Source organism: Amycolatopsis sp. MtRt-6, from assembly GCF_017308975.1.
Taxonomy (GTDB): Bacteria; Actinomycetota; Actinomycetes; order Mycobacteriales; family Pseudonocardiaceae; genus Amycolatopsis.
Genome location: NZ_JADWPD010000049.1, coordinates 1 through 54,421, shown reverse-complemented (window position 1 = coordinate 54,421; position 54,421 = coordinate 1). Strand labels below are relative to the sequence as shown.

Below are 54,421 nucleotides of genomic sequence, written 5' to 3'. Positions count from 1 at the left end.
TCTCCCACCCTACGAGCGTAGGCCGGTGCGGACCGGGATCGGCGCAGCCCTGGACGGGTTTCGGCGGAGTCTGACACGATCTCCACCTCATTTCGCAAGCAATCGACTCAGTGGACATCGACGGGGGCAGGATGAGCCGGCTCGATCGGGCAGAACTCGCGCAACAGGGCGCACTCCGGGCCGACGCCCTGCGCGCCGCCGGCGTGGAGCTCGTCGCACTGACCTTCGTGGACAACAGCGGCATCGCGCGGGTGAAGGCCGTCCCGGTGGACCGGCTGTGGTCGGCGGCGGCGTGGGGTGTCGGCGCGTCGAACTCGTTCGACTTCTTCCTGGCCACCGACGAGATCGTCGGCGGCAGGCATTCGCGCGGCCCGGTCGGCGACCTGCGGCTGCACCCGGACCTCGACGCGCTCGTGCCGCTGGCCGCGCAGCCCGGCTGGGCGTGGGCCCCGGCGTGGCGGTACGACCAGGACGGCGAGCCGCACCCGCAGGACGCGCGGGCGCTGGCCGCGACCGCGACGGCCCGGCTCGCGGAGCTGGGCTACAACGCGCGGACGGCGTTCGAGATCGAGTGGGTGATCACGGCGGCGGACGCGCCGGACGACCCGCGCTCGGCCACCGCGGGCCCGGCTTACGGCTACGGGCGGCTGTCTTCGCAGGCGGGCTACCTGCGCAAACTGGTGTCCACCCTGGCCGCCCAGGGTGTCGCGGTGGAACAGATCCACCCGGAGTACGCGGCCGGCCAGTTCGAGGTGTCGGTGGCGGCCGGCGACCCGGTGCGCGCGGCGGACGTCGCGGTGCTGACGCGCGAGACCATCCGGACGGTCAGCGAGCAGTACGGGCTGCGGGCGTCGTTCACGCCGAAGTTCGCCCCGGACGGCGTCGGCAACGGCGGCCACGTCCACCTGAGCCTGTGGGACGGCGACCGCAACCTTTGCGCCGGCGGCGACCGGCGGTTCGGGCTCACCGAGACTGCGGAGGCGTTCGGCGCCGGCATCCTGTCGCGGCTGCCGGCGCTGCTGGCGATCGGCGCGCCGTCGGTAGTCAGCTACCTGCGGCTCGAACCGCACCACTGGGCCGGGGTGTTCCGCGTGTGGGGCCTGGAGAACCGCGAGGCGCCGCTGCGGCTGGTCCAGGGCCCGGCCGGGCAGCGCGACCGGGCGGCGAACTTCGAGGTCAAGTGCTTCGACCTGACGGCGAACCCGTACCTGGTGGTGGCGGGGCTGATCTTCGCGGGCCTGGCCGGGGTGCGGGAGCGCTCGACACTGCCCGAGCCGGTCGACGTCGACCCCGGCACGCTCCCCTCGCCCGAGCGGCTGCCGACGTCGCTGGCCGACGCGGTGACGGCGTTCGAAGCGGACAGCGCGTTGACGTCGGCGTTCGGCGCCGAGCTGGCGGCGACGCTGGTGGACGTCCGCCGCGGCGAGCTCGACCGGCTCGGCGCCCTGCCGCCGGACGAGCTGTGCGCCGTGATGCGGTACCTACATTGACTTGAGTGCCTTGGCGACCTCGCTGCGCAACTGCGGGAGCTTGGCGTAGAGCTTGTCGCCCGGGCATTCGGTGTTGTAGAAGTCGCGGTGGCCCTTGATCTCTTCGACGGGGATGCCGTACTGCCGGCAGATGTAGGCGCAGAAGACGACGAGCGAGGCGAACTGCGCCTCGGGCGGCTCGACGCTGCGGTAGAGGCCCTCGTTTTCGATGCCGATGGCGTTGGTGTTCTGCCCGGGACAGTGCGCGCCCTGGATCATGGTGGTCCGCCCGCGCACCGCGTCGAGGCTGCCGTGCCGCCCTTCGAGCCGGTACCCGCCGCGGCTGACGCTGAAGTGCTGGCCGGAGTCCGACCAGTGGTTGTTGTCGATGTGGTCGTGCTGGACGTCGCGGGCGATCTGGAAGGCCTGCGCGAGGGAGTAGTCGGTGGTGTTGGCGCTGGCCATGTGGTGGATGAGGATCCGGTTCGCGGGGTGGTCGAGCGTGGTGAGCGCGTCGGCCGGCGGCCGCGCGCCCCACTCGGCACAGCCGTAGATCCGCGGCTCGGTGCCCGCGGCTTGAGCGGCTTGGGCGGCTCTCGGGAGGACCAGGCCGGCGGCCCCGGCGACGGCGAGGCCGGCGGCACCGCGGAGGAAGCTGCGCCGCGGGAGGTGTGCGATGTCCATGCGGTGGACTCTCCCGCGGCGCTGTACAGCTTTCGTACAAAAGCCGGTCAGGCGAGGCGGATTGTGGCGTTGAAGGGCCTGGTGATCTCGATATCCGTTTCATCGCTCTTGGCGATGGGGTTGTACTCGTCGCCTTGGAGTTCGAAGAGGGTCGCCGTGGCCGGCTCGCCGGATTCGACCAGGAGGTAGTACGGGATCAGGGCTTCGGCGTAGAGAGCCCGCTTGAGGACCCGGTCCCGCACCTTGCTCGAGGGTGAGACGATTTCCACCACGAGCACGACTTGCTTCTCGGTGACGCTGACGCCCCTCAGCCCCGGCTCGTCGATCACTACCAGATCCGGTATGACCAGGCGGTCACCGCGATTACCCAGTACGACATTCGCGCCCGGGAACACTTCGAACCTCTGCTCCGCCCCTGTGCTGAGCTGCACCGTGAGTACGCGAACCAATCGCTGGTGCTCCAGACTCGGCCACGGGCTCACGAGGAGAGCTCCGTCCACGAGTTCGATCCGCTGCAGAGAGGTCTGAGCCTCGGGCAGGGCGAGAACTTCGTCGACCGTCCAGCCATCCGGTCGCGGCGGGATGGAGAACTCCGTTCCGGGCTCAGTCGGTGCTGCCATCGCGCTTCACCTCCGTCCCGGTGCGTCGCCGTGGGTCTGTCCCAGTGTGACATGTCCGCTCGATCCCCTCGTTGCCGATCATCACACGAGGAGTATGCAGACCACCACCGACAGTTCTGATCGGGCGATGGGTGTCACGCAGGTGTGACACCCACTCCGGGTCACGCAGGCGTGACCGCCCGGCGCACGCCTTCGGCCAGCTCCGCCGACAGCGCGTGCACTCCCGAAGTGCCCTCGGCCGCCGCCGTGACCAGGGCCGAGCCCACGATCACCGCGTCCGCGAACGATGCCACCTCGGCCGCCTGGTCGCCCGAACGCACGCCCAGGCCCACGCCGATCGGCAGCGAAGTGTGCGCTCGCGTGCGCCGCACCAGCTCCTCGGCTCCCGCGCCGACCTGGTCGCGCGCGCCCGTCACGCCCATCACCGCGGTCGCGTAGATGAAGCCCGACGACGACGCCGCCGTCAACGCCAGCCGCTCCTCCGACGACGACGGGGCCACCAGGAACGTCCGGTCCAAGCCGTGCGTCTCCGATGCCGCCATCCAAGAAGAAGCCTCGTCCGGGATCAGGTCCGGCGTGATCAGGCCGAGCCCGCCCGCCGCCGCCAGATCACGCGCGAAGCGGTCCACGCCGTAGCGGTTGACCGGGTTCCAGTACGTCATCACGACCGCACGCCCGCCGCGCGCCGACACCGACTCGACCACCTCGAACACGTGCTTGAGGCGGAAGCCGTTGTCCAGCGCCGTCACCGAGGCGGCCTGGATCGTCGGGCCGTCCATCACCGGGTCCGAATACGGGATCCCGACCTCGATCAGGTCCGCGCCGCCGTCGACGCAGGCCGCGATCAGGTCCTTCGACCCGTCGACCGTGGGGAACCCGGCCGGGAGGTAGCCGACCAGCGCGGCACGCCCTTCGGCGCGCGTCGTGGCGAAGAGGTCGTCCAGCCCGCTCATTCGTTCACCAGTCCGAACCACTTGGCCGCCGTGTCCATGTCCTTGTCGCCGCGACCGGAGAGGTTCACGACGATCAGCCCGTCCGGACCCAGCTCGCGGCCCAGCACCAGCGCGCCGGCCAGCGCGTGCGCCGACTCGATCGCCGGAATGATGCCCTCGGTGCGGGACAGCAGCTTGAACGCGTCCATCGCCTCGGCGTCGGTGACCGGCCGGTACTCGGCGCGGCCGGTGTCCTTCAGCCACGCGTGCTCCGGGCCGACGCCCGGGTAGTCCAGGCCGGCCGAGATCGAGTGCGACTCGACCGTCTGGCCGTCCTCGTCCTGCAGCAGGTACGTCATCGCGCCGTGCAGGTTGCCCGGGGTGCCCTTCGTCAGGGTCGCCCCGTGCCGGTTGCCCTCGATGCCCTCGCCGCCCGGCTCCAGGCCGACCAGCCGCACCGACGGGTCGTCGTAGAAGCCCGAGAAGATGCCGATGGCGTTCGACCCGCCGCCGACGCAGGCCGCGACGACGTCCGGCAGGCGTCCCGCCTGCTCCAGGATCTGTTCCCGGGCCTCGGTGCCGATGACGTGGTGGAAGTTGCGCACCATCGCCGGGAACGGCGCCGGGCCGGCCGCCGTGCCGAAGAGGTAGTGCGTGGTGCCGGCGTTGGTGACCCAGTCGCGCAGCGCCTCGTTGATCGCGTCCTTCAGCGTCCGCGACCCGGTCTTGACCGGGATCACCTCGGCGCCCAGCAGCCGCATGCGGGCCACGTTCAGCGCCTGGCGCTCGGTGTCGACCTCGCCCATGTAGACGACGCAGTCGAGGTCGAGCAGCGCGCACGCGGTGGCCGTCGCGACGCCGTGCTGGCCCGCGCCGGTCTCGGCGATGACGCGCTTCTTGCCCATCCGCTTGGTGAGCAGTGCCTGGCCCAGCACGTTGTTGATCTTGTGCGAGCCGGTGTGGTTGAGGTCCTCGCGCTTGAGGAACACCCGCGCGCCGCCAGCGTGCTCGCCGAAGCGCTTGGCCTCGGTGAGCAGCGACGGGCGGCCCGCGTACTCGCGCAGGAGGCGGTTGAACTCGTTCAGGAACTCCGGGTCGTGGCGGGCCTTGTCGTACTCGGTGGCGACCTCGTCGACGACGCCGATCAGCGCCTCCGGCATGAACCGCCCGCCGTACGGGCCGTAGTAGCCGCGCTCGTCAGGGTCGTGCGCGCCGACTTCGTGAGGCCGTTCGACGGCACCGTGCTCGCTCGTCACCGCGACGGCCTCGGGCAGGCGGGGTGGGAGCCGGCGGTGACCAGCTTGACCAGGGCACCCTTCGGGTCTCCAGACGCGACGAGCCCCTCGCCGACCAGCACCGCGTCGGCGCCGTGACCGGCGTACGACATCAGGTCGCCCGGGCCGCGGACACCGGATTCGGCGACCTTGTAGACGTCCATCGGCAGGCCGGGGGCCAGCCGCGAGAAGACGTCCCGGTCGACCTCGAGGGTGTGCAGGTTGCGCGCGTTGACGCCGATGACCTTGGCGCCCGCCTCGAGGGCCCGGTCGGCCTCCTCGGCGTTGTGGATCTCCACCAGCGCGGTCATGCCGAGCGATTCGACGCGGTCGAGCAGCGCGACGAGCGCGTTCTGCTCCAGCGCGGCGACGATCAGCAGCACCATGTCGGCGCCGTGCAGGCGGGCCTCGTGCACCTGGTAGGGACTGACGATGAAGTCCTTGCGCAGGATGGGGATGTCCACCGCGGCGCGGACCGCGTCGAGGTCGGCCAGCGAGCCGCCGAAGCGGCGTTGCTCGGTGAGCACGCTGATCACGCGCGCCCCGCCGGCTTCGTAGTCCTTCGCCAGCGCGGCCGGGTCGGGGATGTCGGCCAGCTCACCCTTCGACGGGCTGCGCCGCTTGACCTCGGCGATGACGCCGATGCCGGACTCGCGCAGGGCGGCCATCACGTCGCGCGGCGCCGGGGCGGCGGCCGCGCGGATCTTCAGCTCGTCGAACGGCAACGCGGCTTCCCGCACGGCGAGATCTTCCCGCACGCCGGCGACGATGTCTTCGAGCACGCTCACCGGGCGCCCCCACGAGGGCGCGTGCTCACGGATTCACTCGCAAGGTCGCTCACAAAAACCTTCCCCTTCCCGCCGAAACGATGCTAACCCCCGCATCCGAGACGCCGGGTTCCGGGTGTGCGCGTTACTCCGAATGCCTGCCCCGGACGTCGGTCGGATCTTCCCCTTCGGACAGGGCTTCCCACAGCTCCGCGTCGGGGTCACGGACCTTTTTCCGGGTGGCCGGAGCCGCGTACTTCGCCCCGAGCCGGGTGGCCCGGCCCGCGCCCTTGACGGCTGCCAACCCGCCGGCGGCGACGAGAATTCCCGCGACCACGGCGAGCCCGCGGCCCAGCAGCATCTCCGCCACCGGCAGCCCGTCGGCGTAGCCGGAGAACCGGACCCCGGCGACGCCGAGCCAGACCGCCGCCGCCCCGGCCAGCGCCAGCACGACGCCGAGGGCGCGCCGCGCCCAGCCGCCGGTGGCCACCAGCCCGGCCACGCCGGCCAGGGCCAGCAGCGCCAGCGGCACGAGCGCGGTGGCCCGCTGCTCGCCGGTCTCGCGGTACAGGAGGGTCCCGCGCACGCCACCGTCGCGGAACTCCGCGAACCAGGTCAGCCGTGACGCACCCCACAGTGCCAGCGCGCCCAGCAGGAGCGCGGTCACCATCATCCACAGTGGACGCTTCGGCGCCGCCGGTGCCGTGTCCACGGCCCCGGACGGCGCGCCCGGTGTGTCAGACATGCGCGGCGTCCGCGGCCGAGTCGAGCGCACCCGCCGCCACCATCGTCTGCGCCGCGGCCACGGCCGAAAGCACGGTCCGCGCCTTGTTCAGCGATTCGGTGTCCTCGTAGTCCGGCACCGAGTCGGCGACCACCCCGCCCCCGGCCTGGACGTGCGCGATGCCGTCCTTGACCAGCGCGGTGCGGATGGCGATCGCGGTGTCGGCGTCGCCGGCGAAGTCGAGGTAGCCGACGACCCCGCCGTACAGCGCGCGGCGGACCGGCTCCAGTTCCTCGATCAGCTCCATCGCGCGGACCTTCGGCGCGCCGGACAGCGTCCCGGCCGGGAAGCACGCGGTGACCGCGTCGAACGCCGTCTTGCCCTCGGCCAGCTCGCCGGTGACCGTGGACACGATGTGCATGACGTGGCTGTAGCGCTCGATCTGGAAGAAGTCGACGACGCGCACGGTGCCCGGCTTGCAGACCTTGCCGAGGTCGTTGCGGCCGAGGTCGACGAGCATCAGGTGCTCGGCGCGCTCCTTCTCGTCGGCCAGCAGGTCCTTGGCCAGCTGCGCGTCCTCTTCGGGGTCGGCGCCCCGCCAGCGGGTGCCCGCGATCGGGTGCGTGGTCGCGCGGCCGTCCCGCACGGTGACGAGGGATTCGGGGCTGGAGCCGACGATGTCGAAGCCCTCCAGCCGCAGCAGGTACATGTACGGGCTCGGGTTGGACGTGCGCAGCACGCGGTAGATGTCGATCGCGTCGGCCGCGGTCGGGATCTCGAATCGTTGCGAGGGCACGATCTGGAACGCTTCGCCGGCCTTGATCGCCTCGACGGCCTTCTCGACGGCCGCGTGGAAGTCCTCCTTCGACCGCTTCCGGGTGAATTCCGGCGCGGGCCGGTCGAACGCGGCGACGGTGGCGGGCGCGGCCACCTGCAGCTGCGCGGTCATCGCGGAGAGGCGCGCGACGGCGTCGTCGTAGGCCGCGTCCACGCGCTCGGGCGAGTCGTCCCAGTTGACGGCGTTCGCGATGAGCGTGACCATGCCCTCGTGGTGGTCGAAGGCCGCGAGGTCGGTGGCCAGGAGCATGGTCAGCTCGGGGACGTCGAGGTCGCGCTCGGCCAGCTCCGGCAGCTTTTCCAGCCAGCGCACGGCGTCGTAGCCGATGTAGCCGACCATGCCGCCGGTCAGCGGGGGCAGCCCGGGCAGCGGCTCGGTGTGCAGGGCTTCGATGGTCTCGCGCAGGACGTTCAGCGGGTTGCCCTCGCTGGGCAGGCCGACCGGCGGGGTGCCGGTCCAGATCGCCTGGCCGTCGCGGACGGTGAGCGCGGCCGGGCTGCGGACGCCGATGAACGACCAGCGGGTCCAGGACGCGCCGTTTTCGGCGGACTCGAAGAGGAACGTGCCGGGCCGGTCGGCGGCGAGCTTGCGGTACACCCCGATCGGCGTCTCGCCGTCGGCGAGGACCCGGCGCACGACCGGGATCACGCGGCGGTTCTCGGCGAGGACGCGGAAGTCCTCGCGGGACGGGCTGACCGTGCCGGGACCGGTCGAACCGGCGGATGCGCTGACCATGGCCCTCATTGTGCCGGTCCTTGGACAACCAGCGACGGTGGGTGTCAAATTCAACGCCCTTTGAATTTTACCGGCCGGTGAGTCATGATGGTGCCGTGAGCACCACCGACAACACCGAGCCTACGGCCCGCCGCCGCGGCCGGCGGCCCGCGGGCCAGGACACCCGCACGGCGCTGGTCGAAGCCGCGCGGGCCGTGTTCGCCGAAACCGGTTACGACGGCGCGACCGTGCGCGCGATCGCCACGCGCGCCGGCGTCGACGCGGCCATGGTCAACCACTGGTTCGGCAGCAAGGAGGGCCTGTTCGCCCAGGCGGTCCTCGAGCTGCCGTTCGACCCCATGGAGCTGCAGAAGGCCCTGCGCAACGGCCCCGACGACGAGCTGGGCGAACGGATCATCCGCACGTTCATCACCCGCTGGGACAGCGCGGGCGGCGCCGTGTTCGTGGCGCTCATCCGCAGCATCACCGGCCACGAGCAGGCCGGCCACGTGCTGCGCGACTTCTTCCAGCGGTTCTTCAGCGCGCTGATCGACTCGCTCGGCTCGGACCGCATCCCGCTGCGGATGAACCTGTGCGCGACCCAGATGGTGGGCCTGGGCATGGTCCGGTACGTGGCGAAGTTCGAGCCGCTCACCACCGAGGACGTCGAGGTCCTGGTGCGCGCGATCGCGCCGAACCTGCAGCGCTACCTCCCCGGCGACATCGGCTGACCCCAAGGGGGCGTTGGTTGCGTCCGACGCACCCAATGTGGCGTTCGGTGCGTCAGACGCACCGAACGCCACATTGGGGTGCTGGGGACCGCGAGCCGGGAGCCGGTCGGGCCGTTCGGGACGAGGACGACCATGTGCCGCACGGAAATCACCTCGCGGGGTCCGGCCGCCGGGAGAGCGAACCACACCCACCGCCGTTTGACGAAACCGCCGAAGGGATCCATCGGCCGAGCTCGGAAGCCTTCAGCGGCGCCGATGCCGCGAGAAAAGGCACAGCGCCGCAAGGCAACCGGACGGCCGCGCCGAGCGTGCAAGTGAGCAGGCAATCGTCACCCGGATGCTGGATGAAATAGCGGCAGATCGTGATTCGTGGACACCATTCGCACAATCGGGGAATCGACGGTATTCGTACTATCCCCGCATGAAGCCAACGTCTTCGGGACCCGCCGCGAGAACTCTCGCCGCCTCGCTGCGCGAAGAACGCGAAGCGCGCAAAATCGGTTTGCGGGCGCTCGCCGACAAACTGGGCATCCTCCCCCAGTTGCTGTCGGTGTGGGAGAAAGGCCATCGCCTGCCGAGCGTCGAAGACGTGTCGGCGATCCTGGCGCTGCTGGGTGTCACCGGAGAAAAGCGTGACCGGATCCGGGCGCTCGCCCGGCACGCCCGCGAACCCAATTGGCTCGCGTCGGGCAACACCGATCTCCCTTTCGCGCTCACCACGAGATTGGATCTCGAACGGACCGCCACCGCCATCACGACGTGGTCACCGCTGATCGTGCCCGGATTGCTGCAGACCCCCGACTACATCCGGTCGATCATGGACAATTCCGCGGTGCCGATCGAACAGGCCGACAGGCAGTTGCGCGTCAGGCTGGCCCGGCAGGCGATTCTCACCCGCTACGAACCGATCCGCTTCACCGCGTTGCTCGGCGAACGGGCGCTCCAGGAGAACTTCGGCACCGCCGGGGTCATGTCCGACCAGATCGATCACCTGGTGGCGATGTCCGAGCGCCGGAACATCAGCCTGCGCGTCGTTCCGGCCGGAATCGGCTACCACCCCGGGCTGATCGGGCCGTTCGAAATCTACGAGTTCCCCGGCTCGCCACCGATCGCTTCTGTCGAACACGTCTGCTCGACGGCTTTCCTGCACGAGGACACCCAGATTTCCGGGCACCAGAAAGTGGCCAAGCTCCTGCACAAGGCAGCGCTGAGCGAAGAGGATTCCCAGGCTCTGCTGCGGGAGGCCGCCCGCTGACCGCTACCGTGCGAGCAGGAGCGCGACGAGCGCCAGCGTGCCCGGGACCACCTGCACGAAGAGGATCTTCCTGCTGGCCGTCGCGGCGCCGTAGAGGCCCGCGACGATCACGCAGACCAGGCCGTACAGCTGGAGCTGGAACTCGCTCGCGACGAGGCCCCACACCAGCGCGAGGGCCAGGAAGCCGTTGTAGAGCCCCTGGTTCGCGGCGAGCGTCTTGGTCTGCTCCGCGAACTCCTTCGTCGTGCCGAAGCCGGCGCGGGCGCGGGCGCTCGTCCAGAGGAACATCTCCAGGACGAGGATGTAGAGGTGGATCAGGGCGACGAGCCCGACCAGGATGTCGGCGACGATGGTCACGCGTGCTCTTTCTCATCGGCCAGGAGGAGGCGTTCCTCGGTGTCGAAGCAGGTGTGCGTGCCGGTGTGACAGGCCGGGCCGGTCTGGTCGACGCGCAGCAGCACCGTATCGCCGTCGCAGTCGATCCGCACCTCGCGAACGTGCTGGTAGTGCCCCGACGTCTCGCCCTTGACCCACAGCTTCCGGCGGCTGCGCGACCAGTACGTCCCGCGGCGGGTGGCGAGCGTGGCGGCGAGGGCGTCGTCGTTCATCCAGGCCATCATCAGCACGTCGGAGGTGGCGTGCTCGACGACGACCGCGGCGATCAGGCCGTCGGCGTTGCGCTTGAGGCGCGCCGAGACGGCCGCGTCCAGGGTCATGCTTGCGCTCCCAGGAGGTGCCGCTTGAGCGGCATCGAGTTCAGCAGGACGAACGTGTAGCCGTAGCCCGCGAAGGACAGGCCGGAGAACAGCTTGTTGAACCACAGCTCGGCACCGAGCAGCAGGAACGCGTGCAGCAGCGCGAAGACGACGGCGACGACGAGGCCGCCGATCCGCGCGCTGCCCATCTTCAGCACCAGCCCGGTGGTGACGACGCCGCCGAGGATCAGCGCGAGCGCGGGCATCCGGTAGATGGCCAGACCCGCCCCGGCGCCGAGCACGGGCACCAGGTTGAGCAGCGCCCAGGCGATGGGCAGCCCGACCAGCAGGCCGGCGGTGACTTTCACCTCGACGGGTGCCTGCCAGGACTTCACCGGACCTCGACCCCGTCTTCGCGCAGGGCGTTCTTGACGTCCCCGATCTTCAGCTGTCCGAAGTGGAACACGCTGGCGGCGAGCACGGCGTCGGCCCCGGTCCGCACGGCGGGCACGAAGTGCTCGACGGCGCCGGCGCCCCCGCTGGCGATCACCGGGACCCGCACGGCCTTGCGGACGAGTTCGATGAGTTCGAGGTCGAAGCCGTTCTTCGTGCCGTCGGCGTCCATGGAGTTGAGCAGGATCTCCCCGACGCCGAGCTCCTCGCCGCGGGCGGCCCATTCGACGGCGTCGATCCCGGTCCCCCGCCGGCCACCGTGGGTGGTGACCTCGAAGCCGGAGGCGGTCGGCTCGCCGCCTTCGGGCACGCGCCGGGCGTCGACGGACAGCACGATGCACTGGGCGCCGAACCGCCGCGACGCCTCGCTGAGGAACTCGGGCCGCGCGATGGCGGCGGTGTTGATGCTGACCTTGTCGGCCCCGGTCCGCAGCAGCCGGTTGACGTCGTCGTTGCTGCGGACGCCACCCCCGACGGTGAGCGGGATGAAGACCTGTTCGGCGGTCCGGCGCACGACGTCGTAGGTGGTCTCGCGGTCGCCGGAGGAGGCCGTGACATCGAGGAAGGTGAGCTCGTCGGCGCCCTCGGCGTCATAGCGCCGGGCCAGCTCGACGGGGTCACCGGCGTCGCGGAGGCCGGCGAAGTTGACACCCTTCACGACCCGGCCCGCGTCGACGTCGAGACAGGGGATCACCCGCACCGCGACAGACATGCCCACCAGCGTAGTCAAGGGGTCGGGACCGCCGCCGATGGCACGGCCCGGCATCCGCTGTTCACGCCCCGGCCACCCGATTCGTCTAGGTTCCGCGCGTGCGCAGACTCCTTCCGGTGGCCGTGGCCGCCGTCTCCCTCCTGACCGCCTTCCCCGCGTCCGCCGCGACGCGCGATCCGGCGCCCGTCCTGCAGACCCAGGCCTTCGTCGACGACCCCGGCGCCACCCCCGCCAATGCCGATGCCGACGACCCCGCGATCTGGGTGCACCCGCACGACCCCGAACGCAGCGTCGTGCTCGGCACCCTCAAGGAGGGCGGCCTCGCCGCGTTCGACCTCGGCGCGCGGACCCTGCAGCTCGTCCCCGCCGGGCCGGGTGGACGGTTCAACAACGTCGACGTCGTCGGGGACCTGGCCGTCGTCAGCGACCGGGGCCGGGACCGCGTCCGCGTCTACCGGATCGACCCGGCGGGCTCGGCCGCCGGGTCGCACGTGCTGCGGGACGTCACCGATCCCGCCGCCGCACCGGTGTTCTCCGCGTCGGAGTCCGAAGTGGACGAGCAGCGGACCGCCTACGGCCTGGCCGCGGGCCGGGACCCGCGCACCGGCGTCCGGTGGGTCGCGGTGACCCGGCGGCACGAGACGCGGGTGGCGCTGCTGCGGCTCGTCGACCGGCCCGGTGGCACGGTCGGCACCGCCCCGATCGGCACCGTCGACCTGCCGTCGGCGTTCCGCCTCCCGGACGGCTCGAGCTGGTCGCCGTGCGAGGAGCCCGGCGAGGGACCGCAGCTGGAGGGCTCGGTCATCGACGGCCGCGTGCTCTACACCGCCCAGGAGGACGTCGGGATCTGGCGGATCCCGCTCACGTCCACCGGCTTCGGGCGGCCGGAGCTGATCGACCGCGTGCGGTCCTTCGGCGTCCCCCAGCGCTGGGACGCGGCTACCGAAGAGTGCGTCCCGGACGGCCCCGACCCCGGCTTCGGCGGCCGCTGGCTGACCGCCGACGCGGAGGGCCTCGCGGTGGCGAACGGCACGCTGCTCGCCTCCAGCCAGGGCGACTCGCGGTTCGTGGTGTACGGCAGGCACGTCCGTGACCTGCGGATCGTCGCCGGCCGCGGCACGGACTCGGTCGAGCACTCCGACGGCTCGGCGATCAGCACGGCCTACCTCGGCCGCCGCTTCCCGCACGGCCTGCTGGTGGTCCACGACGGTGAGCGCCGCCCGGCAGCCGGCGACCTCCCGGCCACGGGCTTCGCCTTCGTCCGGCTGGAGGAGGTCCTCGGCCGGTAAAAAAACTTCCGTCCGCCGTGCAGCGGCACGGCCCCCTCATGCGTCCACAAGGGTGACCGAGAGGACGCGTGTGACCTTCGAAGAGTTCGTGGCGGAGCGGCTGGACGGGCTGCTCCGCTACGCCACCGTCCTGACGAACGACCCGCACCTGGCGCAGGACGTCGTCCAGGACGTGCTGCTGCGTGCCCAGCAGCGCTGGAACGGCATCGCCGCGCCGCCGACCTACGTCCGGCGGATGGTCACCAACGAGTACCTCTCGTGGCGGCGGCGCGCGGTGCGCCGGATGGTGCCCAGCAGCCACGACGTCCTCGACGCGATCGGCCCGCCGGAAGCCGACCCGGCGGCCGCCTACGACGAGCGGGACGCCATGCTCGGCCTGCTCGCCACGCTGCCCCGCAAGCAGCGCGCGGCCATCGTGCTGCGCTACTACGAGAACTACACCGACGCCGAGATCGCCGCGGTCCTGCGGTGCGGCGTCTCCACCGTGCGCAGCCAGATCTCGCGCGCACTGGCCACCCTGCGGCAAGCCCCGCACGCGATCGTCACGACCGGAGCCCCCGAATGACCCGCAGCGAGCACGAGACCGAGACGCTGATCCGGGAGAGCCTGGACCGCCTGGCGGCGCGCGCTCCGGACGGGCAGGCCGTGCACGAGGCCCTCGCCCGCGCCGGCCGCGAGCCGCGGCCGTCGACCCGGCTGGCGCTGGTGGCCGCCGCCGTCGTCGTGCTGGTCGTCGGCGTCGTCGCGGGGACGCAGGTGCTGACCCGGCCGGACCTGACGCCGGCCGCGAGCCGCCCGGTGCTGGGCTACAGCCCGGAGTGGCTGCCCGGCGGCTTCACCGAGCAGTACCGCGAAGGCGGGCCCGGGATCACCCCGCAGGTCCGCCGGTGGCTCGCCGGCCCGGCCTCGATCACGCTGCTGGCGTACTCGACGGACGACCCCGAGTGGTCACAGACCGCGCTGAAGATCGCCGCGATCAAGGACCAGGTCGTGGTGAACGGCCGGGTCGGCATGGTGACCGGCTCGGGCAGCACGGCGCAGCTCACCTGGCTGGCCGACGGCAAGCACGTGCTGCGCGCGTCGCTCGCCGGGATCCCGGACGCCCGCGAGGTCGCCCAGCGGATCGCCGACTCGGTCGCCGCCACACCGGTCGGCGTCCGCGGTGAGCTGCGGTTCGGCCCGCTGCCGCCGGGACTGGCCGAACGCTCGGCGGCGGTGCGGGGCACCGGCCCCGGCGACGCGAGCACCGAGCTGACCGCGGCCGACCCGGCCCGGCCGGCGGTCCCCGTGGTGCGGGTCGCCGCCGGCGCGGGCTCCCCCGGCCTGACCGGCGCCGCCCCGGTGACCGTGCGCGGCGGGCAGGGGTTCTTCGTGGCCCGGCAGAACGGGTGGGACGCGGTGGTCGCGACCCAGCTGCCGTCGGGGCGCTGGCTGACGGTGTCGGGGCCGCGGCCGCAGGCCGAGCTGGTCGCCATCGCGAACGGCGTCCAGCTCGACCCGGCACCCGACTACCGCTGGCTCGGGACTACCAGCTGATCATCGGGAACCAGATGATCCCGAGCCTGCCGAGCACCCGGACGTCCCAGTAGAGCAGCGTGAACGTGCCGCCGACCAGCAGGGCGACGCCGGTCACGGTGGCGACCCGCGCCGGCTTCGCGGCCAGCCAGCGCTGGACGCGCCCGCCCGTGGCGTAGGTGAGAACAAGGAACAGCACCGCCATGACGACGATGTTGCCGAGCGACTGCAGCGCGAACGCGGCGGCGCCGTAGAAGACGTTGTGCTGCTCGGCGGCGTCGCGGAACATGATCCGGAACAGCGGGTACGGCCGGCCGATGAGGAACCCGCCGATGAGCGCGCCCATGAGCACGAGCGGCGCGGCGGGGTGGCGGCGGGTGAAGTTCTCGAAGGGGTTGCGGAGGATGCCGAGGGCGATCAGGCCCATCAGCACGAAGACCAGGCCGACGATGCCGAAGGCGATCATGGACTGGATGCTGCGCGGGGAGAGCCCGGCGGTCCGCGCGGTGGAGAACTGCGGCATCCGCGTGCCGACGAGCGCGACGATCACGCCGTAGACCACCGACACGGTGAGCATGCCGGCGGAGATCCAGCCGAGCGGCTTGAGCGCGTTCCGCTTCCCGCCCGCCTGGTCGCCCACCAGCGGCGCGACGGCCCCGAACGCGGCGATGTTGCAGGCGGTGAACGACCCGGCGAGGCCGGAGACGAACGCGAAGAGCGTCCCGGCGAGGACGCCGCTGATCGGCGTCGCCTTGGCGTCGTGGCCGAGGAGGCCGTTCGCGACGCTGTCCCCGATCACGGAGTCGACGAACGGCGCCGACCAGATGGTGGTCAGCACGAACCCCGCCACGATCGCGGCGACGGCGATGGCACCCCGGCGCGCGGGGTACGGCCCGGCGCCGAAGAAGCCTGCTTGCGGGTGAACCGGAACTTGCTGTGTGACCGCCATCGAAGCCCTCCAGGATGCGGGAATGCAGCTCACGAAGCGTTGCAGGCTCAGGCGTTGAAACGCTTCGGCCAGGCGTGTGGGGTTTTGGCGCCGAAAGGCCTAGGCACTTTTCCCGCCGGTTACCGTGGGCCATGACCTTCCCCGGCAGCGCCGCCTGGCGGCACGAAGACGCCCGCACCGGCTTCGAAGTGACCCGGTTCCGCCGCCACGAAGGCGGCTGGCTCGTCGAGGGCGCCACGAGCGCCGTGGAGGACGGCGTCGCCTGGGCGGTGCGGTACTCCCTCACCCTGAGTCCACAGTGGACCCTGCGCTCGGCGCGGATCGGCGGGCTCGGCGCCCGGGAACTGACGGTCGAAGCGGACGGCCACGGACGCTGGCGGCTCGACGGAAAGCCCGCGCCACACCTGGACGGCTGCCTCGACCTGGACCTCGAGGCGTCGGCGATGACGAACACCTTCCCGGTGCACCGGCTCGCCCTGCCGGCCGGCGCCCGGGCCGAGGCGCCCGCCGCCTACGTCCGCGCGGCCGACCTCGGCGTCGACCGGCTGGAGCAGACCTACGAGCACCTGTCGCCCGGCCGGTACGGCTACGCGGCGCCGGCGTTCGGCTTCGCGTGCGTCCTCGAATACGACGACACGGGCCTGATCACCCGCTACCCCGGCATCGCCGTCCGCCACCCGGCTACGGTGGACGCATGACCTCCGAGACCGACCGCCTCGCCGCCGAGCGCTACGTCGTGCTGACCACGTTCCGGCGCGACGGCCGGGCCGTGCCGACCCCGATCTGGGTGGCCGGGCGCGACGACGAGCTGGTGCTGTGGTCGGAGCGCGCGGCCGGCAAGGTCAAGCGCATCCGCAACAGCGGCCGGGTCGAGGTCCAGGCCTGCGACGTCCGCGGGCGGAAGACACACGGCGCGAAGGTGTCCGGCCAGGCCCGGCTGCTGGACGCCGCCGAGACCGAGCAGGCCCGGCGCGCGATCGCCCGCAAGTACGGCGTCGTCGGGCGCGTCACGATGTTCTTCTCGAAGCTGCGCGGGCCGGCGGACCGGACGGTCGGCATCGCGGTCAAAGTGGACGGCTGAAGCTGCGGAAGCCGCGCCGCAGGTAGTTCGGCAGCGCGTTCGGGTGGTCGAGCGTCGAGGTGTGCAGCCAGACGCGCCGCGTCCCGGGCAGCGCCCACGCGTCGGCGACGACGAGGGTGAGCGCGAACCCGCCGAGTCCTTTCCCGACGAACTCCGGCAGCAGGCCGAACGTGGTGATCTCGACGTCGTTCCCGGGCTGTGGCTCGAAATCCGCCGCGCCGGCGATCTCGCCCCGGTACTCGACGATCCGGTATTCGCGGTGCGGCGCGGCGAGCCAGCGGTCCCAGCCGTCGTCGCCGCGGGTGACGCTCGGCCAGCGGTACGGCGTCCCGATCCGGACGTGCAGCTCGCGGATCAGCGGCCCCGGCCCGGTGGTCCGCAGCCCGACCCCGTCGACGAGCGGAGCCGGGTTGAGCTGGTCGGCGGCGGTCATTTCGAGCTGGGTGACGATCTCCTCCACCCGCGGCAACCTACGACGGCCGCGGGCCGCTGTCAGCCGCTTTTCGGCCTCATGCGGCGGCGCGCAGGGCGGCCGCCATGGCGGCGGAGTCGTGGTCCGGCCCGCAGCCCTCGACCACGATCAGGTCGCCCGGGATGTGGTCCGCGCGCAGCCGCAGGATTTCGCGGTAGGCAGGAGAGGCGTACCACTCGTGCGCCGCGGCGAGGCTCGGGAACTCGATGAGCACGAGCCCGCCGGCCCACTCGCCTTCCATGACGTGCACCGGCGCGCCGTGCACGAGGAACCTGCCGCCGTACGGGTCGAGAGTCGCCTGGATGCGTTCGAGGTACTGGAAAACCTCCTCCGGCAGCACGGCGGGCGGGCGCAGGTGGGCGAGTCCGTAGGCGGTCATGGCGTTCCTTCCGTTGTCCTGGAAACCAGCCTGTCCGCTCGACGGCACGGCGTCGATTACGCCGGAGGTAATGCCGGCTGCCCGGCCAGCAGGCGTTCCACCAGCGCCGTGACGAGGTCGCGGCGCTCCGCTTCGGTGAACAGGTCCGGCAGCGTCAGCCGTTCCATGATCAGCCAGTTGAGCGCCAGCCACAGCAGGACCACCATCGTGCCGTCGCCGGGCAGGCCGGACTTCTCGTGGTACTCGACGTTGAAGTCGACGTCCGCGCGGATGCGGCGGGTCAGCACGGCCCGCAGCTCCGGACGGCGCGTGGCCTCCAGCCGCAGTTCCAGCAGGGCCAGGAAGCCCGTCGGGAAGGCGGCCACGCGGTCGACCAGCTCGTGCATCAGCTCCGTGACGCGGGCCCGGTCGCGCGATCCCGCCAGGCCGTCCGCGAGAACCGCTTCGTCGACCAGACGCTCGTACACGCGCTCGCCCGCGTGCGTGAGGATTTCGTCACGGCTGGAGAAGTAGTTGGACGTCGTGCCGGCCGGCACCCCGGCCTGCTGGTCGACCGCGCGGAAGGTGAGCCCGCGCGCGCCTTCGCGGGCCAGGACCTCGATCGAGGCGTCGAGCAGGGCCGCCCGCCGCTGGGGGTTGCGTCGCACCATGTTGACACCACTCCAGATGTAGTACTACGGTTCGGACCACTTCAGTCAAAGTACTACATCCGGAGTTGATCCGTGCGCAAGCTCGTCTACTTCATCGGCGTCAGCATCGACGGCGTGATCGCCGGACCGGGCGGCGAAACGAACTTCCACCCGCTCGCCCCGGACATGGTCGCCCACGTCCGCGCGGAGTTCCCGGAGACCATGCCGGTCCACATCCGGCCGCTCATCGGGATGGCCGAGGACACGCCGAACCGGCGGTACGACACGGTGATCATGGGCCGGGGGACCTACGCGGTCCCGCTGGCCGAAGGCGTCACCAACCCGTACCCGCACCTCCGGCAGTACGTCGTCTCGCGGTCGCTGACCGAGGCGGACCCGGCGATCACGCTGGTCCCCGGCGACCCGGCGGCGCTCGTGCGCCGGCTCAAGGCCGAAGAAGGCCTGGACATCTGGCTGTGCGGCGGCGCGGACCTGGCCGGGCACCTGCTGCCGGAGATCGACGAGCTGGTGGTGAAGTCCTACCCGGTGGTGGCGGGCGGCGGGGTACCGATGTTCAGCGGCGGCTTCGGGCCGCGCGGGTTCACGCCGGTGGAGGTGCTGACGTTCACCCACGGCGGCACGATCACCACCTACCGCGCGGACTAGACCTTCGCGACCGCGGCCAGCGCCTCGGGCAGCGTGAACGCCCCCGCGTACAGCGCCTTCCCGACGATCGACCCCTCGACGCCGTCGGACGCCAGGCCCGCCAGCGCGACCAGGTCGGCCACGCTCGACACCCCGCCGGACGCGATCACCGGCGCGTCGGTGCGGGCGACGACGTCACGCAGCAGCTCCAGGTTCGGGCCGCGCAGCGTGCCGTCCTTGCTGACGTCGGTGACGACGTACCGGGACGCGCCGTCGCGGTCGAGGCGCTCGAGGACGTCCCACAGGTCGCCGCCGTCGGAGGTCCAGCCGCGGGCCGAGAGCCGGTGGCCGGCCTCGGTGATCCGCACGTCGAGGCCGATCGCGACGCGGTCGCCGTACTCGCCGATGACCCGGGCGGTCCACTCCGGGTCCTCGAGCGCGGCGGTGCCGAGGTTGACGCGCCGGGCCCCGGTGGCCAGGGCGGCCTTCAGCGACGCGTCGTCGCGGATGCCGCCGGACAGCTCGACCTGGACGTCGAGCGTGCCGACGACCTCGGCGAGCAGCTCGCGGTTGCTGCCCTTGCCGAAGGCGGCGTCGAGGTCGACCAGGTGGATCCACTCGGCGCCGTCGCGCTGCCAGGCGAGCGCCGCTTCCAGCGGGCTGCCATAGGAGGTCTCGGTGCCGGCCTCGCCCTGGACGAGTCGCACGGCCTGGCCATCGGCCACATCAACGGCGGGAAGCAGCGTGAAAGTCACGCGGGTAACTCTAGGGCGGAGCCCCGGATCACCCGGTCAGAGGGTCGCCAGCCAGTTGCGCAGCAGGTGCGCCCCGGCGTCGCCCGACTTCTCCGGGTGGAACTGGGTGGCCCACAGCGGGCCGTTCTCCACCGCGGCGACGAAGTCCTCGCCGTGGTGCGCCCAGGTGACCTTCGGCTCCTGCCCGGCCAGGCCGTCGAGCTCCCACTTGCGCGCGGCGTAGGAGTGCACGAAGTAGAACCGCTCGGCCGGGTCGAGCCCGGCGAACAGCTGCGAGTCCGCCGGCGCGCGCACGGTGTTCCACCCCATGTGCGGCAGGACGTCGGCGTGCAGCCGGTCGACGACGCCGGGCCACTCGCCGGTGCCCTCGGTCTCCTCGCCGTGCTCGACGCCGCGGGAGAAGAGGATCTGCATGCCGACGCAGATGCCGAGCACCGGCCGCCCGCCGGCGAGGCGCTTGCCGATGATCCGGTGCCCCTGCACGTCCAGCAGCCCCGCCATGCAGGCGGAGTAGGCGCCGACACCGGGCACGACCAGGCCGTCGGCTTCGACGGCGGCATGCGGGTCGGCGGTGACCTCGACGTCGGCCCCGGCGCGCGCGACGGCGCGTTCGGCGGAGCGGAGGTTGCCGGAACCGTAGTCGAGGATCACCACACGAGACACGCCACCCAGCGTAGCCGCAGGCCCCGGCACACTCGAACGAATAGGGCCTGCCACACAGTGGTCGACGGCCGGAAAAATCTTGGAGAACCCCGTTTGAGCGGTCCCCGCACCGGGTATCAAGTCACCCGATCGTGTGCGCTCAGCCCGGCACGACCGGACGCCAGGGAGGCGAAGATGGCCGAGGACGATCTGCTGTCCCAGATGCTGCACGCCTGGCGCGACGACATCGAAAGCGTGCCGTTCCCGCAGTTCAGCGAGCTGCTGATCCCGCGGCAGCAGGTCCGGTCCCGGTGCACGCCCGGCACGTCTGCCGCCCGCGTGACGAACGCCACGCGGAGAACAGACGCCTGACTGTGGTTTCCTGCGGTGGCCGCATCGACGCGTCCACCGGGAGTCCTCATGAGTGAGCCTGCGAACGAATCATTCAACACTGCGCTCCGGGCTCAGGCCGCGCCGAGCGCCAGCGAGGTGCGCGCATGAGCAGTGCCCCTGACCCGCACGACTTCCTCGACCTCGACGCCGGGCTCGCCGAGGACGAACGCGCCATCCGCGACGCCGTCCGCGCGTACGCGAAGGACAACCTGCTGGACCACGTCGCCGGCTGGTACGAAACGGGCGCGCTCCCTGCCGCGGAGCTGGCGAAGGGCTTCGGCTCGCTCGGCCTGCTCGGCATGCACCTGGAGGGCTATGGCTGCGCCGGCACCAGCGCCGTCGCCTACGGCATCGCCTGCCGCGAGCTCGAGGCCGTCGACTCCGGGCTGCGCAGCTTCGTCTCGGTGCAGGGGTCGCTGGCGATGTACGCGATCCACAAGTGGGGCAGCGAAGAGCAGCGGCAGGAGTGGCTGCCGCGGATGGCGACCGGCGAGGCGCTGGGCTGCTTCGGGCTGACCGAGCCGGACGCGGGCAGCGACCCGGGCTCGATGCGGACACGCGCGGTGCGCGACGGCGCCGACTGGGTGCTGTCGGGCACGAAGATGTGGATCACCAACGGAACCGTCGCCGACGTCGCCGTCGTCTGGGCGCAGACCGACGACGGGATCCGCGGCTTCGTCGTCCCGACGTCGACCCCGGGCTTCACCGCGAACGAGGTCAAGCACAAGCTGTCGCTGCGGGCGTCGTTGACGGCGGAACTGGTGCTCGACGGCGTCCGGCTGCCCGCGTCGGCGGCGTTCCCCGAGGTCCGCGGCCTGCGTGGGCCGTTGTCGTGCTTGAACGAGGCGCGCTACGGGATCCTGTTCGGCGTCGTGGGCGCGGCGCGCGCGTGCTACGAAGCCGCGTTGGAGTACACGCTTTCGCGGTCGCAGTTCGGGAAGCCGCTCGCCGGGTTCCAGCTGACCCAGCACAAGCTCGCCGACCTGGTCGTCGAGGTCAACCGCGCCGGGCTGGTGGCGCTGCAGATCGGGCGTCTGAAAGACGCCGGCGCCCTGCACCACAACCACGTCAGCTTCGGGAAGATGGCGAACGTCCGGTCGGCGCTGGACGTGGCCCGGACGGCGCGCTCGATGCTGGGCGCCAACGGGATTTCCCTGGAGTACCCGGTGATGCGGCACATGGCGAACCTCGAGACGGTGCTGACGTACGAAGGCACCGAGGAGATGCACGCGCTGTCACTCGGACAGGCGGTCACGGGGCTCGCGGCGTTCCGCTGATCCGTTTTTGTCGGTGGTGGCCGCTAGCGTTCGCGGCATGACTGCTTCCGACTTCGAAACCGTCCTGGAGCTTCGTCGCTACACCCTGCACCCGGGGCGGCGCGACGAGCTGATCGAGTTGTTCGAGCGCGAGTTCGTCGAGCCGCAGGAGGCCGCGGGCGCGCACTTGTTCGGGTTGTTCCGCTCGCGGGCTTCGCCGGACGAGTTCGTGTGGCTGCGCGGGTTCCGCTCGATGGAGGCGCGCAAGGAGGCGCTGGAGCGGTTCTACTCCGGCCCGGTCTGGAAGGCCCACCGGGCAGCGGCGAACGCGACGATGGTCGACTCCGACAACGTGCTGTTGCTGCGCCCGGTCCGTCGCGGCCTGGCGGCGCCACCACCGGGCGCGGGTCTGCACGTGACGATCTCTTCGCCCACGCCCCCACCGGAGTCCGCGTTCGCGGCGTTCGAGACGGAGCCGTCTCCGAACACCTTCCCGCAGCTGCCGGTGCGCACCGACGGGCCGTTCTCGGTGTGGTTCAGCCGCGCCGCCTCGGCTTCGTCTTCGGAGTTGATCCCCACCACGCGGTCACTGATCCGCTGAGAGGAGTTCGATGAGCCCTTCGGGGTAAAGGATCTTGCGGCGGTCGCGGAACTCGGCGAGGTCGACCCACCGCGCGCTGGCGGGTTCGTCGAGGATTTTCATCTCGTCGCACTCGTACCGGCTCGGGTCGGCGAACTCGGCGGCGAAGACGAAGGCGATCTCGTGCCCGGGCCGGTCCTGCCAGGTGAAGACGTTCTCGAGCACGCCGAGCCGCCTGCCGACGGTGATCGCGGCGCCGAGTTCTTCGAGGAATTCCCGCTCGAGAGCTTCCTTGCTGCTTTCCCCGAACTCGATCCCACCCCCGAGCGGCCGGCAGAAGGTCTGGCCCTTGACGTGGTCGTGCGCTTCGAAGACGAGAAGGGCGTCCCCCCGCCGGATGACGGCGAGCACGATCGGCCGGATCGATGGCATGCCGGTGACGCTATCGACCCGCGCCTCCCGCAGCACGAGCCGTCCCACCCACCCGGCCCCGGCGACGGCGAGCACCCCGACGGCCAGCCAGGCCCACCGCGCCCCGAACACCCCGGCCACAGCCACGACCACGATGCCCACGGCGGGCACCACCCAGGGCGAAAACCCCATCCCCACCCCGTCCCACGAACCTCGACTGGGCCTGAATGCTGGCCTAACATGGTCGGATCCTGGAGGGCGGGGTGAGGCGGATGCGAAGATTGCGTTTCGTTCGCCGGATCACGCAGCTGACGACCAATCCCCCGCCGACGCTTCCCGGCCACCGGCGCCGCCGAGCCGGGCAGACCTGCCCGCAGTGCGGCAACCTCGTCCGGCGGGAGGGCGACCGGGACTGGTGCCCGGTCTGTGAAGAGTACGTCGACGAGATGCGCGGCTAGGCGCGGCGATGGCGAGCCCCTCACTTCCGGCGGTCGCCCTCGACCTGGCCGGACGGATCGGTCGCTACTTCAACGTCGTCAGCGTGGTGCCCGCGCTCTTCCTCACCGCGTGGACCACCGCCCTGGTGACCAGTGACGCCTGGAAGGCCGCCCCGGACCTGCGGCTGATGGTGCACCGCCTCGCGGGCATCAACCTGGCCGGCGCGGTGTGGCTGGTCCTGACCACCACGATGTTCGCCTTGTTCCTGCACCCGCTCCAGCTGGGCATGACCCGGCTTCTCGAGGGCTACTGGGGAAGTTCGTGGCTCTCGCGCATCCTCCTGCGGCGAGCGATCACTCACCACCGCAAGCGGCGCTCCAAACTGCACCGCCGCTACGCGAAACTGGCCGCCGCACGAGACGAAATCCTGCTGGGCCAGCTGGTGGCCAGGTACGAGGAAAAGCGCGCGAAGAACAAGAAACACCAGGGAGATCCCCGGTCCTGGGCGCCGGATCGGCTGGAGCAGGCGCTGACCGGGCAGCTCGCCGACGACAAAGCCCATGCGGTCACCGGGCTGCACGCCGCTTCGGCCGCGGCCGACATCGCCTTCGACCGCTACCCCGAGGCCTCGCGGGTGATGCCGACCCGGCTCGGCAACGCGCTGCGCTCGGGGGAAGACACCATCGGCTCGCAATACGGGCTCGACGCGATCCTGACCGCGCCGCACGTCGCCTTGATCGCGCCCCCGGAGCACGTCGGCTATCTCCAGGATGCACGCCAGCAGCTCGACACCGCGGTGCGGCTGTGCGTGGTCGCGCTGATCGTCACCGCTGAAACCGCTGCCTGCCTTCTTTTGGACGGTTGGTGGCTGTTCGTCGCGCTGGCGCCGTACCTGCTCGCGTGGATCGCCTACCGTTCCTCGGTCGCCGCGGCCGACCACTACATGGCGATCGTCGGCACGGTGCTCGACCTGAACCGGTTCAAGCTCTACGAAAGCCTGCACGTGAAGCTGCCGATGAACACGGTCGAAGAACGGTGGAACAACCGGAAACTGATGGCGATCCTCGAGCGGCGGAAGAATGCGAACGTCCGCTACGAACACCCCGCCGCCGGTACCCCCAGCACCGGCGGCACCGCTCCTACTCCCCCAGGAACTCCCTGATCGACAGCCCGAGCGACCCCGCGTCCAGGCCGTGCGCCAGATCGTGGTCCGCGATCCCGCCGTACATCCTGACCTCCGCGTCCCGCCGGACGCCCAGCGACCGCAGCCGGTGCGGCACGTCCGAAAGCGCCTCCGCCACCCACGCCGCCGACGTCCCCGCCAGGTACGGCTCCACCAGCACCACCGAAGCCGCCGACGAAAGCACCGCCGAACGCAGGCCGGCTCCGTCGAACGGGCGGATCGTCGACGCGTACAGCACCGTCACGTCCAGGCCCGCCGTCGCTCGCAGCACGCGGTCCAGCACCGGGCCCACCGCCACCACGACGCCGCGAGACCCCTGCCGCACCCGGGTGAAACCCACCCCCAGGTGTGGGGAAGCGTTTTCCTGCGCCGAAAGCCGCAGGTAGACACGGCCGTCGCCGGGGATCGACTCCAGCAGGTGGCGTTCGGCCTCCGCCGGGTGGCCCGGCACGTGGACCGTCCAGCCCGGCAGCGAATCGATCAGCGCGACGTCGCCCGGGGACTGGTGCGTGCGCCCCGCCGTCGACATGTCGTACGACGCTCCCCACGACACCAGGACCCCGCCCACCTCCTGGTGCGAGAAGTCCAGCTTGATCTGCTCGAAGGCGCGCTCGACCAGGAACGACGGGAACGTGTGCACGATCGGCCGCAGTCCCGCCAGCGCCAGGCCGGCGCCCGTGCTGACCAGCAGCTGCTCGCGGATCCCGACGTTGATCACCCGGTCCGGGTGCCGCCGCGCGACGTCGGCGAGCTGCGCGGCCGAGATGTCGGCCAGCACGACCGCGACGTCCGGGTCGGCGTCGACGATTCGTTCGGTGGCGGCGAGGAAGGTTTCCCGCATCGGCAGCATGTTCACTCCTTCGGTTCGACGACGGCGACCACGGCGAGCGGCCGGCCGGGGTGAGGGGCGGTGAAGGCGTCGTACAGCGCGTCGTGGTCGCGGCCGGACACCGTGCGGGCCTCCCAGCCTTCGACGGCGAAGCGGCGGGCGAGGCCGTCGGGCCAGCCGCGCGTCGACGACTGGTTGTCGATCACCACGGTGGTCAGGTTTTCCAGGCCCTCGCGCGCCGCGACGACGATCGCCTCGTGGTTCGAGCCCTCGTCGAGCTCGGCGTCGCCGACGAGGGTCACGACTTTCGCGTGCGTCAGGCCGCGGGCGCGCAGGCCGAGCGCGGTGCCGAACGCGATCGGCAGGCCGTGGCCGAGCGACCCGCTGGAGATTTCGACGCCGGGAACGCGGCGGCGGTCGGGGTGGTGGCCCAGCCGCGACACCGCGTCGGCCCACGTCGCCAGCTCCGCTTCGGCGATGAAGCCTTTCGCGGTGAGCACGGCGTAGTACGCCATCGGCCCGTGCCCTTTGGACAGCAGGAAACGGTCGCGGCCGGGCTCGCGGAAGTTCGCGGGCGTGACGTCGAGCACCCGGTCGTAGAGCACCCACAGGACGTCCAATGTGGACTCCGCGGCAGCGTGGTGTTTTTCGTCGCCGGTCATCAGGGAGATCAGCCGGGGCAGGTCGGCGTAGCCCGGTTCGGTCACAGTGGTCATGCATCCGACGATGCAACCTCGACTAAACTCGAAGTCAAGGATAACCTGGCCGGGTGACCAGGCTCGCTGAACATCTCAGCATCGGACAGGTGGCGGAACGCAGCGGGGTTCCGCACACGGCATTGCGGTTCTACGAGGAGAAGGGGCTGATCAGTTCGGAGCGCTCGGCGGGCAACCAGCGCCGCTACGCGCGTTCGGTGCTGCGCCGGATCGCGTTCATCCGCGCCGCACAACGGGTCGGGCTCTCGCTCGAGGACATCAGCTCGGCGCTGGCGACGCTGCCGGAAGACCACGCCCCCACGAAGGCGGACTGGGCGCGCCTGTCCCGCGACTGGCAGCACGAGCTCGACGCCCGGATCGACGCCCTGCAACGCCTTCGCGACCGGCTCACCGGCTGCGTCGGCTGCGGGTGCCTGTCCCTGCGCAGCTGCGCGCTGTACAACAACGACGACGAGCTGGCCCGCTTCGGGCCGGGCGCGAGCAAACTGCGTCCCGCGGTCGAGGGCGGCATCTAAAGGAGTTGCGCGCGGGGAGGATGCTGAGGAGGCAATGAACGAACAAGAAGTGATCCGCCTCTCGAAGCGGCTGGCGCGGCACCTGCGCCACGACCCCGCCGCCCTCGGCCTGACCCTCGCCCCCGGCGGCTGGGTCGCGGTCGACACCCTCGTGCGCGCACTGTCGATCACCCGCGAGGAACTCGACGAAGTCGTCGAGAAGAACAACAAGCGCCGTTTCGCGTACGACGAAACGGGCACGCGCATCCGCGCGAGCCAGGGCCACAGCGTCACGGTCGAGCTGGGCCTGCCGGACGCGCCGCCACCGCACGTGCTGTACCACGGCACGGTGGCGAAGTACCTCGACGCGATCTTCCGCGAGGGCCTGCGCCCGATGAACCGCCACGCGGTCCACCTGTCGGCAACCCCGGAGACGGCCCGGACGGTCGGCGCCCGCCGCGGAAAGCCGGTGATCCTCCGCATCGACGCGGCCGCGATGGCCGCGGCCGGTCACGCGTTCCAGGTGAGCGCCAACGGAGTCTGGCTGACCGCCTCGGTCCCCCCGCCCTACCTGACCCACCTCACCTGACCCCGAGATACCCGCCCAATCACGCGAGATACCCCGCCAATCACGCGAGATGCCCGCCCAAGCACGCGAACCGACTGTCCAAGTACGCGAGCCGACCGCTCAAGTACACGCGACTCGCGTGGTCAGAACTCGTGTGATCGCGGGCGGAACTCGCGTGCTGGGGACCGGAACTCGCGTACCTGGAGGCGGGATTCGCGTGCTTGGCGGGGCATCTCACGTGACCGGGGAGGCATCTCACGTGACTGGGGAGGCATCTCACGTGACTGGGGAGGCATCTCGCGTGACTGGCGGGGCATCACGTGTGACTGGGGAGGCGGCTTGCGTGGTTAGAGGGACGACACGGGGGTGAGGGTTCGGCGGCGGGGGCGGCCCAGGAGGCGGCGGCCCACGTCCAGGAGCTCCGCGCGCAGTTCCTCGTCGCCCAGGCCGGCCAGGTCCGGGGAGCCGCCCGCCATTGCTATGCCCGTCAGGGCCACCATGGCGTTGACGCGGGCCGTCGTGTCCGGGTTGGGGCCGGAGAAGATGCCGAGGAGCGCCTGGCCGAAGCCCTCCGTGCCGCCGTGGGCCGACTTCTCGATCGCGCGGGCGATGCCCGGATCGCTCGAAAACAGCGCCACCAGCGCGCGGTGGCGGATCACCAGGTCGACGAACCCCTCCAGCAACAGATCCACCTGCGCGCCCCGGCGCTTCTGGGCCGCCGCTCGGCGTACCAGGTCGTCCAGGTCTCGCACGCCCGGCTCGGCCACCGCCTCGGTGATCTCCGCCTTCGTCTTGAAGTGGTAGTACACCGCCGCCTTCGTGATCCCCAGCGCGTCGGCGATCATCTGCAGCGACGTGCCCTCGACCCCGTGTTCGGTGAACAGCCGCAGCGCGGTCTGCAGCAATCGGGTCCGGGTGTCCTCGGCCGGGCCGGCGGTCATTCTTCCTCCTCAGCAGCCGTCGGAGCCTACGTCACGCCTTGTCGATCGGCAAACCGCCTTACTAGCCGAACGGCTAGGGATCCACCTTGCTGTTCGGCAAGTCACATACTTGCCGATCGGCTTGGAGTCTCCCTTGCCGATCGGCTAGCTTGACAAGGACCCTATGGAGTGAACTGACCCCGTTCGGGCGAAACGGAGCTGACTCGTGGCGACCTTCCTGTACCGGCTCGGCCGGTTTTCCTTCCGGCGCAGAGCGCTGGTCGCGGCCGTCTGGGCGGCGGTCCTGGTGGCACTGGGCCTGGGCGCGCTGACGCTGTCGGGCCAGCTGTCGAACTCGGTGACGATCCCCGGCACCGAGTCGCAGCGGGCGATCGACCAGCTCACCGAGAAGTTTCCGCAGGCCAACGCGGGTGGCGCCACCGCGCGCGTGGTCATCGAGGCTCCGGCCGGGACCACGGTGACCGACGCCAAGGGCAAGGCCGCCGTCGAAGCCCTCGTCGGGCAGCTGAAGACGGCGCCGAAGGTCGCCGCCGTGGTCGACCCGTTCCAGGCGCAGGCGATCTCACCCGATCAGCGCGTCGCGCTCGCCCAGGTCAGTTACGGAGCGAAAGCGTACGAACTGACCGACGACGACCGTCAGGCGCTGCTGGACACCGCGAACGCCGGCCGCGCCGCCGGGTTCACCATCGAGTTCGGCGGTGATGCCGTGCAGGGCGTGCCCGCGACCGGCGCCACCGAGGGCCTGGGCGTCGCCGTGGCCGCCGTCGTGCTGGTGATCACGTTCGGCTCGCTGCTCGCGGCCGGCATCCCGCTGCTCACCGCGCTGATCGGCGTCGGCACCGGGATGGCGGGCATCTTCTTCGCCTCCGGGTTCCTCGAGCTGAACTCGAACACGCCGGTCCTGGCGCTGATGATCGGCCTGGCCGTCGGCATCGACTACGCGCTGTTCATCGTGTCGCGCTACCGGCACGAACTCGGCATCGGCCGCGACCCCGAGGAAGCCGCCGGCCGCGCCGCGGGCACCGCCGGGTCCGCCGTCGTCTTCGCCGGGCTCACCGTCATCATCGCGCTGGCCGGCCTCACCGTCATCGGTATCCCCTTCCTCGGCCAGATGGGCGTCGCCGCGGCCGTCACCGTCGCGATCGCCGTGCTCATCGCCCTGACGCTGCTGCCCGCGATCCTCGGCTTCGCCGGTTCCCGGGTCGCCGGCGGCCGCATCCGGCTGCGCCGCAAGCCGGTCGAAACGACGCACGGCGAGCGCTGGGCGCGGTTCGTCGACCGGCACCGGATCCCGGTGCTGCTGGTCGCGCTGGCCGGGATGGCCGTCGTCGCGCTGCCCGCCCTGGGCATGCAGCTCGGCCTGCCCAACGACAGCACCGCGGCGCCGGAGTCGACGCAGCGCAAGGCGTACGAGATCGCCAGCCGCAGCTTCGGCGAAGGCTCCAACGGGCCGCTGCTGGTCGTCGTCGACGTCTCGCAGAGCGCCAACCGCCAGGCCGCCCTCGGCCAGGCCGCGGCCGGCATCCAGAAGCTGCCGGACGTCGCCGCCGTCACCCCGCTGCGCCTCAACCAGGCCGGCGACACGGCACTGCTCACGGTGATCCCGAAGAGCGGCCCGAGCAGCACGGAGACCGAAAACCTCGTGGCCGCGATCCGCGCCGAATCGGGCACGCTGGACGCGAAGCTGTCCGTCACCGGCCAGACCGCGGCGAACATCGACGTCTCCGAGAAGCTGTCGGACGCGATGCTGCCGTACCTGGCGCTGATCGTCGGGCTGGCGTTCGTGCTGCTGATGCTGGTGTTCCGCTCGGTGGTGGTGCCGCTGAAGGCGACGATCGGCTTCCTCGGCTCGGTCGCGGCGACGTTCGGCGCGGTGGTCGCGGTGTTCCAGTGGGGCTGGCTGACGGACCTGCTCGGCGTCTCCTCGACCGGCCCGATCATGAGCATGCTGCCGATCCTGCTGATCGGCGTGCTGTTCGGGCTGGCGATGGACTACCAGGTGTTCCTGGTGACGCGGATGCGCGAGGAGCACGTCCACGGCGCGGAGCCGCAGGAAGCGATGGTGACGGGCTTCCGCCACGGGGCGCGCGTGGTGGTCGCGGCGGCGCTGATCATGATCAGCGTGTTCGCCGGCTTCGTCCTCGCCGAGTCGTCGCTGATCCAGTCGATCGGCTTCGCGCTGGCGTTCGGCGTGCTGGTGGACGCGTTCGTGGTCCGCATGACGCTGGTCCCGGCGGTGATGTCCCTGCTCGGCCGCGGCGCGTGGTGGCTGCCGAAGTGGCTGGACCGGATCCTGCCGGACGTCGACGTCGAGGGCGAGAAGCTCACGAAGCACCTCGACGAGCCCGAGGAGCGGGAGCTGGTCGGCGCGAGCCGCTGATTTCCGCGCGAAGGCCCTCTCGGTACGCCGAGGGGGCCTTCGCCGTTTCTCAGCTGGAGAACCAGAAGATGGCGCCACCGATGGCGAGGACGGCGGCGATACCCAGGACCACGGCCAGGAACTTGGCCGTCTTCCAGGTCGAATAGACGCCGCCGACCAGGAACCCGCCGAGGGCGAGCAGGAGCACGCCGACCACACCACTGTTCACGCCGGTTAGGGTGCCACATGCCCATGGAACTGATCGTGCTGGGCAGCGCGAGCCCCTATCCGCGGCCCGGCGAGCCGTGTTCCGGCTACCTGGTACGCGGCGGCGGAGCGACCGTCTGGCTCGACGCCGGCCCCGGCACCCTCGCCGCGCTTCAGGAGCACACCGCGCTCACCGACGTCGACGCCATCTGGATTTCGCACCTGCACGCCGACCACGTCGCCGACCTGCTGCCCGCCGTCTACGCGCTGCTCTTCGCCGAGCTGCGGCCCGCGAAGCCGATGCCGCTCTACGGGCCGCCGGGGATCGGCGAACGGCTCGGTGCGTTCCTGAGCAACACCGGGCCGGCGCCGATCGGGCAGGCCTTCGCCGTGCACGAGCTGCACGACGGTCACTTCGCCGAGGTCGACGGCCTCACCCTGGCCACCAGGGCGGTCGAGCACGGCTTCCCGGCGTTCGGCGTCCGCGTCACCGACGGCGCCCGGGTGCTGGCCTATTCCGGCGACACGGGCCCGTGCGCGGCACTCACCGAACTGGCCGGCGGCGCCGACCTCTTCCTGTGCGAGGCCGACGTGCCGACGCCGTCGCCGGTGCACCTGACCCCGGAGGACGCGGCCCGCGCCGCCCACGCCGCGGGGAAGCTCGTGCTCACCCACATCGGCCCGTTCCTCGAGCCGGCCGAGGCAGCCGGCCGCGCCGGAACCGACGCGGTCGCCACGCCAGGGACCGGGTACGAGGTTTAGAGGACGCCCTTCGTCGAGGGGATGCCGCCCGCGCGCGGGTCCGGCTCGGTGGCCGCGCGCAGCGCCCGGGCCACCGCCTTGTACTCCGCCTCCGCGATGTGGTGCGGGTCGCGGCCGTGGATCACCCGCACGTGCAACGCGATCTGCGCGTGGAACGCCAGCGAGTCGAACACGTGCCGGGTCAGCACGAACGGGTAGTTGCCGCCGATCGTGAACGTGGTGAACTGCTCCGGCTCGCCCACATGGACGCAGTACGGCCGCCCGGAGACGTCGATGGCCGCGTGGGCCAGCGTCTCGTCCATCGGGATCCAGGCGTCGCCAAAGCGGCGGATGCCGCTCTTGTCGCCCAGGGCCTGGCGGATCGCCTGGCCCAGCACGATCGCCGTGTCCTCCACCGTGTGGTGGGCGTCGATGTGGACGTCGCCCGTGGCCTCGATCTTGAGGTCCAGGGAGCCGTGGACGCCGAACGCCGTCAGCATGTGGTCGTAGAACGGGACGCCGGTCGAGATCTCGACCTCGCCCGTTCCGTCCAGGTCCAGCTGGACGGCGATCGAGGACTCCTTGGTGGTCCGTTCGACCTTGCCGATGCGGGTCATCGCGAGACTTCCTTACTCGCCTCGAGGAAGGCGTCGTTCTCTTCCGGGGTGCCGATGCTCACGCGCAGGTGACCGGGGATGCCCGGGTCGCGGATCAGCACCCCGCGATCCAAATAGGACTGCCAGGCCGCCGACGGGGACGCGAACCGTCCGAAGAGGACGAAGTTCGAGTCGCTCGGCACCGGGTCGTAACCCAGGCCCGCCAGCGCTTCCACGACGCGGTCGCGCTCCGCGGCCAGCTTGTGCACACTGTCCAAAGTGGCGTCCGCGTGCCGCAGCGCCGCCCGCGCCGCCGCCTGCGTCAGCCGCGACAGGTGGTACGGCAGGCGCACCAGCTGCAGCGCGTCGACCACCGCCGGCGCCGCCGCCAGGTAGCCGAGCCGGCCGCCCGCGAAGGCGAACGCCTTGCTCATCGTGCGCGACACGATCAACGACGCCGGGTAGTCCGCCAGCAAAGAGACCGCGCTCGGCTGCGACGAGAACTCCGCGTACGCCTCGTCGACGACCACCATGCCGGTGGCCGCGTCGAGCAACGAGCGCAGCTCGTCGAGCGGGATCGACCCGCCCGTCGGGTTGTTCGGGCTGGTGACGAACACGATGTCCGGCCGCTTCGAGCGAACGAGAGCGGCCGCCGCGGCCGTGTCGAGCGTGAAGTCGTCGCGGCGCGGGGCCGGAACCCACTCGGTGCGGGTGCCCGACGCGATGATCGGGTGCATCGAGTACGACGGCTCGAAGCCCAGCGCGCTGCGCCCCGGCCCGCCGAACGCCTGCAGGATCTGCTGCAGCACCTCGTTGGACCCGTTGGCGGCCCAGACGTTCGCCTCCGACAGCACCACCCGCGTCGACACGCTCAGGTAGTCGGCCAGGTCCTGCCGCAGCCCCACCGCGTCGCGGTCGGGGTAGCGGTGCAGTTCAGCCGCCTCCGCGCGCACCGCCTCCGCCACGTCCGCGACCAGCGCGGGCGGCGGCGGGTACGGGTTCTCGTTCGTGTTCAGCCGGACCGGGACGTCCAGCTGCGGCGCCCCGTACGGCGACTTGCCGCGCAGGTCGTCCCGCAGCGGCAGCTGGTCCAGAGTGACCTCTTCGCCGATCGTCATCGGACCGAACCTCCGAAGCGCGCGGCGACGGCCTCGCCGTGCGCGGGCAGGTCCTCGGCGTCGGCCAGCGCGACGACGCGGCCGGCGACCTCGCGCAGCGCCTCCTCGGAGTAGTCCACGACGTGGATGCCCTTGAGGAAGCTCTGCACGGACAGGCCCGAGGAGTGGCGGGCGAACCCGCCGGTGGGCAGCACGTGGTTGGACCCGGCGCAGTAGTCGCCGAGCGACACCGGGGCGTACGCGCCGACGAAGATCGCGCCCGCGTTGCGGACCCGGGCCGCCACCGAACGCGCGTCCGCCGTCTGGATCTCCAGGTGCTCGGCGGCGTAGGCGTCGACGACGCGCAGCCCCTCGTCCACTGTGGACACCAGGATGACGCCGGACTGCTTGCCGGACAGGGCTTCGGCGACCCGCGAGCTGTGCTTCGTCGCGGCGACGCGGCCGGTCAGCTCCTTGTCGACGGCGTCGGCCAGCTCGGGCGACGTCGTCACCAGCACGCTCGCGGCCAGCGGGTCGTGCTCGGCCTGGCTGATCAGGTCGGCGGCGACGTGCACCGGGTCGGCCGTCTCGTCGGCGAGGATGGCGATCTCGGTCGGCCCCGCCTCGGCGTCGATGCCGATCAGGCCGCGCAGGAGGCGCTTGGCCGCGGTGAGGTAGATGTTGCCCGGCCCGGTGACGACGTCGACCGGGGCCAGCTCGGCGCCGTCGGTGTCCGTGCCGCCGTACGCCAGCAACGCGACGGCCTGCGCGCCGCCCGCCGCCCACACCTCGTCGACGCCGAGCAGCTCGGCCGCGGCGAGGATGGTCGGGTGCGGCAGGCCGTCGAACGCGGCCTGCGGCGGCGAGCAGACGACCAGCGAGCCGACGCCGGCGATCTGCGCCGGGACGACGTTCATCACCACGGTCGACGGGTACACCGCCAGCCCGCCCGGCGCGTACAGCCCGACGCGCTCGACCGGCACCCACTTCTCGGTGACCGTGCCGCCCTCGACGACGGTGGTCGTGACGTCGGTGCGGCGCTGCTCGGCGTGCACCTTCCGGGCGCGGGTGATCGACTCCTCCAGCGCCGCGCGCACGGCCGGGTCCAGCTCCCGCAGGGCCTGCATCAACGCGGCACGCGGCACCCGCACGGCGGCCGGGCGGACCTGGTCGAACCGCTCGGTGTACTCGAGGACGGCTTCGACACCGCGGTCACGGACCGCCTCGACCACCGGGCGCACGTGATGCAGCGCCGCGTCCACGTCGTATTCGGCGCGAGGGAGCGTGGCGCGCAGTTCGGCGGCGGTCGGGACCTGCCCACGCAGGTCGGTGCGGTTCAACATGACCACCAGGGTACGAGGTCACGCCCAGCGGGTTTTCAGCGATACTCCCCGGTGACGGCCGATCCCAGCATGCAGGAGGCAGCGGTGGCGCGAATCGCGTTGTGCCAGGTCAACTCGGGTGACGATCCGGAGGCGAACCTGAAGCTCGTTCGCGAAGGCGTCGAAGCCGCGGCGGCGGACGGCGCGCGGATCGTCGTGTTCCCGGAGGCGGCGATGGCGCGGTTCGGGCGGCCGCTGGAACCGGTCGCGGAGCCGCTCGACGGCGGGTGGGCGTCGGCGGTGGCCGCCATCGCCGCGGAGCACGACGTGGTGGTGGTCGCCGGCATGTTCACCCCGGCGGACGCGGGTCGCGTGCGCAACACGCTGCTGATCACCGGCGGCGGGCACCACCGCGGCTACGACAAGATCCACCTCTACGACGCGTTCGGGTTCGCCGAGTCCGACACGGTGGCGCCGGGTACCACGCCGATGACGTTCGAGCTGGACGGCGTCGTCCACGGCGTCGCGACCTGCTACGACGTGCGGTTCCCGGAGCTGTTCCGCGCACTGGCCGACGACGGCGCCGACGTCGTGCTGCTGCCGGCGTCCTGGGGCGCCGGCGAGGGCAAGCGCGAGCAGTGGGAGGTCCTGGTGCGGGCGCGGGCGCTGGACTCGGGCTGCTGGGTGCTGGCCTGCGGCCAGGCCGACCCCGCGGCGACGGGCGTCACGGTCAACCCGAAGGCGCCGACGGGGATCGGGTATTCGCTGGTCGCGGACGGCTTCGGCCGGGTCGTCGCCCAAGCCGGAGCGGCGCCGGAGAGGCTGCTGGTGGACGTGGATCCGGCGGTGTCGGCCAAGGCCCGCGCCGCCACGGGGGCCCTGGCCAACCGGCGCCTCTAGCGCCCCAATGTGGCCTTGGTTGCGTCCAACGCACCCAAGGCGGCCTTCGGTGCGTTCAACGCACCGAAGGCCACATTGGGGCGCTTGGGGCCGGGGCGCTAGCGGAGCAGGCCTTCGCGGATGGCGACGCGCACGAAGCCCGCGCGTCGCCGTTCGCCGGTCTTGTCGCGGATGCGGTCCAGGTACGACCGGACCGTGCGGACGCTGATGTTCAGGATCTCCGCGACGTCGACGTCCCGCTCCCCCGCCGCCACCAGGCGGAGCACCTGCTTTTCCCGCTCCGACAACACGATCTTCGGGCCCGCGTGCCGTTCCTCGCTGTCCTGGATGATCATCCCGGCCAGGGTCGGTGACACGTACGCGTTGTCGTCGGCGATCGTGCGGATCGCGCGCAGCAGCTCGTCACTGTCGACGTCCTTGGACAGGAAGCCCTTCGCGCCCGCCTGCATCGCGCCGAGGACCTCCGGCTGTTCCGCGTGCGCGGACACCACCAGCACCTTGTGCCCCATCTGCCCCACTTCCAGGACCGCGGCCGCGTCCTGGACACCGCGCAGCTTGAGGTCGAGGACGACGACGCTGCCCGCCGGCTGGTCCTGCACCGCGAACCGGGCCACCGAGTCCGCCACCGCGCCCAGCTCGATGTCCGGTGCCTCGGTCAGCACGCGGGTCAGCGCGTACCGGTAGAGCGGGTGGTCCTCGATCACGCCGACGGAGATGCGCCCGCTCATTTGCGGCCGCCGCGCCGGGGACCGGCCTCGCCGATCAGGCCACGCCGGATGGCCTCCTTGACCAGGCCCGGCCGCCGCCGTTCCCCCGTCTTGTCGCGGATGCGGTCCAGGTAGCCGCGGACCGTCCGGACGCCGATGCCGAGGATCAGCGCGATGTCGACGTCCCGCTCCCCCGCCGCCACCAGCCGCAGCACCTGCTCCTCGCGCGGGGACAGCTCGGCTTCGGCGCCCACGGCGGGCCGGTCGGCGTTGTCCTTCATGATCATCCCGGCGACCACAGCCGAGACGTACGCGCCGCCGCCGGCCACCGTCTTGATCGCGATCAGCAGCTCGTCGGCGTCGACGTCCTTCGACAGGAACCCGCGCGCCCCCGCCGCGATCGCTCCCAGCACGACCTCCGGTTCCGCCTGCGCGGAAACCACGAGCACGTGGTGCCCGAGCTCGCACACCTCCAGCACGGCCGCCGCCCCCGCGACGCCCGGCAGGCCCAGGTCGAGCAGGACCACGCTGCCCGGCGGCTGCCGGTGCACGTGGAACCGGGCGACCGAATCGACGACCGCGCCCAGCTCGACGAAGTCGGCTTCGGCCAGCACGCGTTCGACGGAGACGCGGTACAGCGGGTGGTCTTCGATGACCGCGACCCGGACCCGCCCCTGGCCCAGTTCACCCTCGGTCGGACGCTCTTCTGTCATGTGCACGACTTTCACCCCGTTCCACCCGACGGAGCCGGCCGCCCGGCCGTGGCCGGGTCCAGCGCGGGGCCCGTCGGCACCAATGCCAGCAAACTACCTGCGACCGGCGGTGCGGCTACGCCTCCATAGCCGAGCGAGGCCAAGGCCTGCGCGTTCACCACCGGGTACTTCCGGCCCGTGTCGGTCACGAGGTACGTGGTGACCGAACCGGCTTCGACGACGACGGCTCCCCCCGAGGGAGGCACGAACACCTCGTCCGCCACCCTTGCTTCGGTCCGGGTGGCGACCTGGATTGCCTGGGCACCAACGGGAAGCGGAAATTCGGCCGAAACGAGCAACCGGCTGCCCTGAACGCACAGCGCCACGGAGTTCCCGGTGATCGGCGCCTTGCCCGGGATGCGGTCCGGGTAGGCGGCCGGATCGGCACCGCCGGCCCGCGACGCGCCGACCTTCGCGACCGCGGCGACGTCGGCGGCGCGGACCTCCACCGGCGCGGGCGGCCCGGGGTAGGCGGCGGCGTTGGCCTCCGTCGTCACCAGCAGGCTCGCCTCGGTCTGCCCGACCGGCTCCAGGCCATCCCGGCGGACCAGGTAGTACGACGCGGCGGTGCCCGGCGCGGCCAGCGCGTCGACGACGGCGAGGACTTCGCCGACGCGGGTGCCGCGGCCCCCCACCGCGGGCCCCGGGTCACCGGCGCCGTCGACCGGCAGCGCGGTGAGGTCGCGCCCGGCCGGGACGGTGTCGAGCCACCGCGACGACACCGCGATCGCCGGGTAGCTGTCGAACTGCAGCGCGGTCGCGGCTTCGTCGCTCAGCCGGTAGCGGCGGCCGCCGGCGAGCAGGAACCGTTCCCCCTGCGGCAGCCGCGCGATCACACCCTGGTCCCGCGGCAGCTCGACGCCGGAGGCGGGCGCGGCCAGCAGGACGGCGGTGCGCGGCTCGGCCGACGCGGGCGCGTCCCGGGTGGTCCGGCTGCAGCTCGTCCACGGCGTCGTCACGAGCGCGGTCTTCAGCGGAAGGGAATCCGGGGCGCCGGGAATGCCGATCTGGTTGCCACGGCCCGCCTTGCCGAGGTTGGCCGGCGAGACGGTCACGGTCGCGTCGCCGGTGCCGCCGGCCAGCAGCCGCGCGGACGCGTAGTTGAGCACCGGGTGCAGCACACCGTCGGCGCCGAGCACGAACCGCGCGCCGGTCCCTTCTTCGACGATCACCTTGCCGCCGGCCAGCCAGTCCTTGCCACCGGAGGGGTTCAGCAGGCCGATGATGCCGAAGACGGCGGTGATCAGCAGGGCGGCCACGACGCCGAGGACGGTGCCGAGCACGAGCCGCCGGCTCGGCGAGACGGGGTGGTTGGCGTCGGCGGCGACGAGCGCGGAAACGAGCCTGCGGCGGAGGAACTGGTACGCCTGGATCTGGTCCCGCTGCGTCCACACGCTGCTGTGCCCCCGGCTGTGTGCGTCGACCCTCCGAGCAGCCGATGCTAGGCACCGGATCAGGGGGCGGCGAGGGTAATTTTTACGCCCACGCGGTATCCGGGCAGGCAGTAGCGTCGAGGGCCGGGGAAAGGGGAGCCCGTGTCCGTCGATACCGCTGTCCGCCCGGCACCGTCTCGGCCCGCGTCGGCGCCGCTGCCGTGGCTGCTGCCGATCCGGCCGCTGCAGGCCGCGCTGTGGGAGATCGCCGCGATCGCCGTGCTGCTCGCGTGGCTCGTCGACGGCGTCACGCAGCCGGCGCGGATCGGCGTGAGCGTGGCCGCGGGGTTGGTGGTGCTGCTGACGTCGGTGCGCTTCGCGGGCCGGCACCTGGCGGGCTGGGCGCTGACGTGGACGGGCTTCCGGTTGCGCCGTCACGACACCCGCCGCGACAGCCCGGACCCGCTGCACTGCGTGGCCGGGCCGGTGAAGGTCCGCCAGCACGTCGACCGCGCGGGCAACCGCTTCGGCGTCGCGGAGATCGACGGCGGCTGGAGCGCACTGGTGCGGCTGACGCCCGGGCCGGGCGCGCCGGGACCGATAGTGGACGCCCTGCACGCGGCCTACCGGCGGACGGACATCCCGTTGGCGTCGGCCCAGTTGCTGACATGGGCGATCCCGCGCGGCGACCAGGTGCTGAGGGTGCGCTGGCTGGCGGTCCGCTACCGCCCGGACGAGGCCCCGATAGCCGCACTGGCCCGCGGCGGCGGCGACCTCGGCGCACTGCGGAGCACGGCATCGGCGGCGTTGAGCCTGATGGGCACACTGGCCGAGGCCGGCTACCAGAGCACGGTCCTGGAGGCCGGCGAGCTGGCCAAGGAGCTGCGGGTGGCACTGGGCGTCCAAGGGCCGCCTTCCGGCGCTCCCGACCGGTGGAAGTCGTGGACGTGGGGAACAGCGGCCCAGGCGTGCTTCCGCCCACGGTCACCGCGGGTACTGGACCTGGCGGTCCCGGGCGCGGTGTTCACGGCGACGTCGTACACGCTGACGAGGACCCCGGGCGGCAAGGAGAAGGCGGAGGTGACGATCCGGGTGGGGGCACGGGCGGGTGCGCCGGTTCCCGTGCCTCCCTCGGTGATCCCGCTGCACGGCCGCCACGGCGCCGGCGTGCGCCGCACCCTCCCCCTCGCCCTGGACGGCTGATTCAGTTCACGACGAACGTCCGAATGCTGCGCGCAGGCAGCTGAGCGTTGAACGCTCCATTCGAGACGGTGACGTCGGTGGAGCGCGCGAGCGTCGCACCAGCACTGGTCACCCAGGTCGGGGCGGTCGCGGAACCGGTGCCCCGGATCGTGACCGCGAGGTCGGCCGCCGCGGTGTTCTTGTTGACGGCAACAAGAACAACCCGAGCCCCGCTCTTGAACGCCGAGACATAAACATTGGCCTGCGGGTTCGCGGTAGCGGTGACCCGTTGATAACCAGGCCGGACCCACTTGGCGAAGTGCGCCATGCAGGCCCCCCGCTTGCTGATCTGCCCATCCTCGCGCATCGGCCCGTACGACCGGCGGATGTACCACCACACATAGGTCTGGAACCGGCCGTCCACCAACGCGCGGTGGATGTGCTCGCCGACGTCGAGCGCCTGCGGCCACAGGTCGGCCGAATCGGTGCTGTTGGGGTGGTACACCTCCGTCATCCACAGCTCCTTGCCGCCGCCCTTCTGCTGGAAGAGCGGGTAGGGCAGGCTCCCGGACGGGGTGCCGTAGAGGTGCGCGCCGAGAATGTCCACATTGGCCAGTGCAACAGGGTCGTTGAGGATCGGGTCGGACATGTTCTTGCGGTACTGGAACGACTCGGGCGCGATGACGCGGGTGGTGAGCGAGCCGGCGTTCTCGCGCAGGAACCGGACGATCTCGGCGGCCGTCCACGCTGTCCAGTCGTGCGCGTAGTCCGGCTCGTTCTGGACCGAGATGCCGTACAGGTTCACGCCGTTGCCCGCCATGAACGCGGTGAAGTCGTTCAGGTGCTGGGCATAGGCGCCGTAGGAACCGTACTTCAGCCGCTTGCCGCCGGAGAAGCTTTCGGTCATCGAGGCAGGCGGGTTCCACGGCGAGGCGATGACCTTGGCCCCGAGCTCGCTCGCCCGCCGGGCCGTGGCGACCTCGCGGCTCCAGTTGGCGCGGTTCTCGTGGACGGGGATGCGCAGCACGGTGAACCCCAGCTGGTTCGCGCCGTTGCCGAACGCCGTCTCACGCTGGGCGGCGGTGAGGTCGCTGATCCAGGCGGTGTGGTTCATCCCGCCGAAGCCCAGGATCGTCTGCTGCACGTTCGACGGCTCGACGACCACGGTGGTGGCCGCCGCGGCCGGTGTTCCCACCGCCAGCACCGGCAGTGCGGCGCCCGCCGCCAGCACGGTCCGCCGGCTCAGCGGCCATCCCGCGTTCTCGGACCGGTCTCGACGTGGTGTCATGGCATCTCCCTGGAGTCGACTGGCGAACAGCCTGGGAGCGCTCCCGAACGAGTCTTAACAGTGTCCTTGTGGCACAGTCAAGTAACTTTCAGTCGAAACCATCGACGGTACGGAAAGGCCTGGCACCATGCGGAAACTGGTCTACGGCATGAACCTGTCCCTGGACGGCTACATCGCCGCGCCGGACGGCGACATCGCCTGGAGCGTGCGCAGCGACGAGCTGTTCCAGTGGTGGCTGGACCGGGAGCGGGCCATCGGCCTGTTCCTGTACGGGCGAAAGCTGTGGGAGACCATGAGCGCCTACTGGCCGACCGGCGACCGGCAGCCGGACGCCACCCCGGCGCAGGCCGAGTTCGCGCGGAACTGGCGGGACACGCCGAAGGTGGTGTTCTCCTCGACGATCGGCGAGGCCGGCTGGAACACCCGGGTGGTCACCGGTGACGCGGTCGAGGAGATCACCCGGCTCAAGGCCGGGGACGGCGAGCCGATGCGGGTCGGCGGGGCGGCGCTCGGCGCCGCCGCCATGCGGGCCGGGCTGGTCGACGAGTACGAGATCGTCACCCATCCGGTGCTGGTGGGCGGCGGCACGCCGTTCTTCTCCGCGATGGCCGGCCAGGTGGACCTGGACCTGGTGGACACGCGGATGTTCCCCGGCGGGGTGCTGGCGACCAGGTACGAGACGAAGCGCTGAGCGCGGTCAGCCGCGAACGGCTTCGTACACCCCGGCGATCATGCCGACCACCGGCACCAGTGACAGCAGCACCAGGAACTCCGTCACGTCCAGCAGCCGTGACCAGTAGGGCGAACGCAGTCCGCGCGCCACCCGCGTCGCGTACACCAGGCAGACGACCGCCGCCAGGACGACCGCGCACCCGGCCGCGAACACCGCCGTGCGGTTGCCCGAGGCGACCAGCCACACCCCCGCGCACACCAGCGCCGGGACGCCGAAGCCCACCAGCACCAGCCGTTGCGCCCGGCCCGCGTACGAGCGCGACCGCAGGATCCACGCCAGGCCGAGCAAACCGGCCAGCCCGGCTTCCCACGGACCGCCGGAAGCGAGCACCACCGCACCGGCCAGCACCACCAGACCCAGCGCCACCAGCAGTCCCGTCAGGACCGCCTGCGCCCGGGACGTCCGGCCGATCATCTCCGTGCCCAGCGACGGCTGTTCGTCCGCGCGGAACGCCGCCATGTCGTCCGGCACCCGGGGCAGCGGCAGCCGGGCCAGGCGCAACGCCAGCATCGGGGCCACCGCCGCCAATGCCGTAGCCAGCACTGCCACCACCGCCGCGGCCGAAGCAGCGGAGACGCCGGCCAGGAGCACGACCCCGGTCGTCACCGCGCCGAAGCCCGCCGCGCCCGTGATCGCCACGAACCACGGCAGGCGATCCGCCACCGAGACCGCCGCCAGCACGCCGTACACCGTCACCGCCGCGAAGCCCGCGGCCAGCGGTCCTGCCGACAGGGAAAACAGCGGATGCGGTGGCAGCACCGACATCCCGGCCAGCAGCGCCACGCCGACGCCGGCCAGCGAACCGGCCGCGCCCGCCTCGGCGTCGCCGTACGCGCGGCTCAGCGCGCCGCCGCCGAGCAGCAGCACCAACGCCAGCAGCCCCGTCCCGATCGGGGCCAGGACGCTGCCCGACGCCGCCGCCTGCACCAGCAAGCCGCCCGCCAGCAGCAGCACGACCGCCGCGACCAGCCCGGACCGCCGGGCCACCGCGGGGCCCCAGCCGCCGGAGGTGTCGGCGACACCGGCGATCGAGTCGACGACGTCGTCGAACAGCAGCGGACCCCGCGGGCGCTCCCGCGGGGTCAGGTGCAGCACTTCGCCGTCCCGGATCTGGGCGGCGGCGACGCTCAGGCCCAGCGCCAGTGGCGCGCCGCCCAGCCTCGACAGCACCCAGCCGGGGTGCTCGGCCGACGCCTGCCCGGAGGCGCCGGCCAGCCGCACGAGCTGCGGCACCAGCTCGGCGAACGTCGACTGCTGGGGCAGGGCGACGTCGACGCGGGCCCGCGGCGTGACCACCGTGACCCGGCGGGTCGTCCCGGTCAAAGACGCCGTCATCAGACGTCTTTCGCGGCCGCGATGACCGGCGCGAACTTGGCGCTCGAGGCCTCGGCGAGCTTCTGCAGCCCGGCGTTCACCGCCTCCAGGACGATCTCCGAGAGGTTGCGGGCGTCGTACTCGCGGATCGCGCGGGGGTCGATGTCGATCGAGGTGAAGCGGCCGTCGCCGCGGAGGGTGACGGTGACCTCGTTCTGCCGCGAGTGCGCCTTGACCTCCATCGCCTCGACCGTGCGCTGGATCCGCTGGACCTCTTCGGTCTGCTTGCGCACCTGGGCGAGGAGCTCGTCCATGTCGGGCACCGCGTACGGATCGGTCACTGTTGCTTCCCTTCGTGCTGGCGGACGTGGACGCTCGCCACGAACCGCTGGAATCCGGGTGCGAGCCGCCGGGCGGTCGCGGGCGCGGCCGTGCAGACGAGCTCCAGCACCAGCCGCTCCACCGGCGTGGCGCCGGGGACCGTCAGGTGCACCTGGGTCTGGATCAGCTCGGTGCCTTCGCCGGTGCGCAGGCGCAGCAGCTGCGTGACGGCGGGGGCGGCCGGGTCGCCGACATCGCGGCGGCTCAGCAGCTCGATCCCGGCCAGCGTCCGCGAAAGCCGTTCGACGGCTTCGTCGGCGATGGCGTCGAGAGTCGTGTCGTCCGGCCGCTGCTGCACGCTCACGGTGATGTTCGGGACGAACTCGCCCGGTGCGGCGTCGTGCACGGCGACGAACACCGCGCCCGAGCCGCCCGGGTCGACGGCGGTCCAGCCGTCCGGGATCACGAAGTCGAGGGGAAGCGTCATCACAGCCCCACGTACGCGACGGCGTCGTCCCAAGCGGAGCCGACGGCGTCGGCCGCGTCCGAAGCCGCGTGGCTGACCGCGTCGACGGCCGCGCCGCCGTACTCGCCGATCGTGTGGCCGAGCTTCGGCAGGTCGATGTCGATCTTCGCGCCGACACCCAGGCCGAGGCCGAGCGCCGCGCCCGCCTTGAAGCTGACCTTGAGGTGCCCGGCGTCGTAGACTGCCTGGGCGTCGAGCTGCGCGCCGAGCCCGTACTGCAGCGTGCCGTTCGCGCCGACGCCGATGCCGGCGACGTCCGCGGCGACCTCGCCCTCGACCTTCCCGCCCACGAAAGCGTTCGCGTGCGCGCCGACGCCGTGCGCGCCGATCGTGCCGGACGCGCTGACCTCGCCGCCGGCGAACACCGTGCCCTTGGCGTGCGCTTCGGCGACGCCCCACGCCTTCTTGGCCTCGGCTTCGCCGTGCAGCGCCGCGAGTTCCGCGTGCCCGGCCGCGGAGGCGTCCCAGCCCTTCGACGTGATCTTGCCGTCGTAGCCCGGGGACCAGCCGTCCTGCTCGTGCTGGAACTTGTAGTAAGTGATTTCGGTGTTGCGGGCGAGCTTTTCCTTGACGCCTTCGGGTTCCGGCTGCCCGAACGGCGTGTCGGCCTTCTTCGGCGCGCGGGTGCCTTCGAGGCCGTCCCAGGTGAGCTTCTTCCAGCCGGAGTTGCCGAACCACGAGGGCACGGTCCGCGGCCGCTTCCGGCCGTCCATGGGCTCGCCGTTGAGCCAGTGCAGCGGGCCGCGCGCCCACTTGCCGAGCTCGTGCTCGAGCCGTCCGACGCCTTCGGGCGGGAACAGCTCGGCGAGCGCGTCGGAGAACTCGTCGACCACCTGGCGGGCCGCCGCGACGCTCTGTTCGCCGAGCTGCCGCGCGGCCTGGATGAACGCCCCCACCGCGGCGGAGTTCACCGCGCGGGCCTGGGCGGTCAGCTGGGCGGCGTACTGGTCGAACTGGGCGAGCACCGAGGCGACGGCGGCCTCGGCGGACTGCACGAGCCGCGCCGCTGTGGCGAGCCGATTCGCCTGGTCGCCGAGCTTCGCGGCGGTGTCCGCGAGTTCGTTGCCGAGTTCGGCGGAGGCCGTCGCGAACGCCGTGTAGGCGTCGCCGTCCCAGTCCGCGTGCAGGGTCTTCGCGGACTCGTCGATTTCCCGCGCCCGGCCCGAAACGGCCGCCGCCCGGCCGGCGACTCGCCGCGAGGCCGCGGTCAGCGCGCCGGGATCGCCGGTGACGCAGCGTTGGCACTCGACGAGCACGCGCCGGTACCCGGACAGCACGGAGCTGACCACGCCGGACGCGTCCACCGCCCCGCCCATCGGCTAGTTCCCGGCCGCGTCGTAGTCGACGTGCTGGCTGAAGTGCTTGCCGTTGTAGTCCATGCTGATGTCGAGGTCGAAGTCCTGGCCACCCGGAGCCTCCACAGTGGACTCGCCGGTGGTCAGGTTGGTCCGGATGACGACCTCGTCCGCGTGCCCGGCCGCCGGGGCGGGCAGGGGCGCCGGAGCGGGCGCCGGGGCCGGGATCGACGGCGTCGTCGCCGGGCGGTCGATGGGGATCCAGCTGTTCGCCGGGGTGGCGGCACCGCTGGAACCGCCGCCGGTGGCGAGCGCGGGCGGGGTGTAGTCAGTGAACGAGGGCTGCTGCGGGATCCCCCCGCCGCTCCCGCCCGCCACCGCCTGCTGCCCCGACGGGCTCGCCACCGGCGGCGGGGTCTGCGGCGCGGTGACCGGGGTGTTCCCGATCGACGGCGTCGTCGCGCCCGAGCTGCCGGAGCCGTGGTGGAAGAGCTTCTCGATCTGGCCGATGACCTGCGCGAGCGTGGTGACCTGCTGGGCGAGATCGACCGCGCCGAGCGCCTTGAGCAGCGCGCCGATCGCGGTGATGAACGCCCGCAGCGACGCGCTCGTCGCGGTCGACAAAGCGACCGCGGCCCCGTAGGTCCACCAGTTCGACATCAGCGCGGCGACCGTCGGGTTCACCGCGGCGACGACCGCGCGGTAGGCCTCCTGCGCGGTCTTGATCAGCGTGCCGGAGACGCCGAGCAGCTCGGCGCCCTTCTGGACGACGGTGATGATCTTCGTCAGCTGCTCGAGGGAGTCGTTGATCTTCTTCAGCGCCGACTCGCTCGCCGCCCCCGACCAGATCTTGCCGAGCTGGTCGGCGGCCTTGGTCAGGTCGTTGTACATCGAGAGGAACTGCTCGGCCTTTCTGACCAGGTCCACCACGTGCTTCGCGATCTGTTCCGGCTGGCCGGTGACGATCTGCGGCAGGATGGTGATCGGCCCGCCCGAGGACGCGGTCGCGTCCATCGCGCTGGAGTTCGGGAAAGTCAGCATCGGTCCTCACAGAGTCCTTGAGTGCGACGGAGTTCGAGGGGCGGACGATCAGACGACGGAGGCGGGCCGGTAGACGCTGACCTTCGCCAGCCCGCCGGTGCGGGCGTCGAGCAGCCCGTGGTTGTAGAGGCGGCCACCGTCGCCGGCGACGCCGATGACCGGCTCGCGGTCGGAGAACAGCAGCGGCTCGACGACCACGACGTCACCGCTGTGCACGCCGCCGGGCACGTCGGAGAAGGTGCGCGCGGTGCCGGCGTAGACCTCGATCAGCCCGACGCGCGCCTGGTTGTCGGCGTCGCCGGCGAGCCAGTCGTTGAAGTCGGCGACGCCGTGGAAGCGCGTGTCGGTGATCGGGTGGTCGCCGAGCCTGCCCAGCCGCGCGTCCCCCAGGTAGCGCAGCACGTTCCCGACCGACGACGGCTCGCCGTGGGCGCCCGCGCTGTCGTTGATGGCCAGCGTGGCGAGCTCGGAGGCGTGCGAGCTGCCCCAGATCGACGCCGCGGTGCCGCTCGGCGCGTGCCCGCCGCCGTAACCGGAGGCGACGTCCTGGTCGGCCGCCTGGTAGGCGTCGGCGCTGGCCTTGACGAGCCCGTTGACCTGCTGGAGCAGCTGCAGCAGCGTGCGGACGGCGGTGATCTGGCTGGAGTGCAGGGCCGCGTTCGCGGCGGCGACCGCGCTGCCGAACGTCGCGAACGACATCGGCTGCACGACGAGCCGTTCGAGGTCGGCCACGGCGTTGATGCCGTGGGCGATGATGCCCCCGACGTTGCCCACGGCGGAGCGCATCGCCTCGGGCTCAGCCCGGTACTCGCCGGCCATGGGTCTCCTTCCGGGGTGGCTTGCCGATCCCGAGCGTAAGTTCGGCCCCGGAAGCGGGCGGACGGCAAAAGTACCCACCGTGCGCGCGCGGCAAGTGGCCAAAATACCGGTCAGAGCCGCCCCGATCCGCTGGAGCATTGCCGCATGAGCCTCTCGCCCGAGCGTCCGTCCGAGATCGTGCTGCAGTCGCCGCCGATGCTCCCGAAGGGCTCGTCCGGCGGGATGATGCAGCTGATGATGTTCCTGCCGATGATGCTCGGCATGGGTGCGATGTCGTTCGTCTACATCGGACGCGACGGCGGCGTGATGACGTGGATCTTCGGCGCGCTCTTCATCTGTGCCATGGGCGGCATGGTCGTGATGTCGCTGGGCCGCGGCGGGATGGCGAAGAAGGCGCAGATCAACGACGAACGCCGCGACTACCAGCGGTACCTCTCCGGGCTCCGCACCCAGGTCCGCGACATCGCCGACGGCCAGCGCGCGGCCATGATCGCCGTCCAGCCCGACCCGGCCGACCTGTGGGCCTACGTCGAGACCGGCAAGCTGTGGGACCGGCGGCGGGCCGAGCCGCAGTTCGCGCAGGTGCGCGCGGGCACCGGGCCACAGCGGCTCGCGACGCCGCTGAAGGCGCCGCAGACCGTGCCGCTGGAGGACCTGGACCCGGTGTCGTCGACCAGCCTCAAGCACTTCATCCGCACCTACTCGACGGTGGACGGCCTGCCGGTCGCGCTGTCGCTGCGGTCGTTCGCCGCCGTCACCGTGGCCGGACGGCGGCCCGACGTGCTCGGCCTGGTCCGGGCGCTGCTGTGCCAGCTCGTCACCTTCCACTCCCCCGCGGACCTGCGGATCGCGGTCTGCGTGTCGCCGGACCGGCAGCACGACTGGGAATGGCTCAAGTGGCTGCCGCACGCGACGGCGGCCGGCGCGGCCGACGCCGTCGGCGCGAAACGGCTCGCCGCGGACACCGCGGCCGGGCTCGCCGAGCTGCTGGGCGCCGACCTGGGCGAACGCCCCGCGTTCAGCAGGCGCGCGGCGGCCGAACTCGACCTGCCCCACCTCGTGGTCGTCGTCGACGGCGGGACCGCCCACGGCGAGCCCCGGCTGATCGGCGAGGACGGCAGGCTCGGCGTCACCGTCATCGAGGCCGGGCCGGAGCACCCGCGGGCGTCATCGACCGAGAAGCTGCTGAGCCTGCACACCGCGCCGGAGTCGCTCGGCATGGTCGTCAGCGACGGCGGCGAGTCGCGGCTCGGCTTCCTCGGCCGCCCGGACACCCTCGACCGCGGCGCCGCGGAGGCGCTGGCGCGGATGCTGACGCCGCTGCACACCGCCGCCGCGGTCGTCGGCGAGAAACCGATGTCCACCACGTTCGGGCTGGCCGGGCTGCTCGGCATCGGCGACCCGCGCGACACCGACACGACGGTGACCTGGGCCCCGCGCGCGGCCCGCGACCGGCTGCGGATCCCGCTGGGTGTCAACCCGGAAGGCCGCCCGGTCGAGCTGGACCTCAAGGAGTCGGCCGAAGGCGGGATGGGCCCGCACGGGCTGGTCATCGGCGCGACCGGGTCCGGCAAGAGCGAGCTGCTGCGGACGCTGGTGACGGCGCTGGCCGTGACGCACTCGTCGGAGACGCTCAACCTGGCGCTCATCGACTTCAAGGGCGGCGCGACCTTCGCCGGGATGACGGGGCTGCCGCACACGTGCGCCGTCATCACCAACCTGTCCGACGACCTCGCGCTGGTCGACCGGATGGCGGATGCGTTGAACGGCGAGCTGCTGCGGCGCCAGGAACTGCTGCACGCGGCCGGGAACTACGCGTCGGTGCGGGACTACGAGAAGGCCCGCGCGGACGGCGCGCCGCTCGAACCGCTGCCGTCGCTGCTGGTGATCATCGACGAGTTCAGCGAGCTGCTGTCCTCGCGCCCGGAGTTCATCGACCTGTTCGTCGCGATCGGCCGGCTCGGGCGCTCGCTGGGGATTCACCTGCTGCTGGCGTCGCAGCGGCTGGAGGAGGGCCGGCTGCGCGGGCTCGACTCGCACCTGTCGTACCGGATCGGGCTGCGGACGTTCTCCGCCGCGGAAAGCCGCGCGGTGCTGGGGGTCGCGGACGCCTACCACCTGCCGCCGGTGCCGGGGTCGGCGTACCTGAAGTCCGACACCGAGACCCTGGTCCGGCTCAAGGCGGCCTACGTCTCCGGGGAGCTGCCGCCGCGGAGCACGGTCGTGCGCGAGGACGGCCAGGAGCTGGGTGTCCTGCCGTTTTCCCTGGCCCCGGCGGAAATCCCGGTGACGACGGAAATCTCCCCGGCGCCTTCGGAGGAGGGCGGCACCGGCGAAACGATCATCGGCGCGATGCTGTCACGCCTGGCGGGCCGCGGCCCGGCCGCGCACCAGATCTGGCTGCCGCCGCTGAACGAACCGCCGACGCTGGACCAGCTGCTGCCCCCGCTCGGCGAGGACGCGGCGCGCGGCCTGTGCCCGCTCGGCTGGGGCGGCAACGGGAAGCTGACGATCCCGGTGGCGCTGGTGGACAAGCCGTTCGAGCAGCGCCGCGACCTGCTGTGGGCCGACTTCTCCGGTGCCGCGGGGCACGCGCTGATCGTCGGCGCGCCGCAGAGCGGGAAGTCGACGCTGATGAAGGACATCGCGGGCATGCTCGCGCTGACGCACACGCCGGCCGAAGTCCAGTTGTTCGTACTGGACATGGGTGGCGGCGCGCTGGCGCCGATCGCCGGCCTGCCGCACGTGTCGGGTTACGCGACCCGACGGGACGCGCAGCGCTGCCGCCGGGTCGTCGCCGAGCTGACGACGTTGCTGGAGCAGCGCGAGGAGTTCTTCGCGGCACAGGGGATCGAGTCGATGGCGGCGTTCCGCGCCCGCCGCGGCGAGTACACGGAGAGCACGGACGAGCGCGAGTTCGGCGACGTGTTCCTGTTCGTGGACAACTGGACCACGATCCGCCAGGAGTACGAGCAGCTGGAAGAGCAGATCACCGGGCTGGCGGCGCGCGGGCTCGGCTTCGGCATCCACGTGATCGTCTCGCTCAACCAGTGGATCGGCGTCCGCGCCCAGCTGCGCGACGCGATCGGCACCCGGTTCGAGCTGCGCCTGGGCGACCCGATGGATTCGTCGATCGACCGCAAGGTGGCGGCCAACGTCCCGGCCGACCGCCCGGGCCGCGGCATCACGGCGGAGAAACTCCACTTCCTGGCGGCCCTGCCCCGCATCGACACCGACCAGCGCCCGGAGACGGTCGGCGCGGGCGGCGTCGACCTGGTGCGCCGGATTTCGGAGGCGTGGCAGGGGCCGCGTGCCCCGCAGGTCCGGCTGCTGCCACCCGAGGTGCCGTTGGACACGCTGCCTGCTGCTCCTTCGCGGCAGGTCACCTTGGGCATCGCGGAATCGACGTTGCGCCCGGTGCACCTGGACTTCGCGGCGGACCCGCACTTCGTGGCGTTCGGCGACGTGGAGTCGGGCAAGTCGTCGCTGCTGCGAGCGATCGCCACGGGGATCACGTCGGCGTACACGCCGGAGGAGGCGGCGATCATCGTGGCGGATTACCGGCGGGGTCTGCTGGGCGCGGTGGCCGAGCCGCACCTGCTGGGCTACGCGGGGGCCGAGGGCAAGCTGACGGACCTGATCGCGGAGTGCGCCCAGGCGATGCGGAACCGCCTGCCGGGGCCATCGGTGACACCGGATCAGCTGCGCAACAGGTCCTGGTGGCGCGGACCGGAGCTGTTCGTGCTGGTGGACGACTACGAGCTGGTGGCGACGGTCGGGCGGAACCCGTTGCAACCGTTGCTGGAGTTCCTGCCGCAGGCCCGGGACATCGGCCTGCACTTGATCATCGTGCGTGGTTCCGGTGGGGCGGGAAGGGCGTTGTTCGAGCCGGTGCTCCAGCGGCTGCGGGAGCTGGGCTCACCGGGGTTGATCATGTCGGGGACGAAGGACGAAGGGGCGTTGCTGGCGGACGTGAAGCCGTCACCGCAGCCGCCGGGGCGGGGGACGCTGGTGTCGCGGCGGCACGGGACCGGGCTGGTCCAGGTGGCGTGGACGAAACCGGCGGAGTCCTGAGTTCGGGGAGTGGCTTCGACCGGGTCGACGTTTCCGTTCCCGACGTCGTGGACAGGCACAGCGCCCAACAGTCGTAGTCGGCCGGCAGCCTGAGCGTCTTCATCGCACGGGCCCGGTCTTCTCCGCGGCGAAGTGGTAGTAACAGACCGCCCGGTGCTTGCCCCCGGCCCAGCTCGCCGACGTCGGCGTCATGACCTGCACGCGGACGCCGGGTATCGAGCCGGCGCCGGCTTCGCAGCGGGCCAGGGTGTTCCGGTAGAGCTCGAGGATGTCCGGCATCGGCCCCTCCCCCAGCGGGAGCACTTCGAAGGCCTCACCGGTGTGCCCCGCCGCGCACGGCCTCCGGAACACGTCGGCCTCCCCCGAGGCGGCCGGCGCCCAGAAGCAGTCGCCGACGGCGAGGTCGAGACCGTGCGCCACCCCCTCGGGCAGCCGTTCCCCGGCGGGACCACCAGCCCCGCAGACGACGAGCACGAGCCCCCGCTGCCGCCGTTTCCGGATCCGCGAGATCGCCACGGCACCGCACACCGGCGCAAGGAGCCCGCCGAGCAGGCCGAACACCTGAGCGGCGGACATCCCGTCCAGGTCTCAATCCTCGTAGAGCGGATCGTCCTCGACCCGCACCGCCACTGATTCGAGGTGGCCACCCGGGACGGCGTCCAGCCGGTCGGCGAGCATCCCGGCCACCCGCCGCTGCCCCGCCTCGGCGTCCTCGCCGTCGAGCGCGGGGAAGGCCGAGAGCAGCGCGATCTCGCAGTACTCCGCCGCCGAGCCGGCCGCCCGCGCCGAAACGATCTGGACCGTCGACGCCCGCGTTGCTTCGGCGACCGGCCGGTACCGCTCGAGCGCCTGCCCCGGGTCGGCCACCGGGACCCGCAGGTGTACCCGCGAAACGAGGTCCGAGTCCGCCCGGGGGGTGAAGTCGGGGCGGGTCACGTAGGTCGCGACCCGCGTTTCGCCGCCCCCGGGTACGGCCAGCAGCCCGTAGACGACGTAGCCGTCGGACTCCTGCTCGCCGAACGGCAGGTCGGCGTAGCCGCCCGCGTCCGGGTCACCGTGGACTTCGAGGGCGGCGAGGTCGAGGCGGTACTCGAGGGCCACCGGCAGCACCGCTCGCCGCAACGCCTCGCCGGTGGTCTCCGCCTCGGCCACGGGACAGGAAAGGAAGAGGGAAACGGTGAAGCCCTTCCGGCCGCCTTCCGGGTCGGCGCGCCGGATCTCCAGCGCCGAGGCCCCGAACTTCCCGGCCAGCGACGCGGACACACCGGCCGCCGTGGCGAATTCCTCGGTTTCGACGCCGATCAGGATATTCGCCACGACGTCCGATGTGGAAAACCTCATTTGTGCGTTACACGTCCTTCAGGCGAGATATTCGCGTGCCCTTGATCCTTGGCGAAGTAGTCCATCTTACCATCGCCATTTCTGATCTGGACGTCCCATTCGGACTTGTTCGGGTCCCACTTCCAGCCGTTGCCGTAGGCGTCCTCGTACATCCCGTTGCGCTTGGGCTTGGCCGGGTTGAAGTTCTTCGGCGGCACGAACCGGATCGGCCCCATCGTCGGCAGCCGGGCGTCCTTGAGGGCCCGGAGGTACTCCGGTCCCTTGCCGCTGAGGAACTTCTCCGCGTCCCGCTGCATGGCGTTCATCACGCCGAGCGCGCGGTTCGCGTGCTCGGGCGAGAGGCCCTTCAGGTTGTGCGCGACGTTCTCCAGGAATCCCGGCCGCCCCAGGTAGGGCGCGAGGTTCACGAACGCCTTTTCGATCCGGCGCGCGGCCTTGGCCAGGTCCGCTCCCGCGCCGAGCCCCGGGATGGCCCCGACGACCGACATCCCCACGCCGGCCCAGTCGCCGTTGAACAGGCTCATCAAGCCGGAGCCGACGTTGGTCACCGGCGTCGGGTCGAACATGCTCGCGATGTCGATCAGCAGGCCGGCGAGATCGGCGAGCGACATCCCGCCCTCGAGGACCATCTCCTCGGGCACGACCGGATCGGCCTCCCCCGTCGGTTCCTGGGGCACCGGCACCGGGTTTTCGCGCTGGGCCTTCGCCTCCGCGTCGCGCTTGTCCGCGTAGATCTTCAACGCGTCCGCCGCCGCCTGCGCGGCTTCGTCGGCCGATTTCTTGGCGGCGAGGGCCGAAGCACGGGCCTGGTCCGCCGAATCCTGCGCCTCGGCGGCGTAGACCCGGGCCCGCGCCGCGGACGACGACGCCTCGGCGGCCGACTGTTCGGCCGACCGCGCGGAGCTCTGTGCCGAGTTCGCCGCGTCACGGGCCTGCTGGGCCGAGCGCGCGGCCGCGTCCGCCGACTCCTGTGCCTCACGGGCGGACTGCGCGGCCCGCTCCGCGGCACCCTTGGCTTCCTCGGCCGCCCGCTTCGCCTGGTCGGCGAAGGCCTGCGCCTCGCCGGCGGCGTTGCGGGCCACCGCGGCCGCCCGCGCCGCCTCGGCGGCACTCGCCCGGGCTTCGGCCGCCAGCCGCGCCGCTTCCGCGACGTAGCGCCGGATCTGGGCGGCGTGGGTCGCCGCGTCGTGGTCGAGCCGCTGGGCCTTGTACTGCCCGACCTGGAGGAAGATCCGCAGGAACGACGGCGGCCCGGACAGGGCGACCTGCCCGGCGGCCTTGACGTTCGGTCCGCCGGTGCTGATGACCCGGCCCACGGCGATCCGGTCGTCGTGTTCGGCCGCCGCGTACTGCCCGGTGGCGAGGAACTGCTCGACGTCCGCGGGGGTGCCGTTCAGCGCCTGCTGCGCGGCGTCCTTCGTGGCGGGGCCGCCGGTGCTCATGATCTGGCCGACGCGAACCCGGTCGTCGGCCACCTTGCCGTCGTAGTACTGGGTGCGCAGGAACTCCCGGACACCGGGGTAGGCACCGAACAACGCGGTTTCGGCGGCGGTCTTCTTCGCCGCCTTGCCCGCCGAGTCCGCCAGGTACGCGACGCGCGCCCGGTCGTCCTGCTCGGCCGCGACCTGACGCTGGGTCCGCACGTACGACAGCACGTCGGCGTCCGCCCCGGCCAGTGCCGATTCCGCGGCCTCCTTCGTCCACGAACCACCGGTCTTGCGCAGCTGGATCGCGATCTTGCGCCCGTTCGCCACCTGGGTGGCGACCGGCGTGTCCGGCGCCCCGGCCTCGGCGATCAGCCGCTGGGTCTCCTGGTCCAGCCGGGCGGCCTCGGCCGCCTCCCACTCGGCGTCGGCTCTTCGCGTGTCATACACCTGTTTCGCCTGCTCGGCGGCGCCGATCGCCTCGGCGGTGTCGTTCGCGAGCCGGTCGGCCTCGCTCTGCCGGGCGGTCGCCTCGATCCGTTCGGCCTCGGTGGCCGCCGCCGTCGCGGCGTCAGCCGCGCGAAGTGACGCTTCGGCGTGCAGCGTGGCTTCCTTGGCCGCGTCCTGGGCCTGTCCGGCGTGCTTGGCCGCCTCTTCGGCGGCCGTCGCCGCGGCCTCCGCGTGCCCGGCCGCGGAACGGGCCGCCCGGGACGCCTCGGCCGCCGCGCTCGCCGCCTGGTTGGCGAACGACTCCGCGGCGTTCGCGGCGCGGTTGGCTTCCGCGGCCTTCCGCTTCGCCGTGGCTGCCGCGTTCCTGGCCCGCTGGGCTTCCGCGCCGGCGGAGCCGGCGTACCCGGCGGCTTCGCTCGCGGCGGCCGCGGCGGCGTCGGCGTTCGCGCCGGCGCTGCGGGCCGAACCGGCCGCGGACGCGGCGTTCACCGCGGCGGCACCGGCGGCGGTCGCCGCGTCGGCGGCG

General features: G+C 71.9%; 60 protein-coding genes. 22 read left to right on the top strand and 38 right to left on the bottom strand.

The window, feature by feature from the left end; all coding sequences use genetic code 11:
* Positions 1-131 precede the first annotated feature (131 nt).
* A complete protein-coding gene (locus I4Q55_RS46845) occupies positions 132-1,490 on the top strand; it encodes a glutamine synthetase family protein (RefSeq protein WP_206797344.1) in 1,359 nt (452 codons plus the stop codon).
* Here I4Q55_RS46845 and I4Q55_RS46840 read toward each other — a convergent pair.
* The 7 genes from I4Q55_RS46840 to I4Q55_RS46810 form a co-directional block, all read right to left on the bottom strand.
* Positions 1,482-2,153, bottom strand: a complete 672-nt coding sequence (locus I4Q55_RS46840) for a peptidoglycan recognition family protein (RefSeq protein WP_206797343.1) — start codon at positions 2,151-2,153, stop codon at positions 1,482-1,484. The two genes, I4Q55_RS46845 and I4Q55_RS46840, sit on opposite strands and share 9 nt — an antisense overlap.
* Before the next feature lie 47 nt (positions 2,154-2,200).
* Entirely contained in the window at positions 2,201-2,773 is a 573-nt protein-coding gene (locus I4Q55_RS46835; protein WP_206797342.1) for a Uma2 family endonuclease, read from the bottom strand.
* A gap of 161 nt (positions 2,774-2,934) precedes the next feature.
* On the bottom strand, positions 2,935-3,726 hold the full coding sequence (gene trpA / locus I4Q55_RS46830; protein ID WP_206797341.1) for a tryptophan synthase subunit alpha: 792 nt from the start codon (positions 3,724-3,726) through the stop codon (positions 2,935-2,937).
* Entirely contained in the window at positions 3,723-4,979 is a 1,257-nt protein-coding gene (gene trpB / locus I4Q55_RS46825) for a tryptophan synthase subunit beta (RefSeq protein ID WP_242547976.1), read from the bottom strand. Before trpB ends, trpA begins: the two co-directional genes overlap by 4 nt.
* A complete protein-coding gene (trpC, locus tag I4Q55_RS46820; protein ID WP_206797339.1) occupies positions 4,958-5,767 on the bottom strand; it encodes an indole-3-glycerol phosphate synthase TrpC in 810 nt (269 codons plus the stop codon). The genes trpB and trpC overlap by 22 nt, the downstream gene beginning before the upstream one ends.
* A gap of 124 nt (positions 5,768-5,891) precedes the next feature.
* Positions 5,892-6,419: a Trp biosynthesis-associated membrane protein gene (locus I4Q55_RS46815; RefSeq protein ID WP_242547975.1), complete on the bottom strand. Its 528-nt coding sequence runs from the start codon at positions 6,417-6,419 to the stop codon at positions 5,892-5,894.
* 64 nt (positions 6,420-6,483) lie between these two features.
* Entirely contained in the window at positions 6,484-8,043 is a 1,560-nt protein-coding gene (locus tag I4Q55_RS46810; RefSeq protein ID WP_206797337.1) for an anthranilate synthase component I, read from the bottom strand.
* 95 nt (positions 8,044-8,138) lie between these two features.
* Here I4Q55_RS46810 and I4Q55_RS46805 point away from each other — a divergent pair, with 95 nt between their 5' ends.
* The gene (locus I4Q55_RS46805; RefSeq protein ID WP_206797336.1) at positions 8,139-8,753 is read left to right on the top strand and encodes a TetR family transcriptional regulator; all 615 of its coding nucleotides are present in this window, start codon (positions 8,139-8,141) and stop codon (positions 8,751-8,753) included.
* Positions 8,754-9,174: 421 nt separating this feature from the next.
* On the top strand, positions 9,175-10,008 hold the full coding sequence (locus I4Q55_RS46800; protein ID WP_206797334.1) for a helix-turn-helix transcriptional regulator: 834 nt from the start codon (positions 9,175-9,177) through the stop codon (positions 10,006-10,008).
* Between the two features lie 3 nt (positions 10,009-10,011).
* On the opposite strand, the gene I4Q55_RS46795 is transcribed toward I4Q55_RS46800, so the two are convergent.
* From I4Q55_RS46795 to hisF, 4 genes are read right to left on the bottom strand one after another with little or no spacing between them, the layout of a single operon-like run.
* Complete coding sequence (locus I4Q55_RS46795) at positions 10,012-10,365, bottom strand: DUF1304 domain-containing protein (RefSeq protein ID WP_206797331.1); 354 nt, start codon at positions 10,363-10,365, stop codon at positions 10,012-10,014.
* Complete coding sequence (gene hisI / locus I4Q55_RS46790; RefSeq protein ID WP_004561853.1) at positions 10,362-10,724, bottom strand: phosphoribosyl-AMP cyclohydrolase; 363 nt, start codon at positions 10,722-10,724, stop codon at positions 10,362-10,364. Before hisI ends, I4Q55_RS46795 begins: the two co-directional genes overlap by 4 nt.
* On the bottom strand, positions 10,721-11,098 hold the full coding sequence (locus I4Q55_RS46785) for a hypothetical protein (RefSeq protein ID WP_206797330.1): 378 nt from the start codon (positions 11,096-11,098) through the stop codon (positions 10,721-10,723). Before I4Q55_RS46785 ends, hisI begins: the two co-directional genes overlap by 4 nt.
* Entirely contained in the window at positions 11,095-11,868 is a 774-nt protein-coding gene (gene hisF / locus I4Q55_RS46780; RefSeq protein ID WP_206797329.1) for an imidazole glycerol phosphate synthase subunit HisF, read from the bottom strand. Before hisF ends, I4Q55_RS46785 begins: the two co-directional genes overlap by 4 nt.
* 116 nt (positions 11,869-11,984) lie before the next feature.
* Here hisF and I4Q55_RS46775 point away from each other — a divergent pair, with 116 nt between their 5' ends.
* From I4Q55_RS46775 to I4Q55_RS46765, 3 genes are all read left to right on the top strand, one after another.
* Positions 11,985-13,157, top strand: coding sequence for a phytase (locus I4Q55_RS46775; RefSeq protein ID WP_206797354.1), 1,173 nt, complete (start codon positions 11,985-11,987; stop codon positions 13,155-13,157).
* A gap of 70 nt (positions 13,158-13,227) precedes the next feature.
* Positions 13,228-13,722: a SigE family RNA polymerase sigma factor gene (locus I4Q55_RS46770; RefSeq protein ID WP_206797328.1), complete on the top strand. Its 495-nt coding sequence runs from the start codon at positions 13,228-13,230 to the stop codon at positions 13,720-13,722.
* The gene (locus tag I4Q55_RS46765) at positions 13,719-14,693 is read left to right on the top strand and encodes a hypothetical protein (RefSeq protein ID WP_206797327.1); all 975 of its coding nucleotides are present in this window, start codon (positions 13,719-13,721) and stop codon (positions 14,691-14,693) included. Before I4Q55_RS46770 ends, I4Q55_RS46765 begins: the two co-directional genes overlap by 4 nt.
* Here I4Q55_RS46765 and I4Q55_RS46760 read toward each other — a convergent pair.
* Positions 14,683-15,621, bottom strand: coding sequence for a hypothetical protein (locus tag I4Q55_RS46760; RefSeq protein WP_206797326.1), 939 nt, complete (start codon positions 15,619-15,621; stop codon positions 14,683-14,685). The two genes, I4Q55_RS46765 and I4Q55_RS46760, sit on opposite strands and share 11 nt — an antisense overlap.
* Before the next feature lie 131 nt (positions 15,622-15,752).
* Here I4Q55_RS46760 and I4Q55_RS46755 point away from each other — a divergent pair, with 131 nt between their 5' ends.
* Both I4Q55_RS46755 and I4Q55_RS46750 read left to right on the top strand, forming a co-directional pair.
* Positions 15,753-16,319, top strand: coding sequence for a putative glycolipid-binding domain-containing protein (locus I4Q55_RS46755; protein WP_206797325.1), 567 nt, complete (start codon positions 15,753-15,755; stop codon positions 16,317-16,319).
* Positions 16,316-16,702 (top strand): PPOX class F420-dependent oxidoreductase, encoded by a 387-nt coding sequence (locus I4Q55_RS46750; protein ID WP_206797324.1) that lies wholly within the window; start codon positions 16,316-16,318, stop codon positions 16,700-16,702. Before I4Q55_RS46755 ends, I4Q55_RS46750 begins: the two co-directional genes overlap by 4 nt.
* Here the strand turns inward: I4Q55_RS46750 and I4Q55_RS46745 are convergent.
* Genes I4Q55_RS46745 through I4Q55_RS46735 form a run of 3 tightly spaced genes read right to left on the bottom strand, consistent with a single transcriptional unit; the run spans position 16,686 to position 18,203 of the window.
* Positions 16,686-17,162: a GNAT family N-acetyltransferase gene (locus tag I4Q55_RS46745; RefSeq protein WP_206797323.1), complete on the bottom strand. Its 477-nt coding sequence runs from the start codon at positions 17,160-17,162 to the stop codon at positions 16,686-16,688. The genes I4Q55_RS46750 and I4Q55_RS46745 overlap by 17 nt on opposite strands.
* 49 nt (positions 17,163-17,211) lie before the next feature.
* Positions 17,212-17,553 carry a DUF1330 domain-containing protein gene (locus tag I4Q55_RS46740; RefSeq protein ID WP_206797321.1) on the bottom strand — a complete coding sequence of 114 codons (342 nt, stop codon included), beginning with the start codon at positions 17,551-17,553 and terminating at the stop codon, positions 17,212-17,214.
* A 56-nt stretch (positions 17,554-17,609) separates the two neighbouring features.
* The gene (locus I4Q55_RS46735; RefSeq protein ID WP_206797319.1) at positions 17,610-18,203 is read right to left on the bottom strand and encodes a TetR/AcrR family transcriptional regulator; all 594 of its coding nucleotides are present in this window, start codon (positions 18,201-18,203) and stop codon (positions 17,610-17,612) included.
* Positions 18,204-18,275: 72 nt separating this feature from the next.
* On the opposite strand from I4Q55_RS46735, the gene I4Q55_RS46730 reads away from it, so the two are divergent.
* On the top strand, positions 18,276-18,848 hold the full coding sequence (locus I4Q55_RS46730; RefSeq protein ID WP_206797317.1) for a dihydrofolate reductase family protein: 573 nt from the start codon (positions 18,276-18,278) through the stop codon (positions 18,846-18,848).
* On the opposite strand, the gene priA is transcribed toward I4Q55_RS46730, so the two are convergent.
* Complete coding sequence (gene priA / locus I4Q55_RS46725; RefSeq protein WP_206797316.1) at positions 18,845-19,582, bottom strand: bifunctional 1-(5-phosphoribosyl)-5-((5-phosphoribosylamino)methylideneamino)imidazole-4-carboxamide isomerase/phosphoribosylanthranilate isomerase PriA; 738 nt, start codon at positions 19,580-19,582, stop codon at positions 18,845-18,847. The two genes, I4Q55_RS46730 and priA, sit on opposite strands and share 4 nt — an antisense overlap.
* A 36-nt stretch (positions 19,583-19,618) precedes the next feature.
* A complete protein-coding gene (hisH, locus tag I4Q55_RS46720) occupies positions 19,619-20,236 on the bottom strand; it encodes an imidazole glycerol phosphate synthase subunit HisH (protein WP_206797353.1) in 618 nt (205 codons plus the stop codon).
* 183 nt (positions 20,237-20,419) lie between these two features.
* Here hisH and I4Q55_RS46715 point away from each other — a divergent pair, with 183 nt between their 5' ends.
* The 3 genes from I4Q55_RS46715 (at position 20,420) to I4Q55_RS46705 (ending at position 22,474) form a co-directional block, all read left to right on the top strand.
* Complete coding sequence (locus I4Q55_RS46715; RefSeq protein ID WP_206797315.1) at positions 20,420-20,596, top strand: hypothetical protein; 177 nt, start codon at positions 20,420-20,422, stop codon at positions 20,594-20,596.
* Between the two features lie 125 nt (positions 20,597-20,721).
* Complete coding sequence (locus I4Q55_RS46710; protein WP_206797314.1) at positions 20,722-21,894, top strand: acyl-CoA dehydrogenase family protein; 1,173 nt, start codon at positions 20,722-20,724, stop codon at positions 21,892-21,894.
* 37 nt (positions 21,895-21,931) lie between these two features.
* Entirely contained in the window at positions 21,932-22,474 is a 543-nt protein-coding gene (locus tag I4Q55_RS46705) for an NIPSNAP family protein (RefSeq protein WP_206797313.1), read from the top strand.
* Here I4Q55_RS46705 and I4Q55_RS46700 read toward each other — a convergent pair.
* Positions 22,460-23,056, bottom strand: coding sequence for an NUDIX hydrolase (locus I4Q55_RS46700; RefSeq protein ID WP_242547961.1), 597 nt, complete (start codon positions 23,054-23,056; stop codon positions 22,460-22,462). The genes I4Q55_RS46705 and I4Q55_RS46700 overlap by 15 nt on opposite strands.
* Before the next feature lie 80 nt (positions 23,057-23,136).
* Between I4Q55_RS46700 and I4Q55_RS46695 the strand changes: the two genes are divergently transcribed.
* On the top strand, positions 23,137-23,322 hold the full coding sequence (locus I4Q55_RS46695; protein WP_206797312.1) for a hypothetical protein: 186 nt from the start codon (positions 23,137-23,139) through the stop codon (positions 23,320-23,322).
* 8 nt (positions 23,323-23,330) lie between these two features.
* The gene (locus I4Q55_RS46690; protein ID WP_206797311.1) at positions 23,331-24,464 is read left to right on the top strand and encodes a hypothetical protein; all 1,134 of its coding nucleotides are present in this window, start codon (positions 23,331-23,333) and stop codon (positions 24,462-24,464) included.
* On the opposite strand, the gene I4Q55_RS46685 is transcribed toward I4Q55_RS46690, so the two are convergent.
* Positions 24,442-25,335, bottom strand: a complete 894-nt coding sequence (locus I4Q55_RS46685) for a transketolase family protein (RefSeq protein ID WP_206797310.1) — start codon at positions 25,333-25,335, stop codon at positions 24,442-24,444. The two genes, I4Q55_RS46690 and I4Q55_RS46685, sit on opposite strands and share 23 nt — an antisense overlap.
* A gap of 2 nt (positions 25,336-25,337) precedes the next feature.
* Positions 25,338-26,030, bottom strand: a complete 693-nt coding sequence (locus tag I4Q55_RS46680; protein ID WP_206797308.1) for a thiamine pyrophosphate-dependent enzyme — start codon at positions 26,028-26,030, stop codon at positions 25,338-25,340.
* Between the two features lie 53 nt (positions 26,031-26,083).
* Between I4Q55_RS46680 and soxR the strand changes: the two genes are divergently transcribed.
* Positions 26,084-26,545 (top strand): redox-sensitive transcriptional activator SoxR, encoded by a 462-nt coding sequence (soxR, locus tag I4Q55_RS46675; RefSeq protein ID WP_206797307.1) that lies wholly within the window; start codon positions 26,084-26,086, stop codon positions 26,543-26,545.
* Between the two features lie 34 nt (positions 26,546-26,579).
* Positions 26,580-27,113 (top strand): RNA 2'-phosphotransferase, encoded by a 534-nt coding sequence (locus I4Q55_RS46670; RefSeq protein WP_206797306.1) that lies wholly within the window; start codon positions 26,580-26,582, stop codon positions 27,111-27,113.
* 326 nt (positions 27,114-27,439) lie between these two features.
* Here I4Q55_RS46670 and I4Q55_RS46665 read toward each other — a convergent pair whose 3' ends face one another.
* Entirely contained in the window at positions 27,440-28,033 is a 594-nt protein-coding gene (locus I4Q55_RS46665; RefSeq protein WP_206797305.1) for a TetR/AcrR family transcriptional regulator, read from the bottom strand.
* A gap of 205 nt (positions 28,034-28,238) precedes the next feature.
* Between I4Q55_RS46665 and I4Q55_RS46660 the strand changes: the two genes are divergently transcribed.
* Positions 28,239-30,413: an MMPL family transporter gene (locus tag I4Q55_RS46660; RefSeq protein WP_206797304.1), complete on the top strand. Its 2,175-nt coding sequence runs from the start codon at positions 28,239-28,241 to the stop codon at positions 30,411-30,413.
* A 49-nt stretch (positions 30,414-30,462) separates the two neighbouring features.
* Here the strand turns inward: I4Q55_RS46660 and I4Q55_RS46655 are convergent, their stop codons facing one another.
* Positions 30,463-30,621 (bottom strand): hypothetical protein, encoded by a 159-nt coding sequence (locus tag I4Q55_RS46655; RefSeq protein WP_206797303.1) that lies wholly within the window; start codon positions 30,619-30,621, stop codon positions 30,463-30,465.
* A gap of 17 nt (positions 30,622-30,638) precedes the next feature.
* On the opposite strand from I4Q55_RS46655, the gene I4Q55_RS46650 reads away from it, so the two are divergent.
* On the top strand, positions 30,639-31,361 hold the full coding sequence (locus tag I4Q55_RS46650; protein ID WP_206797302.1) for an MBL fold metallo-hydrolase: 723 nt from the start codon (positions 30,639-30,641) through the stop codon (positions 31,359-31,361).
* Here the strand turns inward: I4Q55_RS46650 and hisB are convergent.
* The 3 genes from hisB to hisD are packed head-to-tail and all read right to left on the bottom strand — an operon-like array spanning position 31,358 to position 34,376.
* Positions 31,358-31,957: an imidazoleglycerol-phosphate dehydratase HisB gene (hisB, locus tag I4Q55_RS46645; protein WP_206797300.1), complete on the bottom strand. Its 600-nt coding sequence runs from the start codon at positions 31,955-31,957 to the stop codon at positions 31,358-31,360. The two genes, I4Q55_RS46650 and hisB, sit on opposite strands and share 4 nt — an antisense overlap.
* Positions 31,954-33,054 carry a histidinol-phosphate transaminase gene (locus tag I4Q55_RS46640; protein WP_206797299.1) on the bottom strand — a complete coding sequence of 367 codons (1,101 nt, stop codon included), beginning with the start codon at positions 33,052-33,054 and terminating at the stop codon, positions 31,954-31,956. The genes hisB and I4Q55_RS46640 overlap by 4 nt, the downstream gene beginning before the upstream one ends.
* Entirely contained in the window at positions 33,051-34,376 is a 1,326-nt protein-coding gene (gene hisD, locus I4Q55_RS46635; RefSeq protein WP_206797298.1) for a histidinol dehydrogenase, read from the bottom strand. The genes I4Q55_RS46640 and hisD overlap by 4 nt, the downstream gene beginning before the upstream one ends.
* A gap of 84 nt (positions 34,377-34,460) precedes the next feature.
* Between hisD and I4Q55_RS46630 the strand changes: the two genes are divergently transcribed.
* A complete protein-coding gene (locus I4Q55_RS46630; RefSeq protein WP_206797297.1) occupies positions 34,461-35,255 on the top strand; it encodes a carbon-nitrogen hydrolase family protein in 795 nt (264 codons plus the stop codon).
* 98 nt (positions 35,256-35,353) lie between these two features.
* Here the strand turns inward: I4Q55_RS46630 and I4Q55_RS46625 are convergent, their stop codons facing one another.
* Genes I4Q55_RS46625 through eccB form a run of 3 tightly spaced genes read right to left on the bottom strand, consistent with a single transcriptional unit; the run spans position 35,354 to position 38,108 of the window.
* On the bottom strand, positions 35,354-35,983 hold the full coding sequence (locus I4Q55_RS46625; protein ID WP_206797296.1) for a response regulator transcription factor: 630 nt from the start codon (positions 35,981-35,983) through the stop codon (positions 35,354-35,356).
* Entirely contained in the window at positions 35,980-36,675 is a 696-nt protein-coding gene (locus tag I4Q55_RS46620) for a response regulator transcription factor (protein ID WP_242547959.1), read from the bottom strand. Before I4Q55_RS46620 ends, I4Q55_RS46625 begins: the two co-directional genes overlap by 4 nt.
* Before the next feature lie 11 nt (positions 36,676-36,686).
* Positions 36,687-38,108 (bottom strand): type VII secretion protein EccB, encoded by a 1,422-nt coding sequence (gene eccB, locus I4Q55_RS46615; protein ID WP_206797294.1) that lies wholly within the window; start codon positions 38,106-38,108, stop codon positions 36,687-36,689.
* Between the two features lie 141 nt (positions 38,109-38,249).
* On the opposite strand from eccB, the gene I4Q55_RS46610 reads away from it, so the two are divergent.
* Complete coding sequence (locus I4Q55_RS46610) at positions 38,250-39,290, top strand: type VII secretion protein EccE (protein WP_206797293.1); 1,041 nt, start codon at positions 38,250-38,252, stop codon at positions 39,288-39,290.
* 1 nt (position 39,291) lies between these two features.
* Here the strand turns inward: I4Q55_RS46610 and I4Q55_RS46605 are convergent, their stop codons facing one another.
* Complete coding sequence (locus I4Q55_RS46605; protein ID WP_206797291.1) at positions 39,292-40,557, bottom strand: glycoside hydrolase family 30 beta sandwich domain-containing protein; 1,266 nt, start codon at positions 40,555-40,557, stop codon at positions 39,292-39,294.
* A 127-nt stretch (positions 40,558-40,684) separates the two neighbouring features.
* Between I4Q55_RS46605 and I4Q55_RS46600 the strand changes: the two genes are divergently transcribed.
* Positions 40,685-41,248, top strand: a complete 564-nt coding sequence (locus I4Q55_RS46600; RefSeq protein ID WP_206797290.1) for a dihydrofolate reductase family protein — start codon at positions 40,685-40,687, stop codon at positions 41,246-41,248.
* Positions 41,249-41,254: 6 nt separating this feature from the next.
* Here I4Q55_RS46600 and eccD read toward each other — a convergent pair whose 3' ends face one another.
* The 6 genes from eccD to I4Q55_RS46570 are packed head-to-tail and all read right to left on the bottom strand — an operon-like array spanning position 41,255 to position 46,606.
* Complete coding sequence (gene eccD, locus I4Q55_RS46595; RefSeq protein WP_206797289.1) at positions 41,255-42,625, bottom strand: type VII secretion integral membrane protein EccD; 1,371 nt, start codon at positions 42,623-42,625, stop codon at positions 41,255-41,257.
* Entirely contained in the window at positions 42,625-42,945 is a 321-nt protein-coding gene (locus tag I4Q55_RS46590; protein ID WP_004558471.1) for a YbaB/EbfC family nucleoid-associated protein, read from the bottom strand. The genes eccD and I4Q55_RS46590 overlap by 1 nt, the downstream gene beginning before the upstream one ends.
* Entirely contained in the window at positions 42,942-43,412 is a 471-nt protein-coding gene (locus I4Q55_RS46585) for a hypothetical protein (protein WP_206797288.1), read from the bottom strand. Before I4Q55_RS46585 ends, I4Q55_RS46590 begins: the two co-directional genes overlap by 4 nt.
* The gene (locus tag I4Q55_RS46580) at positions 43,412-44,767 is read right to left on the bottom strand and encodes a WXG100 family type VII secretion target (protein WP_206797287.1); all 1,356 of its coding nucleotides are present in this window, start codon (positions 44,765-44,767) and stop codon (positions 43,412-43,414) included. Before I4Q55_RS46580 ends, I4Q55_RS46585 begins: the two co-directional genes overlap by 1 nt.
* A gap of 3 nt (positions 44,768-44,770) precedes the next feature.
* Entirely contained in the window at positions 44,771-45,787 is a 1,017-nt protein-coding gene (locus I4Q55_RS46575; RefSeq protein WP_206797284.1) for a WXG100 family type VII secretion target, read from the bottom strand.
* A gap of 48 nt (positions 45,788-45,835) precedes the next feature.
* Positions 45,836-46,606, bottom strand: coding sequence for a WXG100 family type VII secretion target (locus I4Q55_RS46570; RefSeq protein ID WP_206797283.1), 771 nt, complete (start codon positions 46,604-46,606; stop codon positions 45,836-45,838).
* Positions 46,607-46,750: 144 nt separating this feature from the next.
* On the opposite strand from I4Q55_RS46570, the gene eccCa reads away from it, so the two are divergent.
* Positions 46,751-50,680 carry a type VII secretion protein EccCa gene (gene eccCa / locus I4Q55_RS46565; protein WP_206797282.1) on the top strand — a complete coding sequence of 1,310 codons (3,930 nt, stop codon included), beginning with the start codon at positions 46,751-46,753 and terminating at the stop codon, positions 50,678-50,680.
* Between the two features lie 99 nt (positions 50,681-50,779).
* Here eccCa and I4Q55_RS46560 read toward each other — a convergent pair whose 3' ends face one another.
* From I4Q55_RS46560 to I4Q55_RS46550, 3 genes are all read right to left on the bottom strand, one after another.
* A complete protein-coding gene (locus tag I4Q55_RS46560; RefSeq protein WP_242547958.1) occupies positions 50,780-51,256 on the bottom strand; it encodes a septum formation family protein in 477 nt (158 codons plus the stop codon).
* A 12-nt stretch (positions 51,257-51,268) separates the two neighbouring features.
* Positions 51,269-52,021 (bottom strand): hypothetical protein, encoded by a 753-nt coding sequence (locus tag I4Q55_RS46555; RefSeq protein ID WP_206797281.1) that lies wholly within the window; start codon positions 52,019-52,021, stop codon positions 51,269-51,271.
* Positions 52,018-54,421: polymorphic toxin type 17 domain-containing protein (locus I4Q55_RS46550; protein ID WP_242547957.1), on the bottom strand; the 2,404-nt coding region annotated here is incomplete at its 5' end. The genes I4Q55_RS46555 and I4Q55_RS46550, both read right to left, overlap by 4 nt.

Coding starts and splice junctions, on each gene's coding strand:
- I4Q55_RS46620 (WP_242547959.1), bottom strand. CDS start 36,675: ATGACAGAAGAGCGTCCGACCGAGGGTGAACTGGGCCAGGGGCGGGTC.
- I4Q55_RS46710 (WP_206797314.1), top strand. CDS start 20,722: ATGAGCAGTGCCCCTGACCCGCACGACTTCCTCGACCTCGACGCCGGG.
- I4Q55_RS46840 (WP_206797343.1), bottom strand. CDS start 2,153: ATGGACATCGCACACCTCCCGCGGCGCAGCTTCCTCCGCGGTGCCGCC.
- hisB (WP_206797300.1), bottom strand. CDS start 31,957: ATGACCCGCATCGGCAAGGTCGAACGGACCACCAAGGAGTCCTCGATC.
- I4Q55_RS46695 (WP_206797312.1), top strand. CDS start 23,137: ATGCGAAGATTGCGTTTCGTTCGCCGGATCACGCAGCTGACGACCAAT.
- I4Q55_RS46570 (WP_206797283.1), bottom strand. CDS start 46,606: ATGGCCGGCGAGTACCGGGCTGAGCCCGAGGCGATGCGCTCCGCCGTG.
- I4Q55_RS46835 (WP_206797342.1), bottom strand. CDS start 2,773: ATGGCAGCACCGACTGAGCCCGGAACGGAGTTCTCCATCCCGCCGCGA.
- I4Q55_RS46665 (WP_206797305.1), bottom strand. CDS start 28,033: ATGACCGCCGGCCCGGCCGAGGACACCCGGACCCGATTGCTGCAGACC.
- I4Q55_RS46815 (WP_242547975.1), bottom strand. CDS start 6,419: ATGATGGTGACCGCGCTCCTGCTGGGCGCGCTGGCACTGTGGGGTGCG.
- I4Q55_RS46810 (WP_206797337.1), bottom strand. CDS start 8,043: ATGGTCAGCGCATCCGCCGGTTCGACCGGTCCCGGCACGGTCAGCCCG.
- hisD (WP_206797298.1), bottom strand. CDS start 34,376: ATGTTGAACCGCACCGACCTGCGTGGGCAGGTCCCGACCGCCGCCGAA.
- I4Q55_RS46800 (WP_206797334.1), top strand. CDS start 9,175: ATGAAGCCAACGTCTTCGGGACCCGCCGCGAGAACTCTCGCCGCCTCG.
- I4Q55_RS46700 (WP_242547961.1), bottom strand. CDS start 23,056: ATGGGGTTTTCGCCCTGGGTGGTGCCCGCCGTGGGCATCGTGGTCGTG.
- I4Q55_RS46585 (WP_206797288.1), bottom strand. CDS start 43,412: ATGACGCTTCCCCTCGACTTCGTGATCCCGGACGGCTGGACCGCCGTC.
- hisF (WP_206797329.1), bottom strand. CDS start 11,868: ATGTCTGTCGCGGTGCGGGTGATCCCCTGTCTCGACGTCGACGCGGGC.
- I4Q55_RS46760 (WP_206797326.1), bottom strand. CDS start 15,621: ATGGCGGTCACACAGCAAGTTCCGGTTCACCCGCAAGCAGGCTTCTTC.
- I4Q55_RS46680 (WP_206797308.1), bottom strand. CDS start 26,030: ATGACCACTGTGACCGAACCGGGCTACGCCGACCTGCCCCGGCTGATC.
- I4Q55_RS46750 (WP_206797324.1), top strand. CDS start 16,316: ATGACCTCCGAGACCGACCGCCTCGCCGCCGAGCGCTACGTCGTGCTG.
- I4Q55_RS46765 (WP_206797327.1), top strand. CDS start 13,719: ATGACCCGCAGCGAGCACGAGACCGAGACGCTGATCCGGGAGAGCCTG.
- I4Q55_RS46600 (WP_206797290.1), top strand. CDS start 40,685: ATGCGGAAACTGGTCTACGGCATGAACCTGTCCCTGGACGGCTACATC.
- I4Q55_RS46575 (WP_206797284.1), bottom strand. CDS start 45,787: ATGCTGACTTTCCCGAACTCCAGCGCGATGGACGCGACCGCGTCCTCG.
- I4Q55_RS46580 (WP_206797287.1), bottom strand. CDS start 44,767: ATGGGCGGGGCGGTGGACGCGTCCGGCGTGGTCAGCTCCGTGCTGTCC.
- eccD (WP_206797289.1), bottom strand. CDS start 42,625: ATGACGGCGTCTTTGACCGGGACGACCCGCCGGGTCACGGTGGTCACG.
- I4Q55_RS46555 (WP_206797281.1), bottom strand. CDS start 52,021: ATGAGGTTTTCCACATCGGACGTCGTGGCGAATATCCTGATCGGCGTC.
- I4Q55_RS46685 (WP_206797310.1), bottom strand. CDS start 25,335: ATGCTGCCGATGCGGGAAACCTTCCTCGCCGCCACCGAACGAATCGTC.
- I4Q55_RS46735 (WP_206797319.1), bottom strand. CDS start 18,203: ATGGTGCGACGCAACCCCCAGCGGCGGGCGGCCCTGCTCGACGCCTCG.
- I4Q55_RS46625 (WP_206797296.1), bottom strand. CDS start 35,983: ATGAGCGGGCGCATCTCCGTCGGCGTGATCGAGGACCACCCGCTCTAC.
- I4Q55_RS46670 (WP_206797306.1), top strand. CDS start 26,580: ATGAACGAACAAGAAGTGATCCGCCTCTCGAAGCGGCTGGCGCGGCAC.
- I4Q55_RS46740 (WP_206797321.1), bottom strand. CDS start 17,553: ATGACCGCCTACGGACTCGCCCACCTGCGCCCGCCCGCCGTGCTGCCG.
- I4Q55_RS46560 (WP_242547958.1), bottom strand. CDS start 51,256: ATGTCCGCCGCTCAGGTGTTCGGCCTGCTCGGCGGGCTCCTTGCGCCG.
- trpA (WP_206797341.1), bottom strand. CDS start 3,726: ATGAGCGGGCTGGACGACCTCTTCGCCACGACGCGCGCCGAAGGGCGT.
- I4Q55_RS46715 (WP_206797315.1), top strand. CDS start 20,420: ATGGCCGAGGACGATCTGCTGTCCCAGATGCTGCACGCCTGGCGCGAC.
- I4Q55_RS46640 (WP_206797299.1), bottom strand. CDS start 33,054: ATGACGATCGGCGAAGAGGTCACTCTGGACCAGCTGCCGCTGCGGGAC.
- I4Q55_RS46755 (WP_206797325.1), top strand. CDS start 15,753: ATGACCTTCCCCGGCAGCGCCGCCTGGCGGCACGAAGACGCCCGCACC.
- I4Q55_RS46845 (WP_206797344.1), top strand. CDS start 132: ATGAGCCGGCTCGATCGGGCAGAACTCGCGCAACAGGGCGCACTCCGG.
- hisI (WP_004561853.1), bottom strand. CDS start 10,724: ATGACCCTGGACGCGGCCGTCTCGGCGCGCCTCAAGCGCAACGCCGAC.
- I4Q55_RS46705 (WP_206797313.1), top strand. CDS start 21,932: ATGACTGCTTCCGACTTCGAAACCGTCCTGGAGCTTCGTCGCTACACC.
- I4Q55_RS46690 (WP_206797311.1), top strand. CDS start 23,331: ATGGCGAGCCCCTCACTTCCGGCGGTCGCCCTCGACCTGGCCGGACGG.
- eccCa (WP_206797282.1), top strand. CDS start 46,751: ATGAGCCTCTCGCCCGAGCGTCCGTCCGAGATCGTGCTGCAGTCGCCG.
- I4Q55_RS46650 (WP_206797302.1), top strand. CDS start 30,639: ATGCCCATGGAACTGATCGTGCTGGGCAGCGCGAGCCCCTATCCGCGG.
- I4Q55_RS46605 (WP_206797291.1), bottom strand. CDS start 40,557: ATGACACCACGTCGAGACCGGTCCGAGAACGCGGGATGGCCGCTGAGC.